Origin of the sequence: Aeribacillus pallidus (assembly GCF_050478865.1) — a bacterium.
In the GTDB taxonomy this organism is placed as follows: Bacteria; Bacillota; Bacilli; order Bacillales; family JACDOC01; genus JACDOC01.
Window position 1 is genome coordinate 57672 of sequence record NZ_JBCNBW010000004.1, and the last position, 57671, is coordinate 115342.

Here is a 57671-nt window from a genome sequence, read left to right on the forward strand (position 1 = left end):
AAGGCGTTATTTGGAAAGGCTATTGGAAAGGCTGATTATGAACTATACATTCCCAACGTAATTGCAAGAGACATAGAAGATAGACCTGTAATCGGCATAGAAGATTTAAATGATAAAGATCCATTGGATGGTATTCACATTCGAGTTCACTCACCAGCTTTAAAAGAAAATAATGTGATTTATCGTGTTGGGAATTTAGCAACGAAATCTGATAATGCAAATGAATTAGATCCAGGCAGTAGTAAGTCTGAAGAAGATCAAACATTAGTGATGCTGTTTGCATCTTTGGCATTAGACGCAGCAAGAAACGAAAATTCTGAATTTTTCAAAAAGAATAATAATGTTATTGATGCAAATTATACGCTTGGTACTGGCTTGCCTCTTCGTGAAGTGAAAGAAGGAAAAGATGTAGGATATCGAGCACGGCTATTAAGTTCAGTTCATCAAGTGGAGTTTTTAGTAACCCCGAAATATCAAGGGTTAAAGGTAAATATAAAATTTGACCAAGTAAAGGTATATCCTGAGGGATTTGCTGCCTTTATTAACTTAGTAATGGACAATGATTTAAACATTATAAATAGAGATTTAATAGATAAAAGAATACTTATTCAGGATATTGGTGGATTATCCACTGATATAGCCGTCATCAAAAACCGGAATGTGGACGATGATAAAGCACAGGGTTTTAATATTGGAGTATCTGAATCATTAGAAGCCATCAGAGAAGAAATTAGAACGAAGCATGGGGTAGAATTAGACAGTAGGAGAGATGTCGTTGAAATCATAACGAGGAAAAATGATAGAAATCACATCATGGTAAAAGGAAGCCGGACAAATGTCCATGATATTGTAGATCGAATTCTTTTAGAATTAGCAAAGAAACAATATCGCATCTTACGTAATGTTTGGTCAAAAAATTCCCAAACTGAAATCTGCTATTTTGTAGGTGGCGGATCAATAGTGTTGAAGGATTACATCAAAGCTTTAAATAATAGTTTAGATGGTTACAATATTGAATTTTTCGAAGATGAAAAAGAAAGTATTTGGATGATGGCAAATGCTTATTATAAGTTAATCTCTGAATTTATTAGAAAAAATAATAAAGAACTAAAAGGTAAAGAGGCGGAAAAACAAACAGTAAAAAAATAGGGTGGTTTCATGAATAAAAAGGGTATGACTAGGATCCAAAGGGGGCAGGCAATTACCTTCCGTCTCCCTTCTGACACCCCAGATCACATAATCAAGCAATTGCAAAAGTTGAAGGAAACAGAGAGAAGAAACTTTTCTAGCAAAATAGCAGAGTTTGTTTTGGAAGGGGTAAATAACTCCCTGTCAAAAGAAAAAGAGACGATCACCATTCCTCTTCCAAAATCATTAAATAAAGAACAGCGTAATTGGCTAAAACACTCACATTCAGAAGCATTGTTAGGGAGCATTGTCTATCAATTGTTAGCTGATCCCGTACGTGCGACATCAGTTCTAGCCTCTCTTAATAGCAATGCTTTAGATATTAACGATGCACTTTACCTATTAGAGAATGAAACCATCAATAGAAAAAAAGAACAGTCTACACGCGATTTAGAATTTAATAATCAAAAGGTTATAGACGAACCTAAACAGCCCCCAATGAATAGCCTTGAAGATGAACTTGAAGATGATTTGATGAATTTTGATTGGGAAGAAGAGCATTTCTCATCAGTGGAAGAGGATCAGGAGGTTCATGAAGAAGAGGATATAGAAGATCTGCTCGGAGGTTTTCTTGCTCATATGAATAAGTAAACTTTTCCAGGGCAATGATTTATCCGAATTTTAATATAAATCCAGAAGGGGTGTTCACAATGAACGAACAAAGTTTGTTTTCTCAGTACGAATTCGTACGCCAAGGGATTTTACGGACAATTAATGATGTAACGGAAGAGATGGCCAAAGAAATTCCTGGAGGTTTCCCGCATAACATCCTTTGGCAAATCGGTCACGTTTATGTATCTCTCGAACAAATTGTCTTCCACTTTGCAGGTGAACAAGTAAATTTACCTGAAGGATATGCTGAACTATTTTCGAGAGGAACGAGCCCTGCAGATTGGAAAACGGAACCACCTACTTTAGAAACGCTTCGCTTACAACTTTCGGATCAAATGGACCGTTTGAAACAAACGTTTGCTAATCGCTTAGATGAAAAAATTGCTCAACCTTTTAAAGCTGGGCCATTGAAACTAGATACGATTGGCGAATTGGTATTGTTTTCCTTATTCCATGAAAGTGAGCATGTTGGGGGCATTAAAGGATTAAAAAACGGATTAAAAATTCTCGAAAAAAATAAATAATGATATTTCAGTCACAGTCCTAGTAGGGCTGTGACTGTTTTCATATTATAGACCTTTTAACAATAATGAAAAGGTGTATCTATGAAAAGAGTAGCAAGCCTAAATCAGCTGTTTTATTTTTAGGCTATGATAAATGTCCTTGTTGATTTTTAGCAAGTTATTCACACGGCGGCGACTCCGGCGGGTACAGTAAGCCAGGCAAGAGCCATACTTGAGCGTAGCGAGGGAAGCGGGCTTGCGGCTTGCCCACGGAAAGCGTCTGCCTGCAGCGAAATGTATAAATATCAACAATATCGTTTAACAGAGCCTATTTTTAAAAAGTAAGCAAAATTACCTTAAAAATACTAATTGATAATTTTTACAAAGGTGCTATTATTTAATTATTCAAAAGATTATTTTATTCACTGGAGTGTGGTCATGCATTTATGAAAATGGTTTCTTTTAATGCATACCGAACAATTGGTATTCCAGGTGTTCACTATATTAAGCCTGAACATATGTTTAAAGAAATAGAAACCATTCGACAAGCGGATATTGTTCTTTTTCCGGAAACGTGGCAAGTACCCGCTCTTGTTTATGGGTTAAAGAAAAAAATTTTTCCAAGTATTGAAACATTACAATTAGGCTTTAGTAAAGCCGAAATGACACGAGCCTTGTGGACAGTTGCTCCAGAACACGTTCCTTATACAGAAATTTTGGCAAATACCCCAAGTAACATCGAATATATTTTAGAAACGTTTCCTTATCCATTTGTCGCTAAAGAAGTTAGAAATTCAATGGGAAAAGGGACATTTTTAATTAAAGAAGAAAAAGATTTTTATGAATATGCGGAACGGAACGAGGTTCTTTACGTTCAAGAATATTTAGAGAATGATGGAAAAGACCTGAGAATATGTGTAGTGGGTAATCAAATTTTTACATCTTATTGGAGAGTCGGTTTAGAAGGAGAGTTTCTTCATAATGTAGCACGGGGTGGCGAACTTTGCTTTGATTTTATTCCACAAGAAGCATGTGATCTCGTCCTTCAGGTAGCAAACGAGTTAAATATCAATCATGCTGGATTTGATGTCATGGTAAGCGGCGGTAAGTATTATATTCTAGAATTTAATGTTCTTTTTGGTAATCAAGGCATTCATTCAAAAGGTTTATCTGTAGAACAAGCCATTTATAAATATTTATTAAGTGAATTTATGCCGCCTTTCCCTACCTCACCAATTACATCAAATAAGATTATTTCTTAGCATGGTAGAAAGCTTTACGTGAGCGGGTAATAGCCATAGTTGAGTTCGCTTTTTATGTATCTTCAACGTAACGATTTAACATATGAAACATCCCAACCATCTACGATGAGATGATTGGGATGTTTTTTTATGATTTACGCTTCTTGAGGGTTATTTGTTATAGGTGCAGATTGTTCATCGTCTTGATTGGTTGTACGAAGCGGAATTTCTTTTAAGAAAATTGTCGTGATGAAGGCTAAAGCAACTACACCCGCACCCGTTAAAAATACACCTGTTAAGGAAACGTTCAGTGCTTCTTTTAACAGCTGAATAAATTGATCAAAGAACGGGGCAAATTCAGCTGGAAGTGACGTCCGAATATTATCAAGCAGTTGTGTGTTCATTAAAATTTGAGGATCTTGTAATTGGTTCATATTTACGTCCATGTTCGGAGCTGCTTGTGAAATGTTGGAAAGCTCGGACGCTTGTAATTCTTTCACCATGATATGATTCATGACAGTACCGAAAATGGCGACACCGATCGTACCTCCAATTTGTCGGAACGTTTGCATGGCAGATGTGGCAACCCCTAAATAACGATGACTAACAGCGTTTTGGACAGTAATTTGGAAAGTTGGCATGTTCATTCCTAAGCCAATGCCAATAATAATTAACTGAACGATAAGTCGTGTTAATGATGACTCAACTTCTAGCATCGAATTCAGGAACAAACCGATAATCATGACAACAAAGCCGATTAAAGCGAAAATTTTATATTTGCCTGTTTTGGTAATTAAGTTTCCGACAATTACACTGGAAATAACCATCGCAATGGTCATCACCATTTCGATTAAACCGGATACCGTTGCGGATTCCCCATGGACCCCTTGAACATAAAATGGGACATACATAATGGTTCCAAACATCCCCATACCAAGGAGCATGCCGGCAATATTAGAGACGGTAAATACGCTATTTTTAAAGAGATATAAAGGTAATACAGGACTTTTCGCTTTTTGCTCGACAAAAATGAATAGAATCAATGAGAGGACAGCTGTTGCAAATAGTCCAATGATTTCCACTGACATCCAATCGTATTTTCCCCCGCCCCAAGAAAATCCGAGTAAGAGCGTCATAATGAAAATAGAAAGCAAAATAGAGCCAAGATAATCGACTGGTTCTTTTTCTTTTTTCGCATGAGACGGGTATAGTTTGACAATTAATCCGAAAGCAATCAAACCGATTGGTAAAAATACCCAGAATACCCAATGCCAATCGTAGTTATCAACAATGTATCCACCAAGCGTTGGACCAAATAAGCTTGATAATCCGAAAACAGCTCCCATCATTCCTTGCCAACGGCCACGCTCGCGGGGGGTAAACAAGTCACCAATGGTTGTAATAGCTGCAGACATAATCATTCCAGCACCAAACCCTTGAATACCGCGATAAACAATTAATTGAATAATCGTGTTAGACGTTCCACTTAAAAAGGCACCTAAAGAAAAAACAGCAATACCAATTAAAATGAAGATTTTTCTTCCGTATATATCAGATAGTTTTCCTACGAGCATCGCGGTAATGGTAGCTGTTAACATATAAATGGTGAACACCCAGTCAAAGTATTCCAATCCACCGATTTGGGCAATAATTTTCGGTAAGGCGGTACCGACAATAGTCATGTTCACAGCCGCAAAAAACATAGCCGCCATGACCGCCAGCATTATAATAACTTTTTGGCGATGTTCTAAATGTTCCAATTTTATTCCTCCTCACATGGAATATTCGTTAGTAATCGAGCTTGTTTCACGTGAAACGTTAGCGATTCTTCTTTTTCTAAGTAAGTAAACAACGCATCAATTAAGTATGTTCGCGGTTGTTCTGCTTGTAGTTCGGTTTGTAACAAGTCAAGGGACGATAACATCCGTTGTTTCATTGTTTCATCCTTCAATTGATTAATACGCTCTTGAAGTTCTTCCAAAATAGAGTTTAATGCTTCTACCCGTGATTCAAAAAACACATCTTCTGGTAAAAAGTGACGAACGACCGCCTCAGTCATCACAGGTGTCGGCTCGTTTTGCAAAATGTCTTGAATGATTGTATCTAAACGTTCGGCAATATACGTTGCTACTTGTTTAATGGGTGGGTGGTGTGGTAAGGACATTAGGAATAGTAAATATTCTTTGATCATACCTTGAAGAGAAATGACCAAATCCCATACATACGGTTCAATAACGTTCCCATACGCCGTTAACAGTCGCTCTCTTTGCCAATAAAGAATGTTTGCCCTCATTCGTCGGTGTAACTGTTGGAATTTTTCATTATGTTGTGTCCCAATTTCTTTAAAAACCATCATTAAAAAGTCTTTCCGTTCGAGAAAATCTTCCATTTGTAAGGAGATTTGCTCAATTAACCACTCCCGTTTGGAAGCAAATTGGTGAATATCGACAAAACGAGATTTTTCAAAAAGGATGTGTTGATAATATTCACATACTTCGATAAAGAGTTCTTCTTTTGACGGAAAATATTTATACAACGATCCTTTTGAAATCCCGCATTGTTCTGCAATTTCTTGAACGGATGTGGTGTAATATCCTTTTTGAGAAAAAAGAGAGATGGCTGTTTCAATAATGAGCTGTTTTTTTGGATCCATTTTTTTCACCGCCTTCTGTTAAACACATATGACTAATAGGTCATTTTTTGAACTTATAAGTCATTTTACATAAAAGGAGGTAAGTCGTCAAAGAAAAGTATTTGTAAGAGAGAAATATCAGACTTTTTGTATTTTATATCCAATTGTTCTCGTGATACAGTATGATAGAAGTACATGAGAATAACAGGGGGGATAAGGGGGATGGGAAATAAATCATCTGCTTGGATGATATTAGTAGCGGCGATGTTATGGGGAACGACAGGAACAGCCCAAACGTTTGCACCAGAGGGAGCTCATCCAGTAGCGATCGGAGCGATTCGTTTAGCGATAGGAGGATTTTCATTACTGCTCGTGTTACTCCTTTCCGGGCAATTTCGTCGGTCTAACTGGCCGCTGAAAAAAACAGGAATTGCCGCTCTTTGTATGGCTTGTTTTCAACCACTCTTCTTTTCTGGGGTTCATTTAACAGGTGTCGCTATAGGGACGGTTGTCGGCATCGGTAGTGCCCCCGTTTTATCAGGATTCATTGAATGGATGTTTTTTCAAAAACGACCGTCCAACCGATGGTGGCTGGCAACTGTCCTCTCGGTTTTAGGATGTGTGTTGTTGTTTAGTCATCAAGGAGCTGTTCGCGTTGATCCGAGCGGAGTCGGGTTAGCAATGGGGGCTGGACTATCCTTTGCCATTTATTCGTCTGTAAACAAGCGATTATTGAATCAGCACTCTCCGCTATCGGTCGTAGCGGTTGTGTTTACGCTCAGTGCTGTTTTGTTAAGCCCGCTTCTTTTCGTGTATGACATGTCGTGGATATTCGAGAAACAAGGACTTTTCGTCAGTCTACATTTAGGAATCATGGCGACAAGTGTGGCTTATATTCTTTTTGCCAAGGGATTGCAATCCGTTCCATCTTCAACGGCGGTGACGTTATCTTTAGCCGAACCGCTAACCGCTTCTTTGTTAGGTGTATTTGTTGTCGGTGAACGTCTCTCAGGCTTATCTTGGTTTGGAATAGTTTTGCTTTTATTAGGACTTTCATGGTTAACATTTCCTGTAAGAAGGCGGCGTCCTGTTTCGGTAGATGAGAATACCACCATTTCGTCTCACGATAGAATATGAATCAGCGGAGGTTGGCAAGTAAATCGACAGAATAGGCAAGTAAAATCCCAATATTGGCAAGTATTTCGATAAAATTGGAAAGTAAACCGCGTCAAACGGAAAATAAACTAGGTTGAAATAGAAAAATATCAGTTCAAAACGGCAAAGGAAATAGTTTTTTAGCAAAAGAATATCAAATCAACCATTCTATTTTAATTCTATATCGGTTAATAATAGAAGTAAGAAAAAGGAACGGAAAGAGAGGTTGCACATGGAGCGAATCAACGAAGAAGAATACACCAATCAAGTGTTAAACCTTTGTTTATTGGCTGGAAAAATTATGCTCCAATACGGGGCGGAAACGTATCGTGTGGAAGATACGATGATGCGGATTGCGGCAGCGTTCGGTTTAAAAGAAACGCATAGTTTTGTTACACCGACTGGCATTCTTTTCTCAGTCAATGACGGGCCGACCAAATTAGTCCGCATGATGGAACGCTCGACCGATTTAGAAAAAATCGTATTAGTCAATAGTATTTCCCGTAAGATCGCTGCTGGCAAGCTTTCCTTAGAAGAAGCATCGTTAGCGTTAAAGCATATTGAACTAAAAAAGATGGGATATCCCATTTGGCTCCAAATTGTGGCTGCTTCTATAGCAAGCGGCTGCTTTGTAATTATGTTCCAAGGAGGTTGGAACGACTTTGTTCCGGCGATAATTGCTGGGGGCTTAGGTTTTACGGTCTTTTTGTACGTCCACGAACTGTTAAAAATAAAGTTTGTTGCTGAGTTTATCGCTTCATTTATAATCGGCATTTGTTCGTTTGCTCTTGTATATGTTGGAATCGGACATGAATTAGATAAAGTCATAATCGGTTCGGTTATGCCGCTCGTCCCTGGACTTCTCATTACCAATGCGGTTCGGGATTTAATGGCTGGGCATTTAGTCGCCGGGTTATCGAAAGGAGCAGAGGCTTTTTTAACGGCCTTTGCCATCGGTGCCGGAATTGCGGTGATGTTTTCATTTTTGTAAGGTTGGAGTGAATTTTGGATGATATGGGAGCAGTTAGTGACAAGTTTTATCGCATCTAGTGGCTTTGGCATTATTTTTAATGTTCCAAATCGCTCGTTAATCAAATGTGGATTTGTTGGAATGGTCGGATGGATGATTTATTTTCTCCTTGTCCACTTTTCGTTTGATCCCGTTTTTTCGACATTTATGGCATCGCTCGCAGTAGCGATTTTAAGTCAACTTTTCGCTAAAGTAGCCAAAATGCCAATGATTATTTTTAGTGTTTCAGGTATTATTCCATTAGTCCCCGGAGGATTAGCATACGATGCAATGCGCCATTTTGTGATCAACGATTACAACGGTGCGATTCAATTGGCCGCGAAAGCTTTTTTAATATCCGGGGCGATTGCCGTCGGGTTGGTCTTTTCAGAAGCGATTAACCAATATTTTCGTAATCGCCAATCTCAATAAATGGAAAGGGAGACCACGATGAAAAAAGCTCGTCCGATTGTCAAAGGAAAATTAGTGGACGAACAGACCCGTTGTATCCATTATCATTCCGAGCGAGATATAATCGCTATCAAATTTAAATGCTGCAAAACGTACTATCCGTGTTATTTTTGTCATGAAGAAGTAGCAGACCACCGGTCATTACGATGGACAAAAGATGAATGGAAAATGAAAGCGATATTGTGTGGAAATTGTGGTAACGAGCTGACCATTCACCAATACATGACTTGTCATTCCCAATGTCCGTATTGCGACGCTTCGTTTAATCCAGGTTGTCAAAATCATTATCATTTGTATTTTGAAATCGATTAGCGTTCTTATATCCGTTGGAAGTGTGTGTCTTTAAAATTGGTTGGATATTTTAAACCATATCCAATGAATCGATCCATTCCAATATGTGCCGACCAAATTAATCCGATATTTAACATGAATGGACTTGATAATATGACTCCTAAAAGTAAAAAAACAATCGGAAAACTATAGGTATGAAACAAGTTATAACTAAATGCACCGACTTGATTATTCAACAAATACCCTAACATAGAGAGATCGGGCACCAATAATAAAAGAAAAAACAATAACCAACTAAATTCAAAATAGGAGTACACATAAACACTTAAAAAAAAGATAGCCAATCCTTCGATATGTAAAAGTATTTTATTCAAAAACATCTCCCCCTTTGTAATATGAGATGTTCCAATTTTTATTTTCTTCATAAAGGAAACTTTTCCTTTTACAAAAACATGACGTGTGAAAATGGTAATCCATTCACACGTCTTGTTCGTTTTTTGTATATGATTTTATTTCAATGATTGTGAGTTTCCTAATTTTGAAGAAGAAATGTTGGAAACAGCAGACGGTACGTTTGTTTCTTTAACCGTAAGCTCATATATGCGAAATAATTTTTCGATGGCGTGGTGCCATCCCATTTTTTCCATATGTTTGCGCGCTTTGATGCTCATTTGCGAGCGCAAGGTGTTATTCATCATTTTTTTCACGAGTTGGGGGAAGGTGTCTACCTGTTCTGGTTCGTATAAAAGGCCGGTTTCCCCGTGGCGAACTTGTTCGAGCGTCGGACCACTTTTAGCCGCCACGACTGGTAGACCAGATGCCATTGCTTCTAGCAGAACAAGCCCTACCGTTTCGGTAGTCGAAGGGAACACAAACAGATCGGCAGAGGCGTACGCTTGAGCGAGCTCTTCTCCGTGTAAAAATCCTGTGAACACGGTGTTCGTTCCTTCAAATAATGTCTTCAACTCTTCACGATAAGGTCCGTCGCCAACTATGGCTAACCGCACATCTGGAAGTTCATCCATTACACGACGTAATTCGTGTATTTGCTTCTCACGCGCAAGGCGACCGACAAATAATAAGAGCGGCTGCTCCGGATGACCGTCCGTTAAGCGATCACGCATTTCTTCACTTTTTTTATTTGGATGAAAACGATGGAGGTCAACTCCCCGGTCCCAAATAAAGACGTTTTTAAATTTTCGTTCAGTAAGCTCTTGTAACACGGATTTAGAAGTACATAGATTTATATCGGCACGATTATGAAGAAGACGTAAATAGGTCCACATGAGCGGTTTTAAGAGGGGCATTCGATAATAATCTAAATATTGAGCTAAATTTGTATGGTAAGAGGCAATGGTAGGGATGTTTAATTGCTTTCCGTAATAAATACCGGATATTCCAAGTAAGGCAGGATTCACGACGTGAATGATGTCCGGTTTATATGAGACGAGAAGTTGTTTGACACGAACATTAGGTAAACTGAATTTTTTGGAAGGATAGAAAAAGAACGTACGGGAAGGAATTAAGTCGATGGCGATTCCATTGTATTCTGTGACTCCACCGTCTGGAGCAATCACATGAACTTCATGGCCTTGCTCAAGTAACCAGTCAATCGTCGTACATAATCTGGTAACAATACCGTCCGTTGAAGGTAAAAACGTTTCTGTAACGAACACAATCTTCATGTCAGGAACATCTCCTATTCGTATGATTTTTTACATACCGTTCCCATACCTGACTAAAGGTTACATTCATTTTGATTGTATTAAAAATTTTGTAAAAAAACACTCTTTTGACTAGAATTTAATGGTAAATTAACGATAGGTTAAAATTTTTACAAAATATGAAGAAATAGTAGGGACAATCTCTTGTATGTTGAAAAAACTCCTTACTCTTTAAAAATAAAAATGGAGAACACATCCGCATGGATAAGATGTGTTCCCCTTAATATTTATTGTACGCGATAGACTCGAGCTTCGTAAGGGCGTAAAATGACAGAATGAGTCGCTTCATGCTGAACAACATCATAGTTGTGTAATAATAAGCGGTCAGCATGTAAAGTAAGGGAAGGGTTATGAAACTCGGCTGTTTTTTTGGATAAATTCGCGATAACGACGATTATTTCGTTACCTATTGTTCTTGTATAGGCATAAATTTGTGGATGCTCCTCATTGATTAAATCATAAGTACCGTAGGTAAACACGTCATTTTCTTTTTTCAATCGGATCATTTTTTTATAAAAGTTTAAAATGGACTTTTCGTCTTCTAGTTGTTTTTGGACGTTAATTTCCCGATAATTGTCATTTACTTTCATCCACGGGGTACCGGTCGTAAAACCAGCGTTTGGTTCATCCGACCATTGCATTGGAGTCCGGCTATTATCGCGGGAAGAAGCCCAAATGTATTTCATAATTTTTTCATGCGGAACTCCTTCTTCACGCTTAATCCGATATAAATTTTTGGTTGCGACATCATCATAGTCATCGATCGATGGGAATTGAACGTTTGTCATGCCGATTTCTTGCCCTTGGTAAATAAAAGGTGTTCCTTGCATAAGGAAATACATCGTGCCAAGGGCGGTTGCGCTTTCTCGCCAATACTCTTTATCGTCGCCCCATGTGGAAACAATTCGGGGACGGTCATGGTTTTCAATAAATAGCGCATTCCATCCTTTGTTTTCCAATCCTTTTTGCCATTTCGTTAACACTTTTTTTAACGCAACGACATCAAGTTCCGGATTCGTTTCAGCATCCCATAAGCTGATGTGCTCAAATTGGAAAATCATATTCATTTTTCCTTCTTCTTCTCCAACCCAAAGGGGAGCTTCCTCAATGGTGACCCCGTTTGCTTCTCCGACGGTCATCACATTGTAATTGCCATATGTTTGATCCTTCAATTCTTGTAAATATTCTTGGATTCCTTCTTGGTTCATGTGCATATCGAATGAAGAGACATACCGCTCCCCTTTAGGATACGGCATATCAGGAAGACCGGGACGCTTCTTTATATGGCTAATCGCATCAATACGGAATCCGTCAATCCCTTTTTTTAACCACCAATTAACCATCTCGTATAACGCATTTCGCACTTCTTCGTTTTCCCAGTTTAAATCCGGCTGCTTAGTAGAAAAGACGTGTAAATAATATTGATTGGTTGCTTTATCGTACTGCCAAGCAGAGCCGCCAAAAATACTTTCCCAGTTGTTCGGTTCTTTGCCGTCTTTTCCATCGCGCCATATATACCAATCTCGTTTTGGGGAGTCTTTAGAAGAACGGGATTCAATAAACCACGGGTGTTCATCACTCGTATGGTTGAGCACGAGGTCAATAATTAATTTCATCCCTCGTAGATGTACTTCCTTTAACAGTTGTTCAAAATCTTCCATTGTTCCGAAGTCTTCCATAATGTCTTGGTAATCGGAAATATCATACCCATTATCATCATTCGGAGATTTATACATCGGGCAAATCCAAATGACGTCAACTCCTAAATCTTTAATATAGTCGAGACGTTGAATGATTCCTTGCAAATCACCGATTCCATCTCCATTTGAGTCTTGGAAACTACGTGGATAGATTTGATAGGCAACCGCTTCTTTCCACCAAACTTTTTTCATTGGCGTTCCCTCCTTTAATAGACTAAATCAATGGGGGATTTCCTCTAGAAATAGTTTCTCTCTACGAAAAGAGAGATAAACTGATTTTGTGAACGATTACAATACATGGTAAGAGACACTTCGAGTGCAATCGTTTGCATATCTATACGTAATCATTTATCAATCATTATATGATCATTCATCCTAACGTAAACTTGTCATATAGTTTAAATTACAGATAGGATATACTATGAATTATGCAATCGTTTGCATACGCCTATTGTAAAATAAACCAGGATAGGAATACAACTATTTTCTCGATATTTTTTGGAAATCAATGTTTGATATAGACATTCACCCATTTGTTAGCCATTGCATATTTTGCAGTTGAAAGCAACGAAAGGGTGAAATGGATGAAAGGAAAAGAATACCGTTACTTTGTAAACGGTAATACAGCGAGAGGGTATTACAATTTGCTTTCTTCTAACATTGAGGGACTACAAGTAATTGTTCTAGAAGCGCCTCCTTACTCCGGTCAGAAGGAGATTTTGCAAGCGATTCGTGATCATTGGCTAAACCAAGGTATGTCAGTCGAATGTATTTTTTCGGCAATGAATCCAAATGAGCTAGTTGGTGTCATTCAACGTGATCAATTAGTTGTTTTTTTAGACGGAACGTTACAAATGAGATTTCCATTACCAGCGGAAAAGATTTCGCGTATATCATTATTTGATGCTTTGGATGAGTCGCATTGGCTACAATTGGCCCCGAAGTTAGAAGAAATTCATAAAGAAATTGAGGAAAGCTGTTCCCAAGCGTACCGAGCATTTGGAGAAGCGCTAACCATTCATGATGAGTGGGAGGACATCTACATTTCCCATCTCGATTTTGAAGAAGCCAACCGATTAACCGAACAATGGATTCAACGCTTATTTCCTGAACCGAGTCATGAAAAAAAAGGATCGACCGTTCATCGTTTTTTAGGGGCAGCCACACCGTATGGTCCTGTTGACTTTATTCCGAATTTGACGGATGATGTACCGCACCGCTATTACATTAAAGGACGACCAGGATCAGGAAAATCAACGATGTTAAAAAAAGTTGTTTCGTATGCAGAAAAGCTTGGGTATGATGTCGAAGTGTACCATTGCGGGTTAGATCCTTACAGTCTCGATATGGTGATGGTAAGAGAATTAAATTTTACCATTTTTGATAGTACGGCCCCTCATGAATATTTTCCTTCACGAAAAGGAGATGAAATAATCGAATTTTATGGAACAGTGATTGACCCGACCACCGATGAAACGTATAAGGATGAATTAGCTGATATTATTTCAAGGTATAAAGAAAAAATGGATGAAGGAACGAAAAAGTTATGGACGGCAAAAGAAAAATGGGATGAGTGGAAAAACTATATTGAAAAAGTAATTAATACACAAAAAGTAGAAGAAATTCAGCAACAAATTCGTAATCAATGGATTGGATAATCTTAAAAAAGATGGAGCTGGCGATCGTTTCCTATACCAGCTCCATGTTTCATTTATGAAGAAGTAGAGTTTATTGTGGATGCCGACGGTTGTTCGGCATGTTGTTCCAGAAAACGAACGGTTGCGGCAATTAATGTTTTTCCAGCATATAACATTGATCGTTCATCAATGTCAAACTTCGGATGATGATGTGGATACATTGCCCCTACTTCAGGATTACCAGCACCGGTAAAGAAAAAGGTTCCCGGTACCTTTTGTAAATAATAAGCAAAGTCTTCTCCTCCCATACTTGGTTCAAGAGAAACAACGTTTTCGTCTCCAACAATAGAGGAGGCGCACTTAATAAGGAAATCAGTTTCTTGTTCGTGATTGATTAATGGAGGATATCCTTTTTCATAAAGGAATTCATACGTAGCCCCTGCATGATCACATAGCGATTTTAATAGCGATTCCATTTCGAGAATGATTTGGTCTTGAATCGCTCCGTCAAATGTCCGGACGGTCCCTATAATTGTCGCTTTGTCTGCAATGACGTTGAACGAATTTCCTGCCTGGAATTGTCCAACACTAATGACCGCTTGTGCAAGTGGGTTAATTCGGCGGCTCACAATTTGCTGAAGCATTTGAATATATGATGTACCTAGCATGATTGCATCGACCGTATCGTGAGGGGCAGCTCCGTGACCGCCTTTCCCTTGGATGGCGATTTCAAACTTATCCGCTGCAGCCATCGCTGGGCCTTTACGATACCCAATTTGTCCGACCGGTAATAGGGACCATAAATGGGTTCCGAAAATAACATCCACTCCATCTAAACAACCATCTTCAATCATTGGTTTTGCCCCACCTGGAGCAACTTCCTCGGCAAACTGATGGATTAACACGACGTTTCCTTTTAGTAAGTGGCGATGTTCTTGTAACACTTTTGCGACCGTAAGCAACGTAGCCGTATGGGCATCGTGTCCACACGCATGCATTACTCCAGGTACTTTTGAACGGTACTCGACGTTTTTTTCATCCTGGATTGGAAGAGCATCAAAGTCAGCACGTAAGGCAACCGTTTTTCCAGGATGCTTTCCTTTAATCGTACCGACAACACCTCTTCCTCCGACATTGGTTCGTGTTTCAATTCCTAATCTTTTTAAATAATCCGCGATTTTTTGAGGGGTTTTTTCTTCATGAAACGATAATTCAGGATATTGATGGAAATTCCTACGTAAATCCACCGTTTCAGGGAACAATTCCTCTAATCGTTGGAACAAGGATGTAAGCACAGTCAACCCATCCTCCTCTCATTTGTTTGAAATTATTCAATATTATAACAATCATTTGAAAAAAACACTATGAAAATAGTCAAAAAGTGTTCAAAATTTTGAAACTTTGGAAGTAAACTTTAAAATTTATTGTGTCCTTCTTACAAGTAACCACTTCTTACAAGTGTTTTCCAATCTTAATAAAAGAGTTGAAATTTTTTTAAAATAAAAACGTTTTCAAAAGAAATACCGGGTAGGAATATGTAGGTGAATGTGGTATTGTTTTTACTAATTAGAAAATTTAGAAAGTGGAGGGGTGGAAATGGGAGTAGTTAAACCAACATCTGTGGAAACGTCAAAACAAGAAGTCGTACAACATGGAATTTTTCATCGAATGTTAGACGGTATTGAAAAAGTTGGGAACAAATTGCCCGATCCGATTACGTTATTTATTGCATTTGCCTTCATCGTCATTCTTCTTTCTCATTTAGGAGCATTAGCTGGATGGAAAGCAGTAAACCCGGCCACGAACGAAGAAGTAGCAGTCATCAGCCTGTTAACAACGGAAGGTTTCCAGAAGATTATGACGAACATGGTGAAAAACTTTGCGGAATTTCCTCCTCTTGGACTAGTTCTTGTCACAATGATTGGCGTTGGTGTTGCTGAAGGTGTAGGACTAATAGCCGCATTATTGAAAAAAATAGTGTTATCGACATCGAAAAAGCTGATTACGTTTGCTATTGTATTTTCTGGCATTTTAGCGAATATGGCGGGGGATGCAGGATTAATTGTTCTACCTCCTATTGCCGCCCTGGTCTTTTTAAGTGTCGGACGACATCCGATTGCTGGGATGGTCGCTGCATATGCCTCGGTAGCTGGGGGATTTAGTGCCAACCTAATTGTCAACATGCTCGATGCTCTTCTGGCGGGTTTTACTGAATCTGCTGCACGAATTAACGATCCGTCGTATGTAGCGAATCCAGCCATGAACTGGTACTTTTTAGCGGTATCATGTTTTATCATTGTCCCACTTGCTGTTTGGGTAACCGATCGAGTCGTAGAACCACGTCTACCAGCTTATAAAGGAAAACAAGCTTCGTTCCAACCGCTAAAGCCATTAGAGGAGAAAGGGCTTAAGTGGGCTGGTATTGTAACAATTATTTATTTAGTCTTTATTGCTATAACCATTATTCCAGAACAAGCGCCACTAAGAGGAGAAAATGGGGGAATTATCATTTCTCCATTCATGAGTTCCCTCGTTCCGATTATTATGGGGCTTTTCCTCTTTCCAGCGTTAGCGTACGGAATCGTGACAAAAGAAATTCGCTCCGATAAAGATGTTGCTCAAGCGATGGGGAATGCGATGGGAACTATGGGCCTATACATTGTTTTAGCCTTCTTTGCGGCCCAATTTATTACGTATTTTAACTGGAGTAATCTCGGAATCGTTATGTCGATTAAAGGAGCAGATGTATTAAAAGAATTAGGTTTAACCGGTCTTCCTCTATTTATTGGGTTTATTCTTATTTCGGCATTATTAAATATCTTTATTGGTAGTGCCTCAGCGAAATGGGCCATTTTAGGAACCGTTTTTGTCCCGATGTTTATGCAGTTAAATTATAGTCCAGCATTTACACAAATGGCTTATCGAATTGGTGATTCTATTACCAACCCTATTACGCCAATGTTTGCTTATTTTGCAATTTTGCTCGCACTGGCACAAAAGTATGATAAAAATATGGGGCTCGGTTCATTAATTGCGGTGATGATTCCTTATTCTGTTGTGTTTGCTATTGGATGGATTGCTTTATTTATTGTTTGGTTTGTGTTTGGACTTCCACTTGGTCCTGGTGCAAGTATCTATATGTAATGTAAGGAGGAGAGCGGTCCAATGGAATGGTTGTCACGCCTCCTCGTTTTCCTTACCATCAGAGAATTGACTTCCCCAATAACCACGATATTTCCTCGTCTTCTTCATAAAAAGCTACGAAAGAATTTTGAAATCTGTCCATCAGGTATAAACATTCAACGAAAAATATGATAAATTATAAAGTAAACTATGAAGAAAAATGAGTGTTAGTGTCCTTTGAGCACGGACAATTGTGTCTGATAGAAAGGCCGAACAAAGGGGACAATAGGAGAAATTACACCTTTTTGGAGGGAAGAAAATGTCAAAAGTATTAGATGAATTTTTACAAGAAAATTTAGAGGACTTAAAAAGCCGTGGACTATACAATGTCATTGACCCTGTGCAGGGCGCCAATGGACCGATCATTACCATTGGAGATAAACAGCTTATCAACTTATCGTCTAATAACTATCTTGGTCTCGCTACGAACGAACGCTTAAAAGAGGTAGCGAAAAAAGCAATTGATTCTCATGGTGTGGGTGCTGGAGCCGTTCGTACAATTAACGGGACGTTAGACTTACACGTGAAATTGGAAGAAAAAATTGCAGAATTTAAAGGAACCGAAGCAGCGATTGCGTATCAATCTGGATTTAACTGTAACATGGCAGCGATTTCAGCCGTTATGGATAAAAATGACGCCATTTTATCCGATGAGTTGAACCATGCGTCAATTATTGATGGTTGTCGCTTGTCGAAGGCAAAAATCATTCGTTTTAACCATTCCGATATGGACGACCTTCGCACCAAAGCGAAAGAAGCAAAAGAGTCTGGTCAATATAAGAAAATAATGGTCATCACAGACGGTGTATTCTCAATGGATGGAGACATCGCCAAACTTCCTGAAATTGTCGAAATTGCTGAGGAGTTTGACTTAATCACGTATGTAGACGATGCCCATGGCTCTGGTGTACTTGGAAAAGGAGCGGGAACAGTCAAGCATTTCGGCTTACAAGACAAAGTAGACTTCCAAATTGGTACGCTTTCTAAAGCGATTGGTGTTGTTGGTGGGTATGTCGCTGGTAAGCAAATGCTTATTGATTGGTTAAAGGTTCGCTCACGTCCGTTCTTGTTCTCGACTGCTTTAACGCCAGCTGATGTCGCTGCTTGTACGGAAGCGATTGATATGTTAATGAATAGTACGGAATTACACGATCGTCTGTGGGAGAACGGAAACTATTTCAAAAAAGGATTAAAGTCGTTAGGGTTTGACATTGGGGAAAGCGAAACGCCAATTACCCCATGTATTATTGGTGAAGAAAAGTTAACGCAACAATTTAGTAAACGATTATACGAAGAAGGTGTATACGCAAAAGCGATCGTTTTCCCAACCGTTCCACGTGGTACAGGACGCGTTCGCAACATGCCAACAGCTGCGCATACGAAGGAAATGTTAGACAAAGCGCTCGAAATCTATGAAAAAGTTGGAAAAGAAATGGGCGTAATTTCATAACGAAGAATCGAAATGGCTCGGCGCCTTTGCCGAGTTTTCTTACATTTTACTCCGTATTTTCGAACTTAACTGACAATTTGGGTGTTGATTAAAAAGGTAGAGGAGGAAAAAATTCATGAAGAAAATTTTAGTCACCGGAGCCCTTGGACAAATTGGAACAGAATTAGTCATGAAGCTTCGCGATGTGTACGGTGACCAAAACGTCGTTGCCACCGATATTCGCCAAGTGGACAATGACGTTGTGAATAGCGGCCCGTTTGAAGTTTTAGATGTAACGGACGCGGATAAAATGTTTGAAGTAGCGAAAAAGTATGAAGTAGATTCCATTATTCATTTAGCGGCCCTGTTATCAGCAACAGCTGAAAAAAATCCGCTCTTAGCATGGAATTTAAATATGGGTGGGTTAGTCAACGCGCTTGAAGTGGCACGAGAACTTAAATGTCAATTTTTTACACCAAGTTCAATCGGAGCATTCGGTCCAACGACTCCCAAAGACAATACCCCACAAGATACAATTCAACGTCCGACAACGATGTATGGGGTGAATAAAGTAGCTGGAGAACTTCTTTGTGACTACTATTTCTATAAGTTCGGTGTCGATACACGTGGCTTGCGCTTCCCTGGTTTAATTTCGTACGTAGCACCGCCTGGGGGTGGAACAACCGATTATGCCGTAGAGATTTATTATAAAGCGCTACAAGAAGGAAAGTATACTTCTTACATTGCGAAAGGTACGTACATGGATATGATGTACATGCCAGATGCGTTGAACGCTATTATCGACTTAATGGAAGCCGATGCGTCGAAATTGAAGCACCGGAACTCTTTTAATGTAACCGCGATGAGTTTTGATCCAGAAGAAATTGCAGCGGAAATTAGAAAGCATATTCCTTCCTTTGAATTAGATTACGATGTAGATCCTGTTCGCCAAAGCATTGCGGAAAGCTGGCCAAATTCCATCGATGCTACGTGTGCAAAAGAAGAATGGGGCTTTAAAGCTGAATACGATTTAACGAAAATGACAGAAGATATGCTAACCAAATTAAGAGAAAAATTATCAGTTTAAATAGAGGAGAAGGCATACAAATCAGCAAAGATTTGTGTGCCTTTTTTGTAAAATACTATAAATATTATATAAACATAATAAAAAATTATTCGAAAATATTGAAATAAATCGACAGAAATTTTATAATAAATTTAAAATTAAAACTTTTTATTAATATATTTATTTTTTTAAAACATGTGGTAGGATAAAAACGGTTTTATTCATAGTTGTTTGAAAATTTTGATATAACATGAAAATAAGGAGGATAATCATGCAAACACAACTTTCAGGCAAGCAAGTGTTGGCAGTTGGTTTAATGTTGTTTGCTCTTTTTCTTGGTGCAGGTAATATGATTTTCCCTCCAGCATTAGGGCAAGCAGCTGGATCAAACGTATGGGTTGCTATTGTAGGATTTTTAATTACTGGAGTAGGTCTGCCGTTATTAGGGGTTACCGCTATTGCGTTAACAGGTAGTGACTTAGAAAAATTAGCTTCACGTGTGCACCCAATATTCGGAATTATTTTTACATTTATAGTATATCTTGTCATCGGTCCGTTATTTGCGATTCCGCGCACAGCGACGGTGTCATACGAAATTGGTGTCACACCGTTTTTATCCGAAGCCGCTAAAGGAGGAAATTTATCCCTATTCTTAACAACAGTCGTGTTCTTTGGGATTACACTTTGGTTAGCCATGAACCCATCTAAATTAGTAGACCGCGTTGGTAAAATTTTAACACCTATTTTAGTGGTCGTTTTAGCAACGCTCGTCATTAAAGCTATAATCACTCCAATGGGAGAAATCGGAGAACCAGCAGAGGCTTACCAATCTGGAGCTTTCTTTAAAGGATTTATTGAAGGGTATTTAACAATGGACACGCTGGCGTCCTTAGTTTTCGGAATTGTGGTTATTCATGCAATTAAAAATTTTGGTATAAGAGATAACAAAGTGTTAGCGAAGGCAACCATTAAAGCAGGTGCCATTGCAGCAACTGGATTAGCGCTTGTGTATGTATCTTTAGCTTATATAGGGGCAACTTCTATTAATGTGATAGGACAAGCGGATAATGGTGCGGTTATATTATCAGGTTCGGCAACGCACTTATTTGGTTCCATCGGTACAACCATCTTAGCATTAGCGATTACATTTGCGTGTTTAACGACATCCATTGGCCTTGTATCATCTTGTAGTGAATATTTTAGTAAAGTATTCCCGAAAGTCTCTTATAAAACATTTGTTATCATTTTATCTATCTTTAGCATGATTATTGCTAATGTCGGTTTAACACAATTAATTCAAATTTCGATTCCAGTGCTTTTAATGGTGTATCCTTTAGCGATTGTCATTATGTTCTTATCTTTCTTACCAGAATCTATTTCTGGTCACTCTTCGGTTTACGTGTTTGCTTTAATCGGAGCTGCGCTAGTGAGCATCGTTGATGGACTTGCGTATACATCACTAGATGTATCTGCTCTTCAAGATGTTTTGTCTTTGTTACCATTATATAGCCAAGGGGTCGGTTGGTTAGTACCATCTCTTGTTGGAGCGATCTTGGGTTACATCATTGCTCAATTAGGTAATAAACAAAACGGTTCGAATGCATTGAAAAAAGCATCCTAAGCCGACCGATAAAACAAAAGGTGATCACATAAGTGTTCACCTTTTTTTGTCATTTCTATATTTTATTGTAAAACAAATTGAAGCCCTTGTCGATATGGAAGTATTTCATTTTTGGTTACATATTCTAAAAAATTCACTTGCCGGTCAAACTAAGTTATTTGCCCGATGGCGAAAAGCTCAAAAAAAATAGAGTGTGAAAAACAATTTGTTTCACACTCGACTCGAAACACTAAAAAATGAAATGGGCGACAAGAACAATAATCGGTAAAGTAATGATTGTACGTAATAAGAAAATAATGATGAGATCTTTCATATTTACAGGAACTTTGGAACCAAGTAACAGTCCGCCGACTTCAGACATATAGATGAGCTGTGTAACAGATAAGCAGGCAATGACGAAGCGCGTTAATTCGCTTTCAATACCAGATCCGATTAACGCTGGTAAAAACATATCCGCAAACCCGATAAGTAACGTTTCTGACGCTTTCGCTGCTTCTGGGATTTGCATGAGTTCAAGTATCGGAATAAACGGTTTACCTAACCAAGCGAAAAAGCTTGTATATTCGGCAATTCCTAACGAAAGCGTACCTAATGCCATAACGATCGGAGCGACACCCATCCACATATCTAAGATATTTTTCGTTCCATCTTGAAGGAATTTTTTCAGGCTATTATTTTTCCTTGCTTGAAGTAACGCTTGTTCGTAGCCGTAACCGATACGAGAATATCCTGCTGGAATGTCCTCGCTAGTTTTATCACCAGGTCGTCCATCCACGTATGTGTCCTGTTTTTTCGATAATGGCGGAATACGTGGAATAATGATGGCTGCTACAAATCCTGCAAGTGTGACGGTTAAATAAAATGGTACGAAATAGCTTTCAAGCCCTACTTCGGAAATGACAACTAAGCTAAATGTAATTGAAACAACCGAGAAAGTCGTACCAATAATGGCAGCCTCTTTTTTGGTATAATAACCTTCTTCGTATTGTTTACTTGTTAATAAGACACCAATGGTTCCATCCCCAAGCCATGACGCTAAACAGTCAATCGAAGAACGTCCAGGTAGTTTAAAGACCGGACGCATAATTTTTGTAAGAATTGCTCCAAACAGTTCGAGTAGACCAAAATTTAATAACAGCGGAAGAAACATCCCGGCAAATAAAAAGACAGCGAATAAGATTGGAAGTAGTCCTGTGAGTAACAGTCCACCTGTATTTTCAGACCAAATCCATTCTGGCCCCCATTGATATAACGTCATTAAAGCAAAAATCGCACCGAGTAGTCGTGCTACCAACCAAACAGGTTTTACATCAAGTAAGGCTTTAAGGAAAGGAGAGTTTTCAATAAACGACGGTTTAAATAATTTTGCAACAATTGTTCCAATAAGTGTCAGAACAATGATATACGTCATGAGAATCGGGATTCGATCACCTAATAATTCTTGCAACGCATTGGATAAAATCGCAATTGGAATGGTAATTCCTCCGTCTTGTGGAATCGGAGTCATAAATAAAAAGATACCGAGTAACGAAGGAATCAAAAACCTCAATGAGTCTATCAAACTAAAATTGGCTTGTTTCATTCTACCCATCACCCTTTTTAAAAGAATGTATAAATATAAAGCACGACTAATTTTAATTCAAATAAATCTTTTTGTCTAGGATATTATAAATTATTGTATAAATTTTATTATAAAAACAATTCAAATAACTGAAAACGTTTACAAAAACTATCATACCCCCCTTTAAGTGTATAAATATCAAATGATTTGTAAGAAATTAAAATCAGAAACCTGTTTAAATTCTGATAATTTTTATTATACAAAAAACTAGTTATGTTGAAAAGAATATACTTTTCATCAATTATTAGAAAAAATTCTTGGAAATAAGTAGGAATTTTGGTCTATATGTCGAATGAATAAATGACTATGAGAGCTTATATGTATCCGCTTTAAATCTGGGGGTATAGGATAATGCTCGCAAGACCATTGTTACGCTTTATATTACAACTCGTCCTTTCTGTCTTCGGTATCATCCTTTTAGCAAGTTTACCGTATTTTATTCAAGCGACCATATCTGGAGAATATGGATGGAGATATTACGGAGAGGCTATTGTCCAGATTGTCTATTCTTTTATTCACCCGTTACAACAAACCGTAACCATAGGGGATAGCAAACAATTGCTTCTTCCAGTATTGATGGATCGTGTTATTTATTCATTGACCATTTTATTTTGTGCAATCGTTTTCGCGTTTTTATTGGCCGTTCTTTTGGCAATCATAAGCATGCTTTTTCCTTACAACATTCGAAAAAAGTTTAGTTTCTTTCTATATTTATTAGAATCACTTCCTGATTTATTAGTGATAGTTTCTATTCAAATGTTTATTGTTTTTATTTTTAAGAAAACAGGGATTTTACTTAGTTCCGTAGCTACGTTAGGAGAACAACAAATATACGTTCTTCCGATTGTTTGTTTGTCCATTTTACCTACCATTATGCTCTACCGACATGTGATGGTTCTTTTGGAAGACGAATGGCGGAAAGACTATGTCACCTTAGCTCATTCTATTGGGTTAAAAAGAGTGGTAATTGTTGTAAAACATATATTTCGAAACGTTGTAGTAAGTTTATTTTTTCAGTCAAAAAAGACGATTTGGTTTATGCTTTCGAACTTGTTTGTCATTGAATATTTCTTTAATTTAGGAGGAATAGCTACATTTTTGAAACAACATTTGCATCCAGTAGTGTTCTCGTATTCTATGATTGCTATCTTTCTTCCAATATTCATCATTTATACATTTGGGGAATGGTGTTTTCGAAAAATGGGGTTGATTAGAATATGAATTCCGTATGGAGACAGCCATTGTTTCTAACTGGGTTCACATTTCTCAGTGGCTTGCTAGTATTAAGTTTTGTTTATTCGTGGATGATGAATGGAGAAATTCCACAAACGAACTTTTTATACGACGCAAATGGAAAGTTAGTGGATGTTTCTCCTTTATCTCCGCATTGGAAGATGCCATTAGGCTCTGATATGTATGGATATAGTATGTTATCTAAAATCATTATAGGAGCAAAGTTTACGATTTTAGGGGCGTTAGCAGTGGCACTTATTCGTGTTGGTTTAGGAATTCCTCTCGGGTTTCTTGTTGGGATTTATGGACAGCGCTACAAACGATGGATAACCGCTTTTGTTGATTCGTTTCATTATGTACCGTTAACGGTGGTCGCCTTTTATTTATTGTTTCCTGTTCTTTGGGAGCCAAGGGAAGGGTTTCAAACAACCTTAATGGAGCGAATTGTCTATGAAGTAATGATCTTATCCTTATTAACCGTTCCAGTTGTAGTTGTATTAGTAGGAAATGAGGCAGAACGGTTGTTACAAGAGGAATTTATCGTTTGCTCGAAGACGCTTGGTGCTTCCACATTTCGAATCATACGAAAGCATTTGATTCCAATGATGAAGGAAAAACTCGTTCTTATTTTTGGTCAACAAGTGATGCAAACGTTAATCATCCTATCACATTTGGGCTTATTACAATTATTTTTCGGTGGAACGAATGTATCCTATGATCCACTCTTTAAAGATCCACCTCTTTCCATCTCAAATGAATGGTCGGGGCTTATTGGGAGTTCCTTACCGTATTTCAAAACAGCCCCTTGGATGTTGTTTGGCCCTATTGCCTTTTTTGGTCTTACGATGTTGGCCATCGCTTTCATGATGGAAGGGTATGTACGAGCCACAGCCGGATATTCATATTACTTTACGAAAAAGAAAAAGGAAAAAATGATATCTCGCCAAAATGCAGAAACGACAGCTGCTTCATTTCATTTCGAATTGGTCAAGCGCCATTCTTTAAAAGAAAGTAACTAACGTATCATATAAATACTTGGAATAGGAGGATAAACTGTGTATAGGAATATTCAACTGTATCGAAATACGTTACAATTACTTTCAGATGAAGAATTAATTTATGCTTATAAAAAAGCGGTTCGAAACTCGCTATCGGTGGAGTTCATATCGCTGCTAAAAAAAGAAATTGAAAACCGAGGAGTGAAAATTAGAGAATTGCAATATACGTAAAAAAGCGTTAAGGGAATACACCTTAACGCTTTCTTTCATTAAGCAAATAGGAAGAGTCCAATCGAAATAATAACTCCACTAATAAACAGGACAATCAGGCAGAAGCCCATAATATCTTTCGCTTTTAATCCGGCAATCGCCAAAGCTGGTAATGCCCAAAACGGTTGAATTAAGTTTGTCCACGCATCTCCCCAAGCCACAGCCATCGCAGTTTTTGCAATGGATAAGTCAAGCGACTGAGCCGCTTCAATCATAATTGGTGCTTGAACAGCCCACTGGCCACCTCCAGAAGGTACAAAGAAGTTGACGATACCAGCACTGATAAACGCAAAGAAATAGAAGGTAACATCATTCGATATATTCACAAAGGCTTCAGACATGACGACCGCTAAACCGGATGCCGTCATCATTCCCATAATTCCAGCATAAAACGGAAATTGAATAATAATACCACTCGCACCTTTCACCGCCTCATTCACAGCTTGAAGAAACCGTTTTGGCGTCCAGTGGAACAAAATACCTAGGAAAAGGAATAAGAAGTTCACAATATTTAAGTTTAAGGAAAAACCGCTTTCAATAAAGTAATAGAAAAGGAAAAAAAGACCTAAAAGTCCGACCAATAACGAAACTAGAAAATTATTTTCTAACCAATTCGCAGGCGTACGCACTTCCTCAACAGTAGCCGCTTGAGTAGACATTCCATCAAGCAAACTTGGATCAATCGTAATTGTTTGATCTTTCTCTGGATGCATAAACCGATTTAATAAAGGAAGAATGAGGAATAATGCCACGACAATGAATAAGTTATACGTAGAGAAGATCGTTTCGTTTGTAGAAATTACACCGATTTGTTCGGCGAATGGATGTCCTTCCGTTGCAATGGATAGAGGAATAGATCCCGAAAATCCTCCGTGCCAGACGATAAATCCACTGTAAGCGCTCGCGATTAATAGTCGATAATCCACGTTTGGAACCCGTTTGGCTAATTCTTTAGCAAACAGGGCCCCAATGACTAACCCAAATCCCCAGTTAATCCAGCTTGCAATCATCGAGACAACCGTGACAAAAATGATGGCTGCACCCGGTGTTCTTGCTCCTCTCGCTAAACCGTTTAACAACGTTCTAAAAAAAGGGCTACTTGCTAGAACGTGTCCGGTAATAAGGACAAGTACCATTTGCATGGAGAAGGATAATAAGTTCCAAAATCCATCTCCCCAATACTGAACCATTTGACCGGCAGTACTTTCGGTAAAAAGTAATCCAAGTACAAAAACGACAAATGTTAAAAGAACTACAAAAATAAATGGATCTGGTAAATAACGTTGCATGAGGCGATTCGAGAAATGAATTAAGCTTTTCATCTAATTCCCCCTTGTTTGTCTGTTTTTAAAGCGCTTACACCTTTAAATAATTTCTACTATTTTTCGAAAATTCCTTTTATTAAGAAAATAAAATGAAAAAAATTTTCTTAGTAGCGATTTGATTAAGAATATAGGACAATAATGTTGAAAAGGTGGGGACAAGTAATGGACATCATCAACGAATTAGAACATCGTTTTTATGCTGAACGAAATAAAGAAAATGCCCAGGCGATGGAGAAATACATGAGAAATTTATTTCCCTTTATCGGAATCAAAACCCCTGAACGAAATAAGCTGCTGTCAACTTTTTACCAGGACACCGGTTTATTAAAGAAACCGTTTGATCGTTCGTTTGTCCGAACACTTTGGAAGAAGGAAGAACGAGAATTTCAATACACCGCACTCAATTATATGACCCGTAAGAAGAAAGAGTTGCAACCGGAGGATTTAACATTATGCCATGACTTAATAACGGAAAAATCGTGGTGGGATACCGTCGATCATATCGCGAGCCATTTAGTCGGCACATTGGCCAAAAGGTTCCCGGAAGAGGTGTTACCGACTGTTGACAAGTGGCCAACGGATGACAATATGTGGCTTCGGCGAACGGCAATTATATACCAATTAAAGTATAAAGGGGAGACGGACGAACAACGACTATATGGAAATATTTTAAAAAATGCTACAAATCACGAGTTCTTCATTCAAAAAGCGATTGGATGGGCACTACGAGAATACTCAAAAACGAACCCTGATTCCGTCAGAGCCTTTATTCAACAGCATCCGTTACCAAAGCTAAGTGTGCGCGAGGGGTCTAAGTACGTGTAGAATGGAAAAGATGAAGGGGACGTGATACAATGACCATATACTGGAATAAACAACAAAGAAGGTGACAGTATGATTCGTTGTATCGCATCTGACATGGATGGTACATTAATCAATAGTCGACAAACCATTAGTGAGGCTAATCGAGAGGCAATATTAAAAGCCCAGCAGGAAGGTATTCAAGTCGTCATTGCTACCGGCCGGTCATACGAAGAAGCAAGATACGTGCTACAAGAAGCCGGCATTCATACGCCAATCATTTGTGTCAACGGTGCAGAAGTCCGAGACCAAAATGGAACGGTTGTTCATGTACATAGTCTTGATAAAAAAGATGCTCAAGAAGTTATGAACATCCTAAAAGAAATCGACATTTATTTTGAGTTATATACGAACAAAGGAACGTTTACAGAGAATTACGAAATAGGATTACAAACCGTTATTGATATTTTTACAACGACGAATCCACCGATGCCAGAAGAATTTGTTCGCCAAATGGCCAAAGAGCGATTAGAAAAAGGATTTATTCGTGAAATCGGAAGCTACAGCGACATCATGTCAGATAACGAAATTCACATTTATAAATTTTTAGTGTTTTCAGCTGACAAGGAAAAATTACAGTTGGCTCATCAGCGCTTGCAACCTATTTCGTCGATTGCCATTAGTTCTTCTGGTAGTGAAAACTTAGAAATTACCGATCAGAAAGCGCAAAAAGGAGTCGCACTAAAGAAATTTGTCGAACAACAAGGCATTGCTTTAGAAGAAACGATGGCAATTGGAGACAACTATAACGATGTATCCATGTTTAACATCGTCGGCTACCCGGTCGCGATGGGAAATGCCTTGGATGATATTAAAAAGCAATGCCGTTATGAAACAGTGACAAATGATGAAGACGGTGTTGCCAAAGCAATTGAAATGGCGCTACAGAAAGTGGGAAAATAACGTTTTTATAGAGTACAAGGTGAAAAACCATGAACTGGGCTTTTGTCTTGTTTTTAGTCGTTTTCTTGTTCGATATCATTCTTGCTTTTTCCAACCTAAAAAACGAAAAATGGCTGTTTTATGAGCATATCTTTCGTGCACTCATGTTTGGATGGCTAGCGTTAGCTACTTGGACTCAAATGGATACGTTCTACCTGCTGGCAATTGTGAGCTTTGTCATCACCGTTGCCATCGTATTGGCGGTAAGCCAGAAAAAACATCTAGCAGTTACAAAGAAAATTAGAAAACAAAAAAAGGGAGGTTAGTCTCCCCTTAAAATTTTTTTCCAATACCATTCATAATGAGCTGGATCATGATATCAATATCTTTTTCATCATCCCAGTTTTTATCAGGAAATAACACGTTCCGAGCAATTAAATGACCGAAGATAACCGAAAGGATGAATTGAAAAATATACTTTGGCGGTAAATCGATTAGCTGTCCTTTTTCTTGATAGGATTTTATAATATGGAACATTCGATTAGCTAATTGTTTTGACACATGCTGAAAAAACTGATCTTTTAACTCCGGATGGAAGGAGATTTCTTGAACAAATATTTTAAATAGAGGCATGTTGTTTCGCATAAATTCTTGTCGATTATGAATAATTGCCCGAAGTAAGTCAGTAAACGAGTCAAATTCGGTATCCAACAGCTTATGAATACCACGAGTAACGAAAGGGGCGGCAATTTTGGACATGACCGGTCCGACAATGGCTAACAGCAAGTCTTTCTTAGTTCTATAATGACGGAAAATCGTTCCTTCGGCGACGCCTGCTCTTTTAGCGATTTCGCTTGTTGACGTGGAAGCGAATCCTTTTTCAGAAAAGATCTCAATGGCCGCCTCTAAAATTTTCTTTTGTTTTTCTGTAATCTTTTCTTCGTTTTCTAATATAACGTCCAGCATGTCTTGATATTCTTGCATGGAATAAACTCCTTATATGATCAATTTGTACTTATATTTTACGATATTTTTTTAAGGCAGCAATGTTTAAGAGAATGAAAAGGAATGAAAATCCAGCCAGGACCATTAAATGGATGGATGTATCCCCTAAGCTATATCCTCGAATCATCACATCTCGTAAGCTGTTTGCTGCATAATAAAGCGGTGTGCATGGACCGATCCATTGTAACGTCGGATGAATCGTTTCTAAATTGAACAGGCCGCTAAAGAAAATTTGTGGCACAACGACAAGAGGGATAAATTGCACCATTTGTAACTCATTTTTGGCAAAAGCGGATAGTAAAATACCAATCGTTAAGGCGGTAAATGACAATAACAAGATGACAAGTAAGACTTGCCAAAACGCTCCTTCCATCATCATATCGAGCACGTAAATGGCGTACCACGTAATCAAGGAAGCTTGAAGAACGGTAAAAATACCGAATCCAAGCACATACCCTATGACAATTTCCCATGCTTTAAGAGGGCTTGCTAATAACCGTTCAAGTGTACCCGACGTCCGTTCGCGTAAAAAGGAAACCCCACTAATTAAAAAGACGAAAAAGAACACGAAAAAGCCTAATAAAACTGGACCAAAATAATCAAACTGCTTCATATCGGCTGAGCCATGTAAAAACTGGACATCAAGTGATAGCTCATCCTTTTTTGGTTGCAGTGTTTTCAACCATTCTTGTACCTCTTGAATAACCGCTCGATTTACGGATGGATCGCTTCCTTCCAATTTTAAAACAGGGGTAGGATTCATGAGCAAGTAAGCATCGATTTCTCTTTCTTGTAGCAACTCTTCAACTTCTTTTTCCGAATCGTACAAGATAAACGTCTCGTAATCTTCTTCAATGAATGGTTCCATGACCGGAACTACACCAATCGTTGGATCAATCTCCCCTTGGTCAAAGACAAGCCATAACATGGTTAAAATAAATATAGGGGCAAAAATTAATAAAGCCAATGTTCGGCGGTCCCGTAAAAACTGTCGTAAAATACGAACCACTAATGCTTTAATTCGCATGAGCCTTCCCTCCTAACATTAAGAACACTTCTTCTATCGAACTGGCCTGGTGATGGGTTTTCATATTTTCAGGGGAATCATTCGCAAGTAATGAACCGTCTCGAATGAGTCCAAGTCGGTCGCATCGTTCGGCTTCATCCATGACGTGAGTCGTCACAAAAATCGTCGTTCCTTGCTGTTTTAATTGTTGAAACTGCTGCCAAATTTGCTGACGTAATAAGGGGTCAATGCCGACAGTCGGTTCGTCTAAAATTAATAAAGAAGGTTCATGAAGGAGGGCAATCGCTAACGAAAGACGACGCTTCATTCCCCCAGAATACAGGTGAACCGGTTTATGTAAATGGTCGAGTAAATCAACGGTTTCCATCACCGATTCAATGCGCTCCTTTTTTCGTTTACCTTTTAATCCATACAAAGAAGCAAAGAAATCTAGGTTTTCTTTGGCGGTGAGTTCGTTATATAGCGCATCCGATTGGGCCATATAACCGATCGAGGTCATCGCTTGTAAAGACGGCATTTTGACTCCATTCATCCATACCGCACCACTATCAGCTTGCTCAAGTCCCATCATAATTTTGACGAGTGTTGTTTTTCCTGATCCAGATGGTCCTAACAAGCCATAAATTTCACCAGCCGGAATGGATAATGAAATGTCGCGTAACACGTTCAGCGATCCAAACGACTTCGATACGTGCTGAATATCGATGAGTTTGGTCATTACAACCACCTTCCGTTTCTTTTGAACATATTTGTGAGTGATTACTCACTTTTATCATACATAATTTACCTTGATTTGTGAAGTGAGTAATCACTCACTTTATGTAATTTCCTCATAACTTTGGATTTTTTTCATAATCTAGAGATTTTTTCTCATAAATTTTAAAAAATTTCTCTTATTTGAAAGGATTTTCTCATAAAACTAGCGTTTTTCCTAATTGTTTCTATCTGCAAAAAAACAGGGTGAAAAACGTATCACCCTGTTTTTTTGATCTAACTATGCTCTTGTAACTAAAGGAAATGTCCTTGAATTCAACTCTAATGGCGATACCATTGATAAGACCAAAACCGTTCGTATTGAACCCATCGAAGTCCTTCAGGATCGTTGTTGGCGATTTTTTGTTCAATATCAGCTAAGATCCATGCTGTTTGCGATTTATGCGCCCGCATCGCCGCCATCTTTTTCTCTTTTACCGCTTCAATATTGACGATAATATCAGGCGGACCGAGCTCTTCTTGGCAATTGTGCGAAAAGGCGACGCAATGTAACTTCGGTCGCTTTGTTTCTGTTATCCTCTCGATCGCCCGAACGACAGCACGTCCCGTTGCTTCGTGGTCGGGATGAACGGAGTAGCCTGGATAAAACGTAATGACTAAAGATGGATTCGTCTCGTTAATTAAATCGGTCATCATTTGAATTAATTTTTCTTCGTCTTCAAATTCAATCGTTTTGTCACGAAGACCCATCATCCGTAAATCTTGAATACCAAGTACGTTGGCCGCTTCTTGTAGCTCTTTCTTTCGGATGAGGGGAAGGGACTCCCTTGTAGCAAACGGGGGATTCCCCATATTTCGTCCCATTTCACCTAACGTTAGACACGCATAGGTGACGGGGGTCCCATTTTCTACATGTAAAGCAATCGTCCCTGAAACGCCAAATGCTTCATCATCTGGATGAGGGAAGATAACTAACACGTGTCGTTCTTTTTGAACCATTTTGATGAACTCCTCTCTCCCCTTATGCAAATGGGGTCAAACTGAGTTGAAGGGCGACAGCTAGCTTTCCTTCATAATCGTGACCAGCCATGAGTAGGCGTCCTAGTTCGTCCACTTCATAATGTGTAAGACCTTCAGCATAGATCCAACCAAATGGCATTTTTAGGCCGACACGATACGGTCCGTTACCGACGATTTTGCCGTGCTCGTACGTGACTTTTGCGTTCCGTATATACGCTCCTGAGGAAAAAGACGTTTTATTAAAGTGGGAGGCATAAGCCCCATTGGTCGTTTCTAAGTGTACATATACTTCTTTTTTCGCAAAACGATTAATTTCGGCTTGAACGTCGGCAAGCTCAATGGGTTTCATTCCAATTCCTCCTTGAATACTTAAAAGCGTCGGTGAGCAGCGTGCATCACAGGTCCAACAAAGTCATTCAGACGGAATCCGTGGCGAACCGCTTTGGAAATAAATTGTTTCGCGAGTCCAACCGCATCTTTTACAGTGCGTCCTTTCGCTAACTCCGCGGTGATCGCCGCGGCATACGTACATCCAGCTCCATGAGTGTACGTTGTGTCCACTTTTTCCGCTTCCAAAAGTGTGAACGTTTGACCGTCATATAACAGGTCCACCGCTTTGTCATGAGCCAGCTGTTTTCCGCCTTTTATTAAAACGTATTTCGCTCCTTGGGAATGGATAATTTGGGCAGCTTCTTTCATATCATCGATCGTTTGAATTGGACGAGTTTTAGCTAATTGACTAGCTTCAAATAAGTTTGGCGTCACCACGGTTGCTCGCTTCACCAGAATGTCGCGTAGCGCATCCGTCGTTTCTGGATGAAGCACTTCATTTTCTCCTTTACAGACCATTACCGGGTCGATAACGACGCGATTCATGTCGTGCTTGTCGATGTAAGAAGCCGCTAGTTCAATTACATCTACAGAGCCTAACATTCCTGTCTTTAACGCATCGATTCCAACAGAAAAAGCGGTTTGTAATTGGGCCTCTAACGTAGAAAGATCAATCGGATACACTTGGTGATGCCAGTCGGTTGGGTCCATCGTCACGATTGTTGTAAGGGCAGTCATTCCATAAACATTTAATTCTTGAAACGTTTTTAAATCCGCTTGAATCCCCGCTCCACCACTTGTGTCAGAACCGGCGATTGTTAATGCTTTATGTAAAGTCATCATGTATCACTCCTTATACTAGTTCTATAGAAAAAGGTATTTGTATTTTAGCATATACGAAAATGCCAAAGAGTGACAAACAATATGAATAAAGTTCACCTATTTCGAAGACCAATTGGGCCACACTGATTTTTGAATCGTTTGTTATACTATAAGAAACAGAGATACAAACAGGGGAGAAGGTTCAATGAAGAAAAAAATATTACATAACGACTGGGGACCATTGCTCGAAGATGAGTTTCAAAAACCGTACTACTTAGCATTACGTGAGTTTTTAAAAAAAGAATACGCGACACAAACAGTGTATCCGAACCCGTATGATATATTTAATGCTTTGCATTTTACGCCATATCATCAAGTGAAAGTTGTAATTTTAGGGCAAGACCCATACCATGGACCTGGACAAGCACACGGATTAAGTTTTTCTGTTCAACCAGGAGTGGAACCACCGCCATCGTTAAAAAATATTTTTAAAGAATTGCACAATGATCTCGGTTGCCCGATTCCGAACCATGGGCACCTTGTGTCGTGGGCGAAGCAAGGGGTTCTCCTGTTAAACACGGTATTGACGGTTCGAAGAGGTCAAGCCCACTCCCATCGCGGTAAGGGATGGGAACAATTTACAGATCGCATTATTACCTTATTATCTGAACGGGAACGACCGATTGTATTTATTTTATGGGGACGACCTGCTCAATCCAAAATGTCTTTAATTGATACGAGTAAACATTTTGTCATAACATCTCCGCACCCAAGTCCACTGTCTGCTAATCGAGGCTTTTTCGGAAGTCGTCCGTTTTCCAAATCTAATGCTTTCTTACGACAAATCGGTGAGGAAGAAATTCAATGGGAGCTTCCAAACATGTAACAAAAAACGACATGTTTCACGTGAAACATGTCGTTTTATTATCACTTCATAAATTCAGGTAAAGAGAAACAGCTCGTTAAAATGTCTTGGTTAAAATATTTCGTATTTAATGGACGAACTTCTACGTTTTCTGGAGTAATTGGGTGCACTTTTGAACCAATCGTAAAGCTCCATAATCCTCCAGGATACGTTGGAACAACTGCTTTATAAGTTGCGGAATGGCGGAATAAGTCAGCAATGTGACGTTGCGTTTGTCCTAACACATCTTGATGGAAAAGAGGAGATTGGCTTTGACAAACCATTATACCGTCTTCTTTTAATGCCTTCTGTATGTTAGCGTAAAAATCATAGGAGAATAATTGCTCAGCTGGTCCCACTGGGTCGGAAGAATCAACGATAATCACATCGTACTCGTTTTCTTTACCTGCAACGAATTTTAATCCGTCAGTAAATAAGAAATTTACACGTGGGTCAGATAAATTTCCAGAAACTTCTTGTAAATGTTCTTTACATGCTTGAACCACAAGCTCGTCAATTTCAACCATATCAATTTGTTCTAGCTCTTCATATTTTGCCGCCTCGCGTGCCGCACCGCAGTCGCCACCGCCGATAATTAAAACTTTCTTTGGATTTGGATGAAGTGAAATAGGAACGTGGGTAATCATTTCGTTATAAATATGACCATCTAGCGCTGTCGTTTGAACAACGCCATCTAAAATCAACATCCGTCCGAAATCGTGCGAATCTACAATCATCACGTGTTGAATAGGAGATTGCTCAGAAAACACGACTTCTTTCAGACGATAGCTTATTTTTAAATTGTCACGGTCGTTTTCAGTTAACCAAAGATTTCCATCAAATTCTTGAATCCATTCTGGGTATTGTTTCATGATAACCTCCTTATGTTATTGGTATTTATAAGAAAATTAACAGTCATTTCTAATTCTGTTTGATAGAATAAATATACACGACCTTTATTGTAACAAATTCAACCTTCTTGTGTAAAAAAAACAACGAATTTTGTTAAACAAGTTGAGTCAGGGAGAGAATGGTATGAATAAGGTTAATTGCTTTCAATGTCGTTTCTTTTACGTCACGTGGGATCCTATTCATCCACGAGGCTGTAAAGCGTATAGCTTTAAATCAAAAGCAATTCCGTCACAAGTGGTGTTGCATGCATCAGGTCAGCCGTGCTTAAAATTTATAAAAAAACAAAAATAAGAGGTTCATCATGAGTAGTTTTTAACATTTGCGATTAGGAATTGGCTTAAAGGTTGCCGTTATTTTGTTAGGTACGTTCGGTTTTATGGCGTTCGAGGAAATGACGCTTTTTGATGCATTTTGGTTAACCGTGGTAACCGTGTTGACGGTAGGCTATGGTGATACGGTCCCGACTTCATTTGCAGGGAATGTATTTGCTTTATTGATTATCCGATGGGTATAGGTATTGATACATATGTCATCGGTTCGATGACAGCCTTGATAATCGAAGGGGATTTTTCACAAGCGGTAAGGGGGAAAACATTGGATAATACGATTGAACAATTATCGAATCATATGATGTTTGTGGACTCGGTTCATGTTGGGGAACAAGTAATGATTCAATTACTGGAAAAAGGGATTCCGGCGGTCTTCATTGATAAAGCTGAAGAGTTAATAGTAAAATTAACAACAGCTACAATTGTTTGAACAAGCTGCAAAAGAAGAAAAAGAGGTGTAATCATTGAACGTATCCTACGCCACATTGTTACGAAAAATGGAACAAGAGTTACAACAGGCCAAACAGTCGGGACAACTTCAATCGATTCGACAGCATGTCCAGGCGATTAAAGCTTTGTGTGAACTCGTGTTAGAAGAACAAGAAGAAGCTCAAGCAGCCATGATAGAAACAGCTCAGTCCAAAGTAAAGACGATATCTTCTACGACCATTCAGCCACCGTCCCTGTCTTCACAAGTATTAACAACTGACGACGGAGCCAATGGAGAATCGATTTTTGATTTTTAATGAAAGGAAGTCGAACGACATGAAAATATTTATTATATTAGGGGCTTTAAATGCCTTTTTATCCGTAGCCTTAGGGGCTTTTGGTGCCCACGGGTTAGAAGGAAAATTAGAACCAAAGTATTTGGAAATATGGAAAACAGGTGTTCAATATCAAATGTTTCATGCGATTGGATTATTAATTATTGGGATCCTCGCTGGAAACATTCCAGCAAGCTCACTGATTTCTTGGTCAGGCTGGCTTATGTTTCTTGGAATCTTACTATTTTCCGGTAGCTTATACGTATTAAGTGTTACTAGAATTAGTATTTTAGGGGCAATTACTCCGATTGGAGGCGTATCGTTCCTTGTTGCTTGGTTGTTATTAATTTTTGCTGCCTTGAAGTGGATGTAATTATTTTTTTATAAAGGCTATGTTATATTTCATTGTTGATTTTTAGTAAGTTGTTCACACGGCGGCGACTCAGCGGGAACATAAAGCCAAGCAAGACCCTGGACTAGCGTATCGAGGGAAGCGGCTTACGGCTTGCACGCGGAAAGCGTCATTCTTCGAGAAGAAAGGAGAGTGTTATTTCATGAGAAAAATTTTTGAATATATATCTATTGATGAAAAAAAAGAAGTGGTTGAAAAATTAAGAGCAGACTTAAAAGAATTAGAACAAGAAATAAATCGAAATAAAGATTCCTTTTCAAAATTTGTATGCGAAATTTTGTATAGTACACGAGATAAATGGCATTTAGAAATTGAAGAATTAGAAAATGAAATAAAAGCTAAAAGTTAAAACAATTTTTTTAAAAAAGTTCTTCACTTAGTGAAGAACTTTTTTCTTTGCTTTACACCACAATACAAGGGCATTTCTGACCACAAAAAGGACATACCCCTTGTTTTACCCACAAGCGTAATGAATAAATATCAACAGTATCGTTGAACAGACACCCATGCCAATAAAAATTGGCACATCGATGAATAAAATAACAGCAAAAGTTATCCACAGTTATTTCAGGGTAGAGCCTTTATAAAAATAAAAGGTGACAGGTTTTTGAAGCTTTTCCTGTCACCTTTTTCCTATTTATCTTGGAGAATATGTCGCCATTTGCATCGTACTATTAAACGGATACTCGTATTCAATTTCCTCTTCAAATTCGACATAGTCTAGGTAAATCATAGGTATTAAATAACGTTTACCTGTTTCTGGATCGCTTAAGATGAGATGGTCGCGTCCCGCAGCCTCTATGAGTCCTTTAAAAATTACAGCATTCCATTTTTGGTTGTTTTCAAATGTCGTGTAGACTTTAACAAGCTTCCCTTTGTTTAAACGCAAAATGTTTTCAATATACGATTCTTCAATTGGGAGCATGCCTGGAATGGGTTGAGACTTAGAAGGTGCATCCAACGGTTGTGGTACTTGGAGTTGTGAACCCGTTGGCTGTTGGAACATTTGTGGATAATATTGCTGTGGATACCCCCCATTTTGTCGAACTTGTTCATACCACTGAGTAGGATAGGACCATTGAACAGGATAATACCATTGAGTCATATGCTCGCCTCCTATTTAATATCTATACACACTTGGACAGTCGGTTTGAGTTGGTGAGAAGAAGCAATGAGACTTAAATCGACCAGAATTCCATTGGCCAAACCATTGGGCAGGACAACTTCCATCAGGACGGAAAAACCATAATGAATACGTCGCAGGATGAAAACGCTCCCCATTAATCACTCTTCTTGCTAAATTAATTTCTCTTTGTCGAGCCCGCTGATAAAAATACCCCTTTTGGATGGCTTCAAATCCCCCAGGTGATTGAAACACCATACTTCTGATGGTACGAATTTGTGGGAAATCTAAACAATCTGCGCGGACGCGATTAATGCCGACGTTTCCTACCATTAACATTCCAAGCTGCCCATCACCTTCTGCTTCTGCCCGCATTAACCGAGCCAACAGCTTCACTTCTTCTTCGTTGTACGCAACAACGGCCACTTAACCACCTCGCTTTGTGAATACATGACTAGGCATGAATACACTATTCCATATGTATGCGACAGATATGAAAAATATGTTTGAATGAAAGAGGCGCTAAACAAGGAAAGTTCTAGCAAGTGGCAAATAAATAGCGGATTGTTATAAGAAAAGTGGTAAGTAAATATCCGTTTGGGCAAGTTAAGGTTCGTAATTGGCTAATAAACTTGGTACTCTGGTAAGTAAATTGGAAAAACTGGCAGTAAACCAGAAGAGACAAGAAATCTCCCTGAACTCTCGAGTGTTCACTCATTTTTATAAAAAAACGATTCTAATCATCAAGGAAACATCATCTTTTGACAAATCGCCTTTTTATACAAAAAAACCAACTTCACATAACTTTGTGAAGTCGGTCTTCGAATCACTTTATAGCGTATTCACATGTAAAAACTGAGCGATGCGATCTTCTTCTAAAAGGTTACCAACAAAGAATGAACCAAATTCGCCGTAGCGAGCACTTACTTCATCAAAACGCATTTCGTAGACGAGCTTTTTAAATTGAAGAACGTCGTCAGAGAATAAGGTGACACCCCATTCATAATCATCGAATCCGACAGAGCCCGTAATGATTTGTTTTACGATGCCGGCATATTTACGACCAATCATGCCGTGGCTGCGCATAAGTTCACGGCGCTCCTCCATCGGTAGCATGTACCAGTTGTCGCTTCCTTGGCGACGTTTGTTCATTGGATAGAAGCAGACGTGTTTCGCTTTTGGTAAAATCGGATACAATCGCGCACGAATATGTGGGTTTTCGTACGGATCTTCATCGGAAGGCAGGTAGTTACTTAACTCGACAACTGATACGTACGAATAGCTTGGAATCGTGTATTCAGCAAGTTTTAATTTGTTAAATTCTGTTTCAATTTCGTTGAGCTCTTCCATTGTTGGGCGAAGAACCATCAACATAAAGTCGGCTTTTTGTCCGACAATGGTGTATAGCGCGTGGCTACCTTTATTTTTCTCTTGTGTTTTGTTTAATTTGTCTAAAAACTGTAAAAATTCGTGAATAGCCGCTTGACGCTCATCACTGGATAACGTTTTCCATGCGGACCAATCCATCGTCCGGAAATCGTGAAGCGAATACCAACCATCGAGTGTTTGTGCTGGTTCACTCATGTTCATCACTCCTATATTAATCTGTCCAACTTTACTATATCACAGTTTTCCTTTTGTAAGCGAATTCTCCCCAAATGGTCGATAAATATTCAAAAATGTACTGTTGTTACAAGAATTTTTTCAAAAGAAAGACTTTTTAATGAAACCGTTGTCATCCTACCTTTTTCTTGAATTTTCATTACAGTGGGGTATGCTAAACTTGAAAGTACATGAAGGAGGACGTAGCTGTGAGCGATTTATTTACCGTTTTAAAAGACAAAGTTGCAGGAAAAGATCGTAAAATTGTGTTTCCTGAAGGATTAGATGAGCGTATTTTATCAGCGGCTAGCCGTCTAGCGGAAGAGAAAGTGTTAACACCGATTTTGGTTGGTAACGTGAACGACATTCAGCAAAAAGCAAGCGAGTTAAACGTTTCCTTAGAAGGAATTGAGATTTACGATCCGAACAATTATGCAGAAATGGATGAGCTCGTTGCTTCTTTTGTGGAGCGCCGGAAAGGAAAAGCAACAGAAGAGGATGCTCGTCAAATTTTAAAGGACGTTAACTATTTTGGTACGATGCTTGTTTATACGAAAAAAGCGGATGGGTTGGTAAGCGGAGCGGCTCATTCCACAGCTGATACCGTACGCCCGGCATTGCAAATTATTAAAACGAAAGAAGGCGTTCGAAAAACGTCTGGCGTATTTATTATGGTTCGCGGAGATGAAAAATACGTGTTCGCCGATTGCGCAATCAACATTTCTCCAGATAGCCAAGATTTAGCGGAAATTGCGATTGAAAGTGCGAAAACAGCTCAAATGTTTGATATTGAGCCACGTGTAGCAATGCTTAGCTTCTCGACAAAAGGTTCCGCGAAGTCTCCTGAAACAGAAAAAGTAGTAAAAGCTCTAGAGTTAGCGAAAGAACGTGCGCCTGAGCTTGTGATTGACGGTGAATTTCAATTTGACGCTGCCTTTGTTCCATCGGTGGCGAAGAAAAAAGCACCAGATTCTCCTATTCAAGGAGATGCCAATGTCTTTATTTTCCCAAGCTTAGAAGCTGGAAATATTGGGTACAAAATTGCTCAACGGTTAGGGAATTTTGAAGCAGTAGGTCCGATTTTACAAGGGTTAAACGCCCCAGTGAACGATCTTTCTCGTGGTTGTAATGAAGAAGATGTGTATAAGCTTGCGTTAATTACAGCGGCACAATCGTTATAAGAAGAAGCCCATCCTGTCCCCTTATAGTAGGCAGAAAAAGGAAAGCACAATCTGTTTACTATGGAGGGGATTTTTTTAATGGAGAAAATAAAAAAACATATAATGTAAAGTTTAAATAATAGCAAAGAATACATGCCTACTCGGTCTAAAAGACAAAAAAAGAATTGGTACGTAAACCAATTCCATTTTTTGATAAACGCTCATACACGTTATTCAATTCTCGTACTCGTTTATTATTTTATTCCTCTATTGCGTACTTAAATTTTTCGGACAGCACTTTTCTAGAAAAATCGATTTCATTTAAATTACGGGCAAATTCCCCTTCGAATGAATATTTTTTCATATATCCATTTCCCGTGGATAGCGATTGGTGTAATTGGATAAGATTTCATGTATATACAGTAACGTTTGAACCCATGCTACCTTTCATCAAAAAAGTCATTAAATACTTCTTTATCTTTTGTATCCTTAGAAAAATAGGGATTTTCTACTGTAGGATCCTTTGGATCAAGATTGGTTTTGATTACAAGAGTGGGTTCATCCGAAGGTTCTACGATAATCCGATCGTTTAATTGTTTAAAATCAGGCATGTCACGATTTCCTTTTGGCTCTTTCATAAATAAACACCTCCTAATATGATAGGATCCCCATATAGTAGACAGTTAACCACCGTTTCTAAAAGAAATTAAGCACCCTGAGTCCTAATGTATATAGGACTCAGGGTGCTTAAATGTGCTTTTTTATTCCTGTCTACTTAGTAGGGGCCCTTTATTTATGGCAGGCATTTCTTTTTCAAAGGCTATGTTATGTTACATTGTTGATTTTTAGTAAGTTGTTCACACGGCGGCGACTCCACCGGGAACAAGAAGCCGCAAGACCCTGGACTGAGAGTAGAAGGAAGCGGTTTGCGGCTTGCCCACGGAAAGCGTCCGCCTGGAGCGAAATGATAAATATCAACAGTATCATTTAAGAGCCTTTTCAAAAAGGCTAACGGATAAAGGATAAAATCGCCAGGGGGTTTGATTTCGATCGTTATGATATAATACGTTCGTATACATGAAGCAGTTGACTAAAGGAGAACAAGCAGATGGAACAGGGGAAACAATTGCTACAACAACCTGTATGGCGAATTATTGATCAATCGAGCTTAGGTCCATATTTTGAGGCATTGCAATCGTTTGCGATGGACGATACCCTTTGCACATCTGTTGGTACGGGCCATTCACCAGCAGTAGCGCGGGCATGGGTCCACCATCAGACGATTGTGCTCGGGATTCAAGATACAAAGCTTCCTTATTTGGCTGACGGGCTTCGGACGTTAGAAGAAAAAGGCTATCGGTACATTGTTCGAAATTCTGGAGGCCTCGCCGTTGTCCTCGACGAAGGGGTATTAAACTTATCCCTTGTGCTTCCTGAAAAAGATAAAGGCATCGATATTAATCGAGGCTATGATGCGGTGTGGCAGCTTGTGAAAGAAATGTTTGCCGATTTTCCTGCAACCATTGAAGCAAAGGAAATTGTCGGTTCGTATTGTCCGGGAAGTTACGATTTAAGCATTAACGGAAAAAAATTTGCCGGTATTTCACAACGGCGCATTCGCAACGGTGTCGCTGTCCAAATTTATTTATGTGTGGACGGCAGCGGCTCAGAACGAGCAAAAATCATTCAACAGTTTTATGAAGAAGGTAAAAAAGATGCGGAAACGAAATTTTCGTACCCTAACATTCGTCCAGAAGTGATGGCCTCCTTGTCCGAATTGTTGGGGACCTCCCTAACCGTTCCGGATGTGATGCTTCGCTTTTTGAACGTTTTAAAGGCCAATGGCGACCGGATTTACGCGAGCCATTTAGATGAGCACGAAATGGCTTGGTACGAGAGTTATTATACGAGGATTATAGAACGGAATGAAAAAATGTTAAAAGGGGTGTAATCCTCCTAATAACGGCCGAACCAGCAAATAAAGTCGGCTAAACTTCAAAAAAAGGCAAAAGTACAAATAAAATGTTTGAACTATAAATAATCCTGGTCAAAGTGCAAATAAACTGACGGGAACTGGGAAATAAAACCATCCAGAGTACAAAAAAGTAGCCGTAACTGGTAATAAAGATGGCCTAAAGGGAAATAAAATAGCGGCATCGGCCATTAGGATGATCAAACCAGAGTCTTCTGTAAAATAGAGTATCGAAACAGAAAAAAGGGGTGTCAAAACCCCTTTTTGTTATTCCGCCACTTTTTCTAAATTGCCGTTACGGTCCATTTTAAATTTGGTGTTCGGTCGTTCTTCATCTTCAAACAGCACAAATTTGCGGGCGCGATTCATAATTTTCATCAATGTTTCGTAATCTTCTTGCATCGTGGTTGTATTTTCTTCTAATTCTTTTATTTTGTTCTCCAGTTCCTCTATTTTCTTTTTTAAATCATTGTTCTCTAGTTTTAATCTCTCATTCTCACTTTTTAAGGCATCTACTTGGAAGTTCGATTGATTCAGTTGTTGCAAGTAAACAATGACTTGCGATAATGTCAGGTTTTCTTGCTGACTTTGACCTGAACTAGATTCCGCTTGCACTTCTTGTTGAGCTGTTACTGGAAGAGAAATTGCTTCGATTTCTTCTGGTGATGGTGTTGGTGGTTGATACAATAGTTTCTTTTTTCCACCTTGTTCTCTTCCTAGTAGTCGTTGGCGTTGTTTCCGCTGCTTTTTCGCTAGCTGCAACGCTTTTTCATAGCGATGACGAACGACTGCATTCCATCGAAAGCCACAAGCCGCCGAGGTACGGTTTAGCTTGTCACCGACTTCTTCAAACGCGTTCAACTGGGTGCTTCCTTCACGAACGTGGCGTAACACTGTTTCAGCTAACAACAAATCGTTTTCTTCTGTCCATGCATCTTGCCGAGTTTTCAATATTCTCAACTCCCTTTTTGATTATGAAACTTTCACTTTAGTTAAAGCATGGACAAAAAATAAAAAAATTATACCTTCGTGTTTCAAAAGCTAGTAGTTTTCAATATTTCCATAGAGTGGTACGAAGCGCTATGAATTGGCAAGTGAGAAAACTTGCAAAGATGATTAATAAAATGTAAAATACCGTTTAGCTATTGAGAATAAACTTGAAAGGATTGTTTTACCATGGCAAACGAATTTCGAGTTTGCGACGATTGTCAAGCCGTTAATTTAAAGACGCTTCTTCCTAAATTAAAAAAATTAGATCCCGAAGCGACGATTGAAATTGGCTGTCAATCGTATTGTGGTCCCGGTCGTAAAAAAACGTTTGCCTTCGTCAATAACCGTCCGGTGGCTGCGTTAACGGAAGAAGAACTAATGGAAAAAATTCAAAAAAAGTTAAAAAAATAAAAAAATCGCCTTGACCTGGAAAAGGTGATTTTTTTCGCTTAGAAAACGTCCTCGCCGCATATGCTTCTCTAATTTGCGAATTATACTACTGTCATCCTTAACGTAACAGCACCTCTAGAATATAAGCAGTTCGTTCGCACCGTTTGAAAATGAAAGAATTTTTTGTTAATTTCCCGTGAATGTCGATTAAAATGTCGATATAATAGAGTCATGTTAGTGTAGGAAGAGGGTAAAAAATGGGATATGCCAACGAAAAATTAAGTGAAGAAAAAGTATTTAAAGACCCTGTTCATCGCTATGTACATGTGCGTGACCGAGTCATATGGGATTTAATTGGAACAAAAGAATTTCAACGATTGCGTCGTATTCGACAGCTTGGGACAACGTATTTAACGTTTCATGGCGCCGAACATAGCCGTTTTAACCATTCGTTAGGCGTATATGAAATTGTTCGTCGAATTGTGGATGATGTATTTGACGGACGTCCGGAATGGAATCGAGAGGAACGACTGCTTTCCTTATGTGCGGCGCTGCTTCACGATTTAGGACACGGTCCGTTTTCCCATTCATTTGAAAAGGTATTTGATTTAGACCATGAACAGTTTACCCAAAAAATCATTTTAGGAAGTACAGAAGTCAATCACGTGTTATCAAAAGTGAGCGCTGACTTTCCGAAAAAAGTCGCTGAAGTCATTGCCAAAACGTATGAAAATAAACTTGTCGTTAGCCTCATTTCAAGCCAAATAGACGCTGATCGGATGGACTATTTACAACGTGATGCGTATTTTACAGGGGTTAGTTATGGTCATTTTGACATGGAACGAATTTTACGGGTCATGCGTCCGCGGGAAGACCAAGTCGTTATCAAACAAAGTGGAATGCATGCGGTGGAAGACTACATTATGAGCCGTTATCAAATGTACTGGCAAGTTTATTTCCATCCAGTAACTCGTAGTGCAGAGGTCATTTTGACAAAAATTTTACATCGTGCAAAAGAATTATATCAAAATAATTATTTGTTCCGTTATGAGCCACATCATTTTTATTCCTTGTTTGAAGGAAATGTCTCTATTGATGATTATTTAAAGCTCGATGAAGCGGTGATTTTATATTATTTCCAAATATGGCAAGAGGAACAAGACCCGATATTGTCCGACCTATGTCAACGCTTTATGGATCGAAACTTGTTTAAATACGTCGAGTTTGATCCAGCTAAAGAGTACCGAAAACATGGTGAACTTGAGGCGTTATTTATAAAAGCGGGCATAGATCCGAACTATTATTTAGTCGTCGACTCTTCTTCCGATTTACCGTACGATTTTTATCGTCCAGGAGAAGAGGAGGAGCGCCTGCCGATTCATTTATTAATGCCAAACGGAGAATTACGGGAATTATCAAGAGAATCAGACATTGTCGATGCCATTTCCGGAAAGCGTCGCACGGATCATAAATTGTATTTCCCAGATGACTTCTTGTATGACGAATCAACAAAACGAAATATTAAGCGACATATACGCGAAATTCTAGAGCTACCGTCACAAAAAAGTTGAGGGACTAATAGGGAGTAGGAGATGAAGTACAGTTGTTAAAGGAACACGCGAAGATTATGTGCGCATTAGCTGCTTCAGGTGAAATTATTGGACGAAAAAAATTTCAAAAAATGATTTATATATTAAAAAAATTATCCTTTCCGTTTCAAGAAAAATATCAATTTCATTTTTTTGGACCATACTCCGAAGAGCTCACCTTACGAATCGAAGAATTGTGTAACATGGGCTTTATTCAGGAAGTGAAAGAAAAAAAAGGCGGGTATTTTCAATATCGGTATTCACTCACGGAAGAAGGCAGCGATTTTTTATCTTTGTATGCAGTTGAGATGCCACAAATAAAGGAATGCATGGAAGATATGAACGGGCAATCGGCACGCTTTTTAGAGCTCGTTTCCACGATTCTTTACTTTGAAGAATTACCGAAAGAAGATGTGTACGAAAAAGTATTTACGTTGAAAAGTAAGCAAAAATATACGGCCGAAGAAATTGATCAAGCCTATGATTATATCGACAAGCTCAAAACAAAAGCTAAGCCCCAGTAATGGCTTAGCTTTTTTTGCTAATGTTAAAGATTGAACCGTTATTCGTCACTTAATCGTTTCCCACCAACGGCATAATGGTTTTTGGACATTTCTTCAATAAACACAACGATTTTTTCTTTTGGAGCACCTGTCGTTTCACTTACCGCTTCGGTGACTTTTTCAACAAGGGCTTTTTTCTGTTCTTCTGTACGACCTTCTAACATTTTAACGGTTACATATGGCATGGAAAATCCCCCTTCTAGTACATAGACTACTTCATTAGTTAAGTGTATCATAGATGGACGCTACCAAGTAATTTATTAAAATGGTATATAGGAGCTTTCCTTCTTGATATACTAGGAATAAAAGTGGGGCAAAAACTTTGGAAAAAGGAGATATACTTGTGGAAGGAATACTCGGAGGTTTAGAACAGTGGTTAGCCTTTTCTCTCAATGACTTACCATATATTGCGGCGGTGTTGTTAATTGCTTTTACCGTCCACGAATTTGCCCACGCCGCAGTTGCTTACGCGTTTGGGGATGATACAGCGAAAGAAGAAGGCCGGTTAACATTAAATCCAGCAAAACATCTTGATCCGTTCGGTACATTGTTGTTGTTCTTAGCAGGCTTCGGTTGGGCGCGTCCGGTTCCGGTAAATCGGTTTAAACTGAAGCGACCGCGCCTCGGGAGCATCCTTGTATCGCTCGCTGGACCAATGAGTAATTTTCTGTTGGCCGTGCTTGGATTTCTTTTATTGTACACGTTTGCTTCATTTTCATGGGGCTGGCAAATGCCCGTTTGGATGACCCATTTTTTAGACTGGTTTATTTGGTTAAACTTAGTATTATTTGTGTTTAATTTACTTCCACTTCCACCGTTGGATGGCTATCGAATCATTGAAGACATTATGCCAACGCATATCCGCGTCAAAATGGTGGAATGGGAACAATACGGGATATTGATTTTTCTTATTCTAATTATTACCCCCCTACAAGCATATACGATTGACCCGATCTTTAACGTCGTATTAAGAGGGCTTGTCCAAGGCTTACAAACGATTTTTTTTCACCTATTTGCTTAACGGTACATAAAGACGATAAAGGAGGCCAGCTTGATGGAAAACAAAAAGAAAAAAATTGAGTTTAACATTATTAAAAGTGACCCAACGGATGGGCATGGGGGCTTTGGCATAGGTGCCTTAAGCTTAGACAATGTGACTCCAGTGATTATTGATATTGAAGAAGGAGAAGCAATGATTGACATCGGAGCAATGCATGCTCGAAGCGCTGTTGAACGCGGAATTAAATTTACGCCGAACCGTGAGGAAGCACCTGGCGGAAAACCGTATTGGCTCGTATGGGTGACGGTTGACCGCAACGAAGAAGGCCCTTATTACGCAGGAGTAACCGCGTGTGAGATGACCGTGAATCGCGAAACACGCCGAGGCTATAAATCACTCCCTGAACACGTCAATAAAATGGATAAATCGTTAAAGCGTCATATTATCGTAGATCATATGGACGAAAAGTCGAAAAAAGTATTAGCTGAATTTCTAAAAAACCATGATGAAGGCATGTGGAACCGTTCAAGTGAAGCGCTTCATAAAGGGTTATTAGTGGAATAGACAATTTTTGCCAATAAATTGAACAAACTGTGACAGTTTTTCGAATTTCATTGTCAAATCTTGCTGATTGTATGAAAAAAAAGTAAACTTAAATCACAGTTACGCACATATAAAACTAGGACTGAAAAAACTCGGAGACCCTTCTCCGAGTTTTTTCATGGTCAGGAACCAAACCATTCGATAAATCGATGGAACCACGATTTATGTGGCTCCTTATCTGGACTTGGTGCAGGCGCTTTTGAGTCCGCTCCATCTTCTATATGGTCGTGGCAGTAATCGGTCGGCTCCGTACCTTTTACAAAATAGGTGAGCCGAGCAACAGGACAATCTTTCGTAGCGAGTAACCCGTTATCCGGATTGACGTATACTCCAACCGTTCCTTTCGGTGGTTTAAACGTAAGAACCGGCTCATCTTTTAATGCTTGTTCCATAAATTGTACCCAGACGTTTTTGGCATATAATTTATCGGCGACTTTCGTAATTTCGTCACCTTGATCATACCCGGTCCATACCCCTGCAGTTAGTTGAGGAGCAAATCCAATCATCCAACTATCAGATTCCGTCGTACCGGACTTTCCACCGTACGGTCGGGTAATTTTTTTTAAAATGGTCGTTCCCGTTACGTTTGCGTAATCGTTTAAAGACGGGTCAAACATGCCTGTCATCAAATGGGCAGTTACAAACGCGACGTTCGGGTCTAGTAATTGTTCCTTTTCCGCTTCGTATTCATAAATGATTTCCCCTTGATGATTTTCGACTTTCGTTATAAAGACGGGTGTTACTTTTTGCCCGCCGTTTGCAAACATGTTATACGCATTCGTAATTTCGATAAGACGGACACCCGACGTCCCTAATGCTAAAGAAGGAACTTGTTTCATCGGTGTTTTAATACCGAATCGTTTCGCCGTTTGGGCAAGCGTCTCTTCTCCTAAAAACAGGTGGGTTTTCACCGCATACACATTATCTGATAATGCTAATGCTTGCGCTAGCGTAATTTCATCGTGAGCGTATTTGTTATTGAAGTTATGTGGCGTGTATTCCGCCCGACCTTCGTCAAACCGAAAGGTCGTTTGTTCGCTACGCATCGTTGTACTCGGTGTAAATCCTTGTTCTAAGGCCGCATAATAAAGGAGCGGTTTAATCGTTGAGCCTGGTTGACGAATTGCTTGAACGGCACGATTATATGGACTCTCTTTGTAGTCGCGTCCTCCGACCAATGCCGTTACGTATCCGTTATGTGGATTCATCGCAATAAAACCGATTTGAATGTCGGATTCAGGGGCGATGGTATCAGCTATCACTTGTTCGGCAATTTGTTGATGGTTCGCGATTAGCGTTGTATATACACGCAAGCCTCCCATTTCAATCGTTTGCTGGTCAATACCGAGTTTTTCCTTTAATACGTATTGGACAACATCTTGAAAATAAGGAGCGATTTCAGCTTTTTGATACTGATGCTGTCCGACGATTTCTAGTGGTTCGTTAAGCGCAGCTTGTTTTTCCTCTTCCGTAATAAAACCGTTTTTTTTCATAGAAGATAGAACAATTGCCTGCCGTTCTTTGGCACGCTCATACGATACGAGGGGAGAATAATAGCTTGGGCCTTTCGGAATACTGGCTAACAGGGCCGCTTCTGCTACTGTTAATTCATCGGCGTTTTTTTGAAAGTAAAATTGGCTGGCGGCTTGAATGCCGTAAGCTCCGTGACCATAATAAATCGTATTTAAATATCCTTCTAAAATGTCTTTTTTACTATAATTCATTTCTAAACGAATGGTGTAAAACGCTTCTTTCAGTTTCCGCATCCAAGTTTTTTCATGACCTAAAAATAAATTGCGGGCGTATTGTTGGGTAATCGTACTTGCCCCTTGTACTTTCGCCATCGCTTTTACATCGGCAATAATCGCCCCGGCCATTCGTTTATAGTCAAAACCGTGGTGATCGTAAAAATTTTTATCTTCGATGGAGATGGTTGCTTGAATGACGTTGGGGGAAATTTCTTCTAATGGAACCCAGTATCGTTTTTGTCCGTTATGACTTTCACCGATAATGTCCCCCTCTGATGAAAAATATAGATTCGACTGAGGGACGGCAAGTGGTGGGGCACCTAAAATTTTGGCATACACAAAGACGCCTATCATAAAAAGGAATACCATGAACAACGAAAGTAAAGAAATAATTACGACTGCCCTTAAATATTTAATCGTTTTATGAAAACGTTCGTAGGCCATCGGTTCCACGAGGGCCACCTCCATTTATAAAATCAAAGTAATTTTTAACAATACGACCATTTATTTCTTATTGTTAGTATGAAAAAATAAGTGCAATTTTAAACGTATCTAGGAAAATATAGTTGAACGAATCGAACGTTTACGGGTTTTTGTGCCTACGAATCTTCTTTGATTCAGACACCATCTAGAGGTGGGGATTTGCTGGATAAATTTTTCTTGAAATTTTGCTAAATTCCACTATACTTTTTCTCATGTTTGTATTTATGATGTTAGGGAAGGATATGAAGGGAACGTCCCTCTTTTCGTAATGCATGTAAGTTTTGGTTTTGGGACAAATATACAATGATGAAAGAAAGGAAGAATACACATGGGAGGACTTTGGTTTACAGAAAAGCAAACAGAAAATTTTGGTATTACAATGAAAGTGAATCGCACTTTACATACAGAACAAACAGATTTCCAAAAGCTTGATATGGTAGAAACCGCAGAATGGGGCAACATGCTTTTATTAGATGGCATGGTAATGACGTCTCAAAAAGATGAATTTGTGTATCATGAAATGGTTGCTCACGTCCCATTATTTACGCATCCAAACCCAGAAAACGTGCTTGTCGTTGGTGGTGGAGACGGCGGTGTGATCCGCGAAGTGCTGAAACATCCAAGTGTAAAAAAAGCAACGCTTGTTGAAATTGATGGGAAGGTTATTGAGTATTCGAAAAAGTTTTTACCAGAAATCGCTGGCGAGTTAGATAACGAACGTGTGGAGGTAAAAGTAGACGACGGCTTTATGCACATCGCTCAAAGTGAGAACGAATACGATGTGATTATGGTGGACTCTACAGAACCGGTAGGACCTGCGGTAAACTTATTTACAAAAGGGTTTTATGCAGGTATTGCCAAAGCGCTCAAAGAGGATGGTATTTTCGTAGCCCAAACGGACAACCCTTGGTTTAAAGCTGACTTAATCCGTAACGTTCAACGCGATGTGCGTGAAATTTTCCCAATCACTCGTTTATATATTGCGAACATTCCAACGTATCCAAGCGGTATGTGGACGTTTACATTAGGTTCTAAAAAATATGATCCACTAGAAGTAGCGGACGAGCGCTTCCATGACATTGACACGAAGTACTATACAAAAGAATTGCACAAAGCAGCGTTCGTTTTACCGAAATTCGTGAAAGACTTAACTGAGTAATTGTATAGTCCATAGATGGAGGATGATGCGCATGCGATTTGATGAAGCGTATTCAGGAAACGTATTTATTAAAAGCCACCCAAGTTACGAAGAAAGCCAAGCGGTCATTTACGGGATGCCAATGGACTGGACGGTAAGCTATCGTCCAGGTTCTCGTTTCGGTCCTGCGCGTATTCGGGAAGTATCGATTGGACTTGAAGAGTATAGTCCTTATTTAGACCGTGAATTAGAAGAAGTGAAATATTTTGATGCAGGTGACATTCCGTTGCCGTTCGGTAACGCAGAGCGCAGTCTTGAACTCATTGAAGAATTTGTCGACAAAGTGTTAGCGGACGGGAAGTTCCCATTAGGATTAGGGGGAGAACATTTAGTTTCTTGGCCGGTTATTAAAGCGATGTACAAAAAGTATCCTGATTTAGCCATTATTCATATGGATGCACACACGGATTTACGGACCGATTACGAAGGAGAGCCTCTATCTCATGCCACACCAATTCGTAAGGCAGCGGAGTTAATGGGTCCTGAAAACGTCTATTCATTCGGTATCCGTTCTGGAATGAAGGAAGAGTTCGAATGGGCGAAAGAAAACGGAATGTATATCGCGAAGTTTGAGGTATTGGAGCCGTTAAAAGAAGTGTTACCGAAATTAAAAGGGAGACCGGTTTATGTAACCATTGATATCGACGTATTAGACCCAGCTCACGCTCCTGGAACAGGGACGGTTGATAGCGGAGGAATTACTTCGAAAGAGTTACTTGCTTCTATTCACGAGATTGCGCGTTCTGAAGTCAACGTTGTGGGAGCCGATCTTGTGGAAGTCGCACCGATTTATGATCACTCTGAACAAACAGCCAATACCGCAAGTAAGCTGATTCGAGAAATGATTTTAGGATGGATTAAGTAAGTAGGCGAATCCTTTCCATCAATTTAGGTGGAAAGGATTCCGTTATTTCTCATGAATGTTTTATAATAATACATATTCCAAAATGAGAAGACGTTAGGGAGACGATGAATGGTCCATCCGTTGTCGGAACATGTTTTAACTTATCGGGGGATGCCCCGATATTATTTTGTCAGGCAAAGGGTGTGAACGATGGCACAACAAACACATACTCCCGTAAAAATTGAACTAAAAACAACCGTATGGCAAGATGGTGAACAAGAAACTTTTGAATTAGTCCTTTTTGGTCGATATTATAAAAAAGAAGACGCAATTTACTTACAATACGAAGAAGTGCAAGAAGAAGGTACGATTCATTCGGTTGTCAAAGTAAAAGAATATGAAGCGGTCATCTTACGAAAAGGGGCCGTGAACATGCGTATGTCTTTTTCCAAAAAGGAAGAAATGCCTGGATCATATGAAAGCCCGTTTGGTACGATGTTATTAACAACGAAAACGGACGTCCTTTCCTGGGAACAAAACGAAGAGGATACCTTAGAGGGAGCCATTCGGTTAAAATACCATCTTCATAGTCATGGATCCTACGTGGGGACGTATGATTTATCCATTACGTATAAGGAGGCGAAATCGTCCAAATGAACATTGTTGAACAAGTGGAGCATACGTTAAAGGAAGCGATTAAAAATGCGGTTGTGGCTGCTGGACTGGCAACAGAAGAACAATTACCAGAGGTTCTATTAGAAAAACCGAAAGAAAAATCACACGGGGACTATTCAACGAATATGGCAATGCAATTAGCTCGAATTGCGAAAAAAGCACCTCGAATGATTGCTGAAGATATTGTGCAACACCTCGATCAACAACAAGCATCGATTGAAAATATCGAAATTGCTGGTCCAGGATTTATTAACTTTTTCATGAATAATCAATACTTAACGAACTTAATTCCTACGATTTTAGAACAAGGCGATCGCTACGGTGAATCCAATGCCGGACAAGGTCAAAAAGTACAAGTGGAGTTCGTATCCGCTAACCCGACTGGTGACTTACACTTAGGACATGCTCGTGGCGCGGCAGTTGGTGATTCATTATGTAACGTGTTAGAAAAAGCAGGATACGACGTCACTCGTGAATACTATATTAACGATGCCGGAAACCAAATTCACAACTTAGCTCTTTCTGTGGAAGCGCGCTATTTCCAAGCGTTAGGATACGACAAAGAAATGCCTGAAGACGGTTATCACGGGGAAGACATCGTTCAAATCGGAAAACGGTTAGCGGAAGAGTTTGGTGATCGCTACATCCATGCCGATGAAAAAGAGCGGTACGAATTTTTCCGGGAATACGGTTTAAAATATGAGTTAGAAAAATTACAAAAAGACTTGGAAATGTTCCGTGTACGGTTTGATGTTTGGTATTCCGAAACGTCTCTTTATCATAACGGAAAAATCGATGAAGCCTTACGTGTACTTCGTGAAAATGGACATGTGTACGAGAAAGATGGAGCGACATGGTTCCGTTCCACAACATTTGGTGACGACAAAGACCGCGTGTTAATTAAAAACGACGGTTCGTATACGTATTTAACGCCAGATATTGCGTATCATAAAGATAAATTCGAGCGTGGATTTGAAAAAGTGATTAACATTTGGGGAGCGGATCACCACGGATACATTCCACGTATGAAAGCAGCCATTGAGGCGCTTGGATTTAATCCAGATAACTTAGAAGTTGAAGTTATCCAACTCGTTCACCTCTTCAAAAACGGCGAAAAAGTAAAAATGAGTAAGCGTACAGGAAAAGCGGTTACGATGCGCGAGCTAGTGGAAGAGGTAGGATTAGATGCTGTTCGCTATTTCTTTGCTATGCGCAGCGGCGATACGCACATGGATTTTGACCTTGATTTAGCAGTTTCTCAGTCTAACGAAAATCCTGTGTATTATGCTCAATATGCGCATGCACGTATTTGCAGCATTTTGCGCCAAGGCGAAGAAATGGGCATTACGATTGACCAAGAGACCGATTTATCTGTTATCGGTTCTGAAAAAGAATTAGACGTCTTGAAAAAACTTGGGGAATTCCCACAAGTCATTGCCGATGCTGCAGAAAAACGTACTCCTCACCGTGTTGCTCTTTATATTAATGATTTAGCGTCCACGTTCCACAGCTTCTACAATGCGGAAAAAGTCTTAGATGAGGAACAAATGGATCGCACAAAAGCTCGTTTGGCACTTGTTAAAGCTGTTCAAATTACGTTACGTAATGCGTTAGCTCTCATCGGTGTTTCTGCTCCTGAGAAAATGTAATGTCACGGAGGGAACCTTTTGAAAGAAATCATTTTCGCCTTATTGACCGGATTTTTCGTTGGTTTCATTTTTGCCATGTTCCGCTTACCGATTCCAGCACCTCCCGCTTTAGCTGGAATTATGGGGATTGTTGGCATTTACTTAGGTTTTAAAGCATTTGAAATCGTTGGTCCAGTCATAAGCAATTTGTTGAAGTAGGAAAAAAGTGAGCACTTCTGATGGAAGTCGCTCACTTTTTCTTTATGATATGGTGTTTGGTGGATAAACGGATATTGCGCTTTATAAGAGGTATTCTACGTGCAAAAACGCGTTATTGAAGTGCAAATATTTTTAAATGGATTCAAAAAAATCCAGTTCGATGTAAAGCATTGAACTAGAGCAAAAAACGTCGTCAAAAGGTGTCTTATATATGAAAAATCCACTATTTCCCTTCAAAAAAATATATTTTTCAAAACCGACATACATCGGTCATTTTTTCCTCATTTTTAGTTCGCAATAATAAAAGCGGTCGTATGTCACATATGAACCTCGTGTTGAAAACGGAACGGCTTCTTGAAACAGCGGCCCATCAAACACAAAGGAATGAAACTCCCCGTTTTCACCGCACGGATCGACCTCATCTGGTAGCTCATGGATGAACGATGTGTCATATTCACGGCCTAAAAACTCTGGTGACAACTGTTCTGAATCGACACATATCACTTTCGCTTGATACCCCAACCGGATAAAATCCGCTGCGAGGCTTTTTGTTTCTTTTCCCCACAATGGAAAAATAGGGGTCAGTCCCATTCGTGCCATCTGCTGTTCCCGATACGAACGAATATCTTCCAAAAACAAATCTCCGAACGCAACGTGAGTAATACTTCGTTCTTTCAGCTGTTCTAATGCGTCTTTCATCGTCCGTTCATACGTGTCATTATCATAAGGTGGACGTAGCCAAATCGGGAACAGTTCGAGTCGCAACCGCTTTGCTTGCGCTTCCATTAATTCAAACGGAATGTGATGCATCATCACTTTTTTTGTCACTTCATCAAACGTAGTAATAAGAACAACCGGTTCGCACTTGTCTTTTAACGTATGGAGCATCATCATACTATCGCGACCGCCGCTCCATGAAAGAGCTATTTTCATCGCCATCCCCCTTTTGTTAAAAGTGTATCAGGAAAACATGGGGGAGCCAATGAGTCTATAACCATGGGGTCACAAGTTGGGCTGTCCATTCTTTTACTTTTGTTTTAAAGCCGACTTGTAAATCGGTATCGGTTAAAATATGAGCAAGCAGCAAATCTCTATGGATATAGTCCTTTACGGTTTGAATGAACGCTTTATCATAGATAAAGCAATTGAGCTCGTGATTCAGATTCATGCTTCGAACGTCGAAGTTTGCTGATCCAATATCCATTACTTTATCGTCAATGATCACTACTTTCCCGTGATAAAACCCTTTAACGTATTGATAAATGGTGACATTTTCATACGGTAATAGAACTCGGAAATACCGATAGCTAGCTTCTTTAACTAACATGTGATCCGAATGAAACGGGACGAGAATCGTCAGCTGAACCCCGCGGCGTACAGCCCCTATTAACGCACGAAATACTTTTTCGCTTGGAACAAAATAAGGGGAGCCAATAAATATGCTATTCTTTGCCCGTTGAATAGATGACCTGAACGCTTCTTCAACTTGATTCCCACCAGAAGGGACTATTTGATGAGAAATTGGTCCCTTAGGTAAAGGAGGGAACAAAGAAGGTTCTTCCCATAACTGTTCATTCGTTTCACGGTACCAATCGTATAAAAATTCTGTTTGTAAATCAGCCACACCTTCCCCTTCCAATCGTATATGATAATCTCGCCATGGTGTTAATGTAGGATGCTGATTTACATATTCCTTTCCGATATTAAACCCACCTAAATACCCAATCGAACCGTCTATGACCGCAATTTTACGGTGATTTCGTTGGTGCAAAGTATACAAATAAAATGGAAATCGTGGTCGGTGGCAGTAGGAGAAGTGAACGCCAGCAGATTCTAATTCGTTAATCCACGTTCTTGATAAAGGGAAGCATCCTACCCAATCAAGAAGAAGACGTACGGTCACTCCTTCTTTTGCCTTCCGCTTTAATCGAATGAGAAAGTCCCGGCTCGTTTCATCCGTTTTGACAATATAAAAAAGGACATGAATACTTGATTTCGCTTGTTCAATATCACGGAAAAGTTGTTCGAATAATTCCTCTCCCTCGCCAATAAACGTTATTTGACTTTGTCGCATTGGATAGGAACGTTTCTTCATTTTGTTAAAATAACGTTTTTTTCCTATAGAGTAATCTAAATACCCCCAACTAACGATGATAAGAACCAAGATGATTAAAATGAAAAAAATGTTCATAATGCTCCCTCTCTTCTAGTTTCAGTACAGTTAGATTACCCTTCAATATTAGAAAATATAAACGTCAGTCTTACTATTAAAATGTTAAATTTTATGAAAATAAATAATGTTAAAAATATTTTATTGAAAAAATATTGACTGAATGCTCATTCATTATATAATGGAAATAAGGAAACTTTCTGAAAAATAAAATAGTTAATAAAAGTCAATCAAAGGGGGAGAGTCGGATGACGTTACGGAAAGGAGTGGAGAGAAGGTCATGAACGGTTTGCAATGGATCAACCTAATTGCCTTTTTACTCGTTACCGCTTATGCTGTTGGATTATTTATATATGTGGTTCGTACTAGGATTCAATTTATTAAACTAGGAAAAAAAGTTGAATTTGATAATCGAGTCAAAGAGCGTTTAGAAAAAATTTGGGTGAACGTGTTTGGACAGAAAAAGCTCTTAAAGGATAAAAAGAGTGGTGCCATCCACGTCATGTTCTTCTATGGATTTATTCTTGTTCAGTTTGGTGCCATCGATTTTATTTGGAAGGGAATTGTACCTGGTTCTCACCTTCCTTTAGGTCCGTTGTATCCAGGGTTTACCTTTTTCCAAGAGTTAGTTACGTTAATGATTTTATTTGCTGTTTGTTGGGCGTTCTATCGTCGCTATATCGAGAAATTAGTCCGATTAAAGCGCGGTTTTAAATCTGGATTAGTTTTACTCTTTATTGGCGGGCTAATGTTATCTGTTCTATTAGGAAACGGAATGAGCATCATTTGGCACGGTGAAGAACTGACATGGACTGAACCAGTG

62 protein-coding genes (2 of these 62 cut by a window edge) are annotated in these 57671 nt (G+C 39.2%); 38 read left to right on the forward strand and 24 right to left on the reverse strand.

Annotated elements, in window-relative coordinates; genetic code table 11:
• The 4 genes from ABES52_RS00865 to ABES52_RS00880 all read left to right on the forward strand — a co-directional run.
• Positions 1-1149: the 3' portion of an Alp7A family actin-like protein gene (locus ABES52_RS00865; protein ID WP_429647991.1), read on the forward strand. It extends 48 nt beyond the left edge of the window; the window shows 1149 of its 1197 coding nt (coding positions 49-1197); its start codon lies off the left edge, out of view; the stop codon is at positions 1147-1149.
• Positions 1150-1158: 9 nt separating this feature from the next.
• Positions 1159-1779, forward strand: a complete 621-nt coding sequence (locus ABES52_RS00870; RefSeq protein WP_429647993.1) for a hypothetical protein — start codon at positions 1159-1161, stop codon at positions 1777-1779.
• 59 nt (positions 1780-1838) lie between these two features.
• A complete protein-coding gene (locus ABES52_RS00875; protein ID WP_429647994.1) occupies positions 1839-2324 on the forward strand; it encodes a DinB family protein in 486 nt (161 codons plus the stop codon).
• Positions 2325-2749: 425 nt separating this feature from the next.
• Positions 2750-3565: an ATP-grasp domain-containing protein gene (locus tag ABES52_RS00880; RefSeq protein ID WP_429647996.1), complete on the forward strand. Its 816-nt coding sequence runs from the start codon at positions 2750-2752 to the stop codon at positions 3563-3565.
• Between the two features lie 134 nt (positions 3566-3699).
• Here the strand turns inward: ABES52_RS00880 and ABES52_RS00885 are convergent, their stop codons facing one another.
• Complete coding sequence (locus tag ABES52_RS00885; RefSeq protein WP_429647998.1) at positions 3700-5304, reverse strand: MDR family MFS transporter; 1605 nt, start codon at positions 5302-5304, stop codon at positions 3700-3702.
• Between the two features lie 2 nt (positions 5305-5306).
• Complete coding sequence (locus ABES52_RS00890) at positions 5307-6197, reverse strand: TetR/AcrR family transcriptional regulator (protein WP_429647999.1); 891 nt, start codon at positions 6195-6197, stop codon at positions 5307-5309.
• A gap of 201 nt (positions 6198-6398) precedes the next feature.
• On the opposite strand from ABES52_RS00890, the gene ABES52_RS00895 reads away from it, so the two are divergent.
• From ABES52_RS00895 to ABES52_RS00910, 4 genes are all read left to right on the forward strand, one after another.
• On the forward strand, positions 6399-7313 hold the full coding sequence (locus tag ABES52_RS00895; protein WP_429648000.1) for an EamA family transporter: 915 nt from the start codon (positions 6399-6401) through the stop codon (positions 7311-7313).
• A gap of 250 nt (positions 7314-7563) precedes the next feature.
• Positions 7564-8322 carry a threonine/serine exporter family protein gene (locus ABES52_RS00900; protein WP_429648002.1) on the forward strand — a complete coding sequence of 253 codons (759 nt, stop codon included), beginning with the start codon at positions 7564-7566 and terminating at the stop codon, positions 8320-8322.
• Positions 8323-8340: 18 nt separating this feature from the next.
• On the forward strand, positions 8341-8772 hold the full coding sequence (locus ABES52_RS00905; protein WP_429648003.1) for a threonine/serine exporter family protein: 432 nt from the start codon (positions 8341-8343) through the stop codon (positions 8770-8772).
• An 18-nt stretch (positions 8773-8790) separates the two neighbouring features.
• Complete coding sequence (locus ABES52_RS00910) at positions 8791-9123, forward strand: CHY zinc finger protein (protein ID WP_429648005.1); 333 nt, start codon at positions 8791-8793, stop codon at positions 9121-9123.
• 5 nt (positions 9124-9128) lie between these two features.
• On the opposite strand, the gene ABES52_RS00915 is transcribed toward ABES52_RS00910, so the two are convergent.
• From ABES52_RS00915 to ABES52_RS00925, 3 genes are all read right to left on the reverse strand, one after another.
• Positions 9129-9476, reverse strand: a complete 348-nt coding sequence (locus tag ABES52_RS00915) for a DUF4260 domain-containing protein (protein WP_429648007.1) — start codon at positions 9474-9476, stop codon at positions 9129-9131.
• A 135-nt stretch (positions 9477-9611) separates the two neighbouring features.
• On the reverse strand, positions 9612-10787 hold the full coding sequence (locus ABES52_RS00920; protein WP_429648009.1) for a glycosyltransferase family 4 protein: 1176 nt from the start codon (positions 10785-10787) through the stop codon (positions 9612-9614).
• Positions 10788-11053: 266 nt separating this feature from the next.
• On the reverse strand, positions 11054-12718 hold the full coding sequence (locus tag ABES52_RS00925; protein WP_429648011.1) for a glycoside hydrolase family 13 protein: 1665 nt from the start codon (positions 12716-12718) through the stop codon (positions 11054-11056).
• Positions 12719-13110: 392 nt separating this feature from the next.
• On the opposite strand from ABES52_RS00925, the gene ABES52_RS00930 reads away from it, so the two are divergent.
• Positions 13111-14184, forward strand: a complete 1074-nt coding sequence (locus tag ABES52_RS00930; RefSeq protein WP_429648012.1) for a hypothetical protein — start codon at positions 13111-13113, stop codon at positions 14182-14184.
• 53 nt (positions 14185-14237) lie between these two features.
• Here ABES52_RS00930 and ABES52_RS00935 read toward each other — a convergent pair whose 3' ends face one another.
• Positions 14238-15458, reverse strand: a complete 1221-nt coding sequence (locus tag ABES52_RS00935) for a M20 family metallopeptidase (RefSeq protein WP_429648164.1) — start codon at positions 15456-15458, stop codon at positions 14238-14240.
• 301 nt (positions 15459-15759) lie between these two features.
• On the opposite strand from ABES52_RS00935, the gene ABES52_RS00940 reads away from it, so the two are divergent.
• The 4 genes from ABES52_RS00940 (at position 15760) to brnQ (ending at position 21462) form a co-directional block, all read left to right on the forward strand.
• Positions 15760-17307: an AbgT family transporter gene (locus ABES52_RS00940; protein WP_429648014.1), complete on the forward strand. Its 1548-nt coding sequence runs from the start codon at positions 15760-15762 to the stop codon at positions 17305-17307.
• A 298-nt stretch (positions 17308-17605) separates the two neighbouring features.
• The gene (locus tag ABES52_RS00945) at positions 17606-18796 is read left to right on the forward strand and encodes a glycine C-acetyltransferase (RefSeq protein ID WP_429648016.1); all 1191 of its coding nucleotides are present in this window, start codon (positions 17606-17608) and stop codon (positions 18794-18796) included.
• Positions 18797-18911: 115 nt separating this feature from the next.
• The gene (locus ABES52_RS00950) at positions 18912-19862 is read left to right on the forward strand and encodes an L-threonine 3-dehydrogenase (RefSeq protein WP_429648017.1); all 951 of its coding nucleotides are present in this window, start codon (positions 18912-18914) and stop codon (positions 19860-19862) included.
• Positions 19863-20112: 250 nt separating this feature from the next.
• Positions 20113-21462 carry a branched-chain amino acid transport system II carrier protein gene (gene brnQ, locus ABES52_RS00955; protein ID WP_429648019.1) on the forward strand — a complete coding sequence of 450 codons (1350 nt, stop codon included), beginning with the start codon at positions 20113-20115 and terminating at the stop codon, positions 21460-21462.
• A gap of 229 nt (positions 21463-21691) precedes the next feature.
• Here brnQ and ABES52_RS00960 read toward each other — a convergent pair whose 3' ends face one another.
• Complete coding sequence (locus tag ABES52_RS00960; RefSeq protein ID WP_429648020.1) at positions 21692-23044, reverse strand: YjiH family protein; 1353 nt, start codon at positions 23042-23044, stop codon at positions 21692-21694.
• Positions 23045-23434: 390 nt separating this feature from the next.
• Here ABES52_RS00960 and ABES52_RS00965 point away from each other — a divergent pair, with 390 nt between their 5' ends.
• The 3 genes from ABES52_RS00965 to sda are packed head-to-tail and all read left to right on the forward strand — an operon-like array spanning position 23435 to position 25545.
• The gene (locus tag ABES52_RS00965) at positions 23435-24304 is read left to right on the forward strand and encodes an ABC transporter permease subunit (RefSeq protein ID WP_429648022.1); all 870 of its coding nucleotides are present in this window, start codon (positions 23435-23437) and stop codon (positions 24302-24304) included.
• On the forward strand, positions 24301-25335 hold the full coding sequence (locus tag ABES52_RS00970; protein WP_429648024.1) for an ABC transporter permease: 1035 nt from the start codon (positions 24301-24303) through the stop codon (positions 25333-25335). The genes ABES52_RS00965 and ABES52_RS00970 overlap by 4 nt, the downstream gene beginning before the upstream one ends.
• 36 nt (positions 25336-25371) lie before the next feature.
• Entirely contained in the window at positions 25372-25545 is a 174-nt protein-coding gene (gene sda, locus ABES52_RS00975; RefSeq protein WP_429648026.1) for a sporulation histidine kinase inhibitor Sda, read from the forward strand.
• A 38-nt stretch (positions 25546-25583) separates the two neighbouring features.
• Here sda and ABES52_RS00980 read toward each other — a convergent pair whose 3' ends face one another.
• The gene (locus tag ABES52_RS00980) at positions 25584-26906 is read right to left on the reverse strand and encodes a short-chain fatty acid transporter (protein ID WP_429648028.1); all 1323 of its coding nucleotides are present in this window, start codon (positions 26904-26906) and stop codon (positions 25584-25586) included.
• Positions 26907-27071: 165 nt separating this feature from the next.
• Between ABES52_RS00980 and ABES52_RS00985 the strand changes: the two genes are divergently transcribed.
• The 3 genes from ABES52_RS00985 (at position 27072) to ABES52_RS00995 (ending at position 28978) form a co-directional block, all read left to right on the forward strand.
• Positions 27072-27734: a DNA alkylation repair protein gene (locus ABES52_RS00985; protein WP_429648029.1), complete on the forward strand. Its 663-nt coding sequence runs from the start codon at positions 27072-27074 to the stop codon at positions 27732-27734.
• 69 nt (positions 27735-27803) lie between these two features.
• Positions 27804-28673 (forward strand): Cof-type HAD-IIB family hydrolase, encoded by an 870-nt coding sequence (locus ABES52_RS00990; RefSeq protein ID WP_429648031.1) that lies wholly within the window; start codon positions 27804-27806, stop codon positions 28671-28673.
• Between the two features lie 29 nt (positions 28674-28702).
• Positions 28703-28978 carry a hypothetical protein gene (locus ABES52_RS00995; protein WP_429648033.1) on the forward strand — a complete coding sequence of 92 codons (276 nt, stop codon included), beginning with the start codon at positions 28703-28705 and terminating at the stop codon, positions 28976-28978.
• A 7-nt stretch (positions 28979-28985) separates the two neighbouring features.
• On the opposite strand, the gene ABES52_RS01000 is transcribed toward ABES52_RS00995, so the two are convergent.
• The 6 genes from ABES52_RS01000 to pdxK all read right to left on the reverse strand — a co-directional run bounded on the left by ABES52_RS01000 (position 28986) and on the right by pdxK (position 33588).
• Positions 28986-29636 carry a TetR/AcrR family transcriptional regulator gene (locus ABES52_RS01000; protein WP_429648035.1) on the reverse strand — a complete coding sequence of 217 codons (651 nt, stop codon included), beginning with the start codon at positions 29634-29636 and terminating at the stop codon, positions 28986-28988.
• 31 nt (positions 29637-29667) lie between these two features.
• Entirely contained in the window at positions 29668-30684 is a 1017-nt protein-coding gene (locus ABES52_RS01005; RefSeq protein ID WP_429648037.1) for an ABC transporter permease, read from the reverse strand.
• Positions 30674-31402, reverse strand: coding sequence for an ABC transporter ATP-binding protein (locus tag ABES52_RS01010; protein ID WP_429648039.1), 729 nt, complete (start codon positions 31400-31402; stop codon positions 30674-30676). Before ABES52_RS01010 ends, ABES52_RS01005 begins: the two co-directional genes overlap by 11 nt.
• 317 nt (positions 31403-31719) lie before the next feature.
• Positions 31720-32397, reverse strand: a complete 678-nt coding sequence (gene bshB2, locus ABES52_RS01015) for a bacillithiol biosynthesis deacetylase BshB2 (RefSeq protein ID WP_429648041.1) — start codon at positions 32395-32397, stop codon at positions 31720-31722.
• Between the two features lie 22 nt (positions 32398-32419).
• Positions 32420-32767 (reverse strand): YojF family protein, encoded by a 348-nt coding sequence (locus tag ABES52_RS01020; protein ID WP_429648042.1) that lies wholly within the window; start codon positions 32765-32767, stop codon positions 32420-32422.
• 20 nt (positions 32768-32787) lie between these two features.
• Entirely contained in the window at positions 32788-33588 is an 801-nt protein-coding gene (gene pdxK, locus ABES52_RS01025) for a pyridoxine/pyridoxal/pyridoxamine kinase (RefSeq protein WP_429648044.1), read from the reverse strand.
• 187 nt (positions 33589-33775) lie between these two features.
• Here pdxK and ABES52_RS01030 point away from each other — a divergent pair, with 187 nt between their 5' ends.
• Positions 33776-34456: a uracil-DNA glycosylase gene (locus ABES52_RS01030; RefSeq protein WP_429648046.1), complete on the forward strand. Its 681-nt coding sequence runs from the start codon at positions 33776-33778 to the stop codon at positions 34454-34456.
• 41 nt (positions 34457-34497) lie between these two features.
• Here the strand turns inward: ABES52_RS01030 and speE (ABES52_RS01035) are convergent, their stop codons facing one another.
• A complete protein-coding gene (speE, locus tag ABES52_RS01035; protein ID WP_429648047.1) occupies positions 34498-35346 on the reverse strand; it encodes a polyamine aminopropyltransferase in 849 nt (282 codons plus the stop codon).
• A 359-nt stretch (positions 35347-35705) separates the two neighbouring features.
• On the opposite strand from speE (ABES52_RS01035), the gene ABES52_RS01040 reads away from it, so the two are divergent.
• From ABES52_RS01040 to ABES52_RS01060, 5 genes are all read left to right on the forward strand, one after another.
• Positions 35706-35900 carry an ion channel gene (locus tag ABES52_RS01040; RefSeq protein WP_429648049.1) on the forward strand — a complete coding sequence of 65 codons (195 nt, stop codon included), beginning with the start codon at positions 35706-35708 and terminating at the stop codon, positions 35898-35900.
• Between the two features lie 80 nt (positions 35901-35980).
• Positions 35981-36145, forward strand: coding sequence for a hypothetical protein (locus tag ABES52_RS01045; protein WP_429648051.1), 165 nt, complete (start codon positions 35981-35983; stop codon positions 36143-36145).
• A gap of 34 nt (positions 36146-36179) precedes the next feature.
• Complete coding sequence (locus tag ABES52_RS01050) at positions 36180-36461, forward strand: YwdI family protein (protein ID WP_429648053.1); 282 nt, start codon at positions 36180-36182, stop codon at positions 36459-36461.
• A 19-nt stretch (positions 36462-36480) separates the two neighbouring features.
• Positions 36481-36852 carry a DUF423 domain-containing protein gene (locus ABES52_RS01055; protein ID WP_429648055.1) on the forward strand — a complete coding sequence of 124 codons (372 nt, stop codon included), beginning with the start codon at positions 36481-36483 and terminating at the stop codon, positions 36850-36852.
• A gap of 181 nt (positions 36853-37033) precedes the next feature.
• On the forward strand, positions 37034-37240 hold the full coding sequence (locus ABES52_RS01060) for a hypothetical protein (protein WP_429648057.1): 207 nt from the start codon (positions 37034-37036) through the stop codon (positions 37238-37240).
• A 288-nt stretch (positions 37241-37528) separates the two neighbouring features.
• On the opposite strand, the gene gerQ is transcribed toward ABES52_RS01060, so the two are convergent.
• From gerQ to hemQ, 3 genes are all read right to left on the reverse strand, one after another.
• Positions 37529-37996: a spore coat protein GerQ gene (gene gerQ / locus ABES52_RS01065; RefSeq protein ID WP_429648059.1), complete on the reverse strand. Its 468-nt coding sequence runs from the start codon at positions 37994-37996 to the stop codon at positions 37529-37531.
• 15 nt (positions 37997-38011) lie between these two features.
• Positions 38012-38440, reverse strand: a complete 429-nt coding sequence (locus ABES52_RS01070) for a cell wall hydrolase (RefSeq protein WP_429648060.1) — start codon at positions 38438-38440, stop codon at positions 38012-38014.
• Positions 38441-38845: 405 nt separating this feature from the next.
• Positions 38846-39598 carry a hydrogen peroxide-dependent heme synthase gene (gene hemQ, locus ABES52_RS01075; protein ID WP_429648062.1) on the reverse strand — a complete coding sequence of 251 codons (753 nt, stop codon included), beginning with the start codon at positions 39596-39598 and terminating at the stop codon, positions 38846-38848.
• A gap of 227 nt (positions 39599-39825) precedes the next feature.
• Here hemQ and pta point away from each other — a divergent pair, with 227 nt between their 5' ends.
• Positions 39826-40797 carry a phosphate acetyltransferase gene (gene pta / locus ABES52_RS01080; RefSeq protein WP_429648064.1) on the forward strand — a complete coding sequence of 324 codons (972 nt, stop codon included), beginning with the start codon at positions 39826-39828 and terminating at the stop codon, positions 40795-40797.
• A 419-nt stretch (positions 40798-41216) separates the two neighbouring features.
• On the opposite strand, the gene ABES52_RS01085 is transcribed toward pta, so the two are convergent.
• A complete protein-coding gene (locus ABES52_RS01085; protein ID WP_429648065.1) occupies positions 41217-41414 on the reverse strand; it encodes a hypothetical protein in 198 nt (65 codons plus the stop codon).
• 470 nt (positions 41415-41884) lie between these two features.
• Here ABES52_RS01085 and lipL point away from each other — a divergent pair, with 470 nt between their 5' ends.
• The gene (gene lipL / locus ABES52_RS01090) at positions 41885-42727 is read left to right on the forward strand and encodes an octanoyl-[GcvH]:protein N-octanoyltransferase (protein WP_429648067.1); all 843 of its coding nucleotides are present in this window, start codon (positions 41885-41887) and stop codon (positions 42725-42727) included.
• A gap of 288 nt (positions 42728-43015) precedes the next feature.
• On the opposite strand, the gene ABES52_RS01095 is transcribed toward lipL, so the two are convergent.
• Entirely contained in the window at positions 43016-43699 is a 684-nt protein-coding gene (locus ABES52_RS01095) for an RsfA family transcriptional regulator (protein ID WP_429648069.1), read from the reverse strand.
• Between the two features lie 225 nt (positions 43700-43924).
• On the opposite strand from ABES52_RS01095, the gene ABES52_RS01100 reads away from it, so the two are divergent.
• The 3 genes from ABES52_RS01100 (at position 43925) to ABES52_RS01110 (ending at position 46241) form a co-directional block, all read left to right on the forward strand.
• On the forward strand, positions 43925-44149 hold the full coding sequence (locus tag ABES52_RS01100; protein WP_429648071.1) for a YuzB family protein: 225 nt from the start codon (positions 43925-43927) through the stop codon (positions 44147-44149).
• Between the two features lie 236 nt (positions 44150-44385).
• Complete coding sequence (locus tag ABES52_RS01105) at positions 44386-45699, forward strand: HD domain-containing protein (protein ID WP_429648073.1); 1314 nt, start codon at positions 44386-44388, stop codon at positions 45697-45699.
• Between the two features lie 32 nt (positions 45700-45731).
• The gene (locus ABES52_RS01110) at positions 45732-46241 is read left to right on the forward strand and encodes a YwgA family protein (protein ID WP_429648075.1); all 510 of its coding nucleotides are present in this window, start codon (positions 45732-45734) and stop codon (positions 46239-46241) included.
• Positions 46242-46279: 38 nt separating this feature from the next.
• Here the strand turns inward: ABES52_RS01110 and thmT are convergent, their stop codons facing one another.
• Entirely contained in the window at positions 46280-46465 is a 186-nt protein-coding gene (gene thmT, locus ABES52_RS01115) for a 2-hydroxymuconate tautomerase (RefSeq protein WP_429648077.1), read from the reverse strand.
• Between the two features lie 158 nt (positions 46466-46623).
• Here thmT and ABES52_RS01120 point away from each other — a divergent pair, with 158 nt between their 5' ends.
• Entirely contained in the window at positions 46624-47301 is a 678-nt protein-coding gene (locus ABES52_RS01120) for a site-2 protease family protein (protein WP_429648078.1), read from the forward strand.
• Between the two features lie 30 nt (positions 47302-47331).
• Positions 47332-47844, forward strand: coding sequence for a YwhD family protein (locus tag ABES52_RS01125; RefSeq protein WP_429648080.1), 513 nt, complete (start codon positions 47332-47334; stop codon positions 47842-47844).
• A 161-nt stretch (positions 47845-48005) separates the two neighbouring features.
• Here the strand turns inward: ABES52_RS01125 and ABES52_RS01130 are convergent, their stop codons facing one another.
• Entirely contained in the window at positions 48006-50084 is a 2079-nt protein-coding gene (locus tag ABES52_RS01130; RefSeq protein ID WP_429648082.1) for a transglycosylase domain-containing protein, read from the reverse strand.
• Between the two features lie 358 nt (positions 50085-50442).
• Between ABES52_RS01130 and speE (ABES52_RS01135) the strand changes: the two genes are divergently transcribed.
• The 5 genes from speE (ABES52_RS01135) to ABES52_RS01155 all read left to right on the forward strand — a co-directional run bounded on the left by speE (ABES52_RS01135) (position 50443) and on the right by ABES52_RS01155 (position 54678).
• Complete coding sequence (gene speE / locus ABES52_RS01135; RefSeq protein WP_429648083.1) at positions 50443-51273, forward strand: spermidine synthase; 831 nt, start codon at positions 50443-50445, stop codon at positions 51271-51273.
• A 31-nt stretch (positions 51274-51304) separates the two neighbouring features.
• A complete protein-coding gene (speB, locus tag ABES52_RS01140; protein WP_429648085.1) occupies positions 51305-52177 on the forward strand; it encodes an agmatinase in 873 nt (290 codons plus the stop codon).
• 189 nt (positions 52178-52366) lie between these two features.
• Positions 52367-52813: a YwiB family protein gene (locus tag ABES52_RS01145; protein WP_429648087.1), complete on the forward strand. Its 447-nt coding sequence runs from the start codon at positions 52367-52369 to the stop codon at positions 52811-52813.
• Positions 52810-54480 (forward strand): arginine--tRNA ligase, encoded by a 1671-nt coding sequence (argS, locus tag ABES52_RS01150; protein ID WP_429648088.1) that lies wholly within the window; start codon positions 52810-52812, stop codon positions 54478-54480. Before ABES52_RS01145 ends, argS begins: the two co-directional genes overlap by 4 nt.
• Positions 54481-54498: 18 nt before the next feature.
• The gene (locus ABES52_RS01155) at positions 54499-54678 is read left to right on the forward strand and encodes a XapX domain-containing protein (protein ID WP_429648089.1); all 180 of its coding nucleotides are present in this window, start codon (positions 54499-54501) and stop codon (positions 54676-54678) included.
• Between the two features lie 270 nt (positions 54679-54948).
• Here ABES52_RS01155 and ABES52_RS01160 read toward each other — a convergent pair whose 3' ends face one another.
• Both ABES52_RS01160 and cls read right to left on the reverse strand, forming a co-directional pair.
• The gene (locus ABES52_RS01160) at positions 54949-55611 is read right to left on the reverse strand and encodes a Dph6-related ATP pyrophosphatase (RefSeq protein ID WP_429648091.1); all 663 of its coding nucleotides are present in this window, start codon (positions 55609-55611) and stop codon (positions 54949-54951) included.
• A gap of 55 nt (positions 55612-55666) precedes the next feature.
• Entirely contained in the window at positions 55667-56869 is a 1203-nt protein-coding gene (gene cls / locus ABES52_RS01165) for a cardiolipin synthase (protein ID WP_429648092.1), read from the reverse strand.
• A 259-nt stretch (positions 56870-57128) separates the two neighbouring features.
• On the opposite strand from cls, the gene ABES52_RS01170 reads away from it, so the two are divergent.
• Positions 57129-57671, forward strand: partial view of a 4Fe-4S dicluster domain-containing protein gene (locus ABES52_RS01170; protein ID WP_429648094.1) — the beginning only. It continues 1572 nt past the right edge of the window; the window shows 543 of its 2115 coding nt (coding positions 1-543); its start codon is at positions 57129-57131; the stop codon falls past the right edge of the window.

What these genes read in the sequence shown, in the direction of transcription:
- ABES52_RS00870 (WP_429647993.1), top strand. Translation starts at nt 1,159, where the DNA reads ATGAATAAAAAGGGTATGACTAGGATCCAAAGGGGGCAGGCAATTACC.
- ABES52_RS00875 (WP_429647994.1), top strand. Translation starts at nt 1,839, where the DNA reads ATGAACGAACAAAGTTTGTTTTCTCAGTACGAATTCGTACGCCAAGGG.
- ABES52_RS00880 (WP_429647996.1), top strand. Translation starts at nt 2,750, where the DNA reads ATGAAAATGGTTTCTTTTAATGCATACCGAACAATTGGTATTCCAGGT.
- ABES52_RS00890 (WP_429647999.1), bottom strand. Translation starts at nt 6,197, where the DNA reads ATGGATCCAAAAAAACAGCTCATTATTGAAACAGCCATCTCTCTTTTT.
- ABES52_RS00895 (WP_429648000.1), top strand. Translation starts at nt 6,399, where the DNA reads ATGGGAAATAAATCATCTGCTTGGATGATATTAGTAGCGGCGATGTTA.
- ABES52_RS00900 (WP_429648002.1), top strand. Translation starts at nt 7,564, where the DNA reads ATGGAGCGAATCAACGAAGAAGAATACACCAATCAAGTGTTAAACCTT.
- ABES52_RS00905 (WP_429648003.1), top strand. Translation starts at nt 8,341, where the DNA reads ATGATATGGGAGCAGTTAGTGACAAGTTTTATCGCATCTAGTGGCTTT.
- ABES52_RS00910 (WP_429648005.1), top strand. Translation starts at nt 8,791, where the DNA reads ATGAAAAAAGCTCGTCCGATTGTCAAAGGAAAATTAGTGGACGAACAG.
- ABES52_RS00920 (WP_429648009.1), bottom strand. Translation starts at nt 10,787, where the DNA reads ATGAAGATTGTGTTCGTTACAGAAACGTTTTTACCTTCAACGGACGGT.
- ABES52_RS00925 (WP_429648011.1), bottom strand. Translation starts at nt 12,718, where the DNA reads ATGAAAAAAGTTTGGTGGAAAGAAGCGGTTGCCTATCAAATCTATCCA.
- ABES52_RS00930 (WP_429648012.1), top strand. Translation starts at nt 13,111, where the DNA reads ATGAAAGGAAAAGAATACCGTTACTTTGTAAACGGTAATACAGCGAGA.
- ABES52_RS00940 (WP_429648014.1), top strand. Translation starts at nt 15,760, where the DNA reads ATGGGAGTAGTTAAACCAACATCTGTGGAAACGTCAAAACAAGAAGTC.
- ABES52_RS00945 (WP_429648016.1), top strand. Translation starts at nt 17,606, where the DNA reads ATGTCAAAAGTATTAGATGAATTTTTACAAGAAAATTTAGAGGACTTA.
- ABES52_RS00950 (WP_429648017.1), top strand. Translation starts at nt 18,912, where the DNA reads ATGAAGAAAATTTTAGTCACCGGAGCCCTTGGACAAATTGGAACAGAA.
- brnQ (WP_429648019.1), top strand. Translation starts at nt 20,113, where the DNA reads ATGCAAACACAACTTTCAGGCAAGCAAGTGTTGGCAGTTGGTTTAATG.
- ABES52_RS00960 (WP_429648020.1), bottom strand. Translation starts at nt 23,044, where the DNA reads ATGAAACAAGCCAATTTTAGTTTGATAGACTCATTGAGGTTTTTGATT.
- ABES52_RS00965 (WP_429648022.1), top strand. Translation starts at nt 23,435, where the DNA reads ATGCTCGCAAGACCATTGTTACGCTTTATATTACAACTCGTCCTTTCT.
- ABES52_RS00970 (WP_429648024.1), top strand. Translation starts at nt 24,301, where the DNA reads ATGAATTCCGTATGGAGACAGCCATTGTTTCTAACTGGGTTCACATTT.
- ABES52_RS00980 (WP_429648028.1), bottom strand. Translation starts at nt 26,906, where the DNA reads ATGAAAAGCTTAATTCATTTCTCGAATCGCCTCATGCAACGTTATTTA.
- ABES52_RS00985 (WP_429648029.1), top strand. Translation starts at nt 27,072, where the DNA reads ATGGACATCATCAACGAATTAGAACATCGTTTTTATGCTGAACGAAAT.
- ABES52_RS00990 (WP_429648031.1), top strand. Translation starts at nt 27,804, where the DNA reads ATGATTCGTTGTATCGCATCTGACATGGATGGTACATTAATCAATAGT.
- ABES52_RS00995 (WP_429648033.1), top strand. Translation starts at nt 28,703, where the DNA reads ATGAACTGGGCTTTTGTCTTGTTTTTAGTCGTTTTCTTGTTCGATATC.
- ABES52_RS01000 (WP_429648035.1), bottom strand. Translation starts at nt 29,636, where the DNA reads ATGCAAGAATATCAAGACATGCTGGACGTTATATTAGAAAACGAAGAA.
- ABES52_RS01005 (WP_429648037.1), bottom strand. Translation starts at nt 30,684, where the DNA reads ATGCGAATTAAAGCATTAGTGGTTCGTATTTTACGACAGTTTTTACGG.
- ABES52_RS01010 (WP_429648039.1), bottom strand. Translation starts at nt 31,402, where the DNA reads ATGACCAAACTCATCGATATTCAGCACGTATCGAAGTCGTTTGGATCG.
- bshB2 (WP_429648041.1), bottom strand. Translation starts at nt 32,397, where the DNA reads ATGGTTCAAAAAGAACGACACGTGTTAGTTATCTTCCCTCATCCAGAT.
- ABES52_RS01020 (WP_429648042.1), bottom strand. Translation starts at nt 32,767, where the DNA reads ATGAAACCCATTGAGCTTGCCGACGTTCAAGCCGAAATTAATCGTTTT.
- pdxK (WP_429648044.1), bottom strand. Translation starts at nt 33,588, where the DNA reads ATGACTTTACATAAAGCATTAACAATCGCCGGTTCTGACACAAGTGGT.
- ABES52_RS01030 (WP_429648046.1), top strand. Translation starts at nt 33,776, where the DNA reads ATGAAGAAAAAAATATTACATAACGACTGGGGACCATTGCTCGAAGAT.
- speE (WP_429648047.1), bottom strand. Translation starts at nt 35,346, where the DNA reads ATGAAACAATACCCAGAATGGATTCAAGAATTTGATGGAAATCTTTGG.
- ABES52_RS01055 (WP_429648055.1), top strand. Translation starts at nt 36,481, where the DNA reads ATGAAAATATTTATTATATTAGGGGCTTTAAATGCCTTTTTATCCGTA.
- ABES52_RS01060 (WP_429648057.1), top strand. Translation starts at nt 37,034, where the DNA reads ATGAGAAAAATTTTTGAATATATATCTATTGATGAAAAAAAAGAAGTG.
- gerQ (WP_429648059.1), bottom strand. Translation starts at nt 37,996, where the DNA reads ATGACTCAATGGTATTATCCTGTTCAATGGTCCTATCCTACTCAGTGG.
- hemQ (WP_429648062.1), bottom strand. Translation starts at nt 39,598, where the DNA reads ATGAGTGAACCAGCACAAACACTCGATGGTTGGTATTCGCTTCACGAT.
- ABES52_RS01085 (WP_429648065.1), bottom strand. Translation starts at nt 41,414, where the DNA reads ATGAAAGAGCCAAAAGGAAATCGTGACATGCCTGATTTTAAACAATTA.
- lipL (WP_429648067.1), top strand. Translation starts at nt 41,885, where the DNA reads ATGGAACAGGGGAAACAATTGCTACAACAACCTGTATGGCGAATTATT.
- ABES52_RS01100 (WP_429648071.1), top strand. Translation starts at nt 43,925, where the DNA reads ATGGCAAACGAATTTCGAGTTTGCGACGATTGTCAAGCCGTTAATTTA.
- ABES52_RS01105 (WP_429648073.1), top strand. Translation starts at nt 44,386, where the DNA reads ATGGGATATGCCAACGAAAAATTAAGTGAAGAAAAAGTATTTAAAGAC.
- thmT (WP_429648077.1), bottom strand. Translation starts at nt 46,465, where the DNA reads ATGCCATATGTAACCGTTAAAATGTTAGAAGGTCGTACAGAAGAACAG.
- speE (WP_429648083.1), top strand. Translation starts at nt 50,443, where the DNA reads ATGGGAGGACTTTGGTTTACAGAAAAGCAAACAGAAAATTTTGGTATT.
- speB (WP_429648085.1), top strand. Translation starts at nt 51,305, where the DNA reads ATGCGATTTGATGAAGCGTATTCAGGAAACGTATTTATTAAAAGCCAC.
- ABES52_RS01145 (WP_429648087.1), top strand. Translation starts at nt 52,367, where the DNA reads ATGGCACAACAAACACATACTCCCGTAAAAATTGAACTAAAAACAACC.
- argS (WP_429648088.1), top strand. Translation starts at nt 52,810, where the DNA reads ATGAACATTGTTGAACAAGTGGAGCATACGTTAAAGGAAGCGATTAAA.
- ABES52_RS01160 (WP_429648091.1), bottom strand. Translation starts at nt 55,611, where the DNA reads ATGAAAATAGCTCTTTCATGGAGCGGCGGTCGCGATAGTATGATGATG.
- cls (WP_429648092.1), bottom strand. Translation starts at nt 56,869, where the DNA reads ATGAACATTTTTTTCATTTTAATCATCTTGGTTCTTATCATCGTTAGT.